The sequence below is a fragment of the Flavobacterium sp. DG2-3 genome, from assembly GCF_030730925.1.
In the GTDB taxonomy this organism is placed as follows: domain Bacteria; phylum Bacteroidota; class Bacteroidia; order Flavobacteriales; family Flavobacteriaceae; genus Flavobacterium.
This window is the reverse complement of record NZ_JAVAMB010000009.1, coordinates 172,822-215,046: the sequence shown is the minus strand read 5'-3', so window position 1 is coordinate 215,046 and position 42,225 is coordinate 172,822. Positions and strand designations below refer to the sequence as shown.

General features: G+C 33.1%; 42 protein-coding genes and 2 tRNA genes (1 of these 44 only partly in view). 16 read left to right on the top strand and 28 right to left on the bottom strand.

The features are described from left to right. Positions 1-499 precede the first annotated feature (499 nt). The 3 genes from Q9Q97_RS14695 (at position 500) to Q9Q97_RS14685 (ending at position 2,543) form a co-directional block, all read left to right on the top strand. Positions 500-1,063: a Crp/Fnr family transcriptional regulator gene (locus Q9Q97_RS14695; protein WP_306158380.1), complete on the top strand. Its 564-nt coding sequence runs from the start codon at positions 500-502 to the stop codon at positions 1,061-1,063. A gap of 64 nt (positions 1,064-1,127) precedes the next feature. After that, a complete protein-coding gene (gene lpxA / locus Q9Q97_RS14690) occupies positions 1,128-1,823 on the top strand; it encodes an acyl-ACP--UDP-N-acetylglucosamine O-acyltransferase (protein WP_306158378.1) in 696 nt (231 codons plus the stop codon). Positions 1,824-1,949: 126 nt separating this feature from the next. Continuing rightward, a complete protein-coding gene (locus Q9Q97_RS14685; RefSeq protein WP_306158375.1) occupies positions 1,950-2,543 on the top strand; it encodes a YdeI family protein in 594 nt (197 codons plus the stop codon). A gap of 62 nt (positions 2,544-2,605) precedes the next feature. Here Q9Q97_RS14685 and Q9Q97_RS14680 read toward each other — a convergent pair whose 3' ends face one another. Beyond that, positions 2,606-3,496, bottom strand: a complete 891-nt coding sequence (locus Q9Q97_RS14680; protein WP_306158373.1) for a DMT family transporter — start codon at positions 3,494-3,496, stop codon at positions 2,606-2,608. A 347-nt stretch (positions 3,497-3,843) separates the two neighbouring features. Between Q9Q97_RS14680 and Q9Q97_RS14675 the strand changes: the two genes are divergently transcribed. Next, a complete protein-coding gene (locus Q9Q97_RS14675; protein ID WP_306158371.1) occupies positions 3,844-4,944 on the top strand; it encodes an acyltransferase in 1,101 nt (366 codons plus the stop codon). Between the two features lie 164 nt (positions 4,945-5,108). After that, positions 5,109-6,164, top strand: a complete 1,056-nt coding sequence (locus tag Q9Q97_RS14670; RefSeq protein WP_306158369.1) for a hypothetical protein — start codon at positions 5,109-5,111, stop codon at positions 6,162-6,164. A 66-nt stretch (positions 6,165-6,230) separates the two neighbouring features. Here Q9Q97_RS14670 and Q9Q97_RS14665 read toward each other — a convergent pair whose 3' ends face one another. After that, positions 6,231-6,362: an SDR family NAD(P)-dependent oxidoreductase gene (locus Q9Q97_RS14665; RefSeq protein WP_306158367.1), complete on the bottom strand. Its 132-nt coding sequence runs from the start codon at positions 6,360-6,362 to the stop codon at positions 6,231-6,233. Positions 6,363-6,469: 107 nt separating this feature from the next. On the opposite strand from Q9Q97_RS14665, the gene Q9Q97_RS14660 reads away from it, so the two are divergent. Then, positions 6,470-6,832 (top strand): MerR family transcriptional regulator, encoded by a 363-nt coding sequence (locus tag Q9Q97_RS14660; RefSeq protein WP_306158365.1) that lies wholly within the window; start codon positions 6,470-6,472, stop codon positions 6,830-6,832. A 9-nt stretch (positions 6,833-6,841) separates the two neighbouring features. Here Q9Q97_RS14660 and Q9Q97_RS14655 read toward each other — a convergent pair whose 3' ends face one another. Next, a complete protein-coding gene (locus Q9Q97_RS14655) occupies positions 6,842-7,741 on the bottom strand; it encodes a S9 family peptidase (RefSeq protein WP_306158363.1) in 900 nt (299 codons plus the stop codon). Between the two features lie 275 nt (positions 7,742-8,016). Here Q9Q97_RS14655 and Q9Q97_RS14650 point away from each other — a divergent pair, with 275 nt between their 5' ends. Then, positions 8,017-8,631 (top strand): hypothetical protein, encoded by a 615-nt coding sequence (locus Q9Q97_RS14650; RefSeq protein WP_306158361.1) that lies wholly within the window; start codon positions 8,017-8,019, stop codon positions 8,629-8,631. 45 nt (positions 8,632-8,676) lie between these two features. Here the strand turns inward: Q9Q97_RS14650 and Q9Q97_RS14645 are convergent. The 3 genes from Q9Q97_RS14645 to Q9Q97_RS14635 all read right to left on the bottom strand — a co-directional run bounded on the left by Q9Q97_RS14645 (position 8,677) and on the right by Q9Q97_RS14635 (position 10,387). Further along, a tRNA-Val gene (locus Q9Q97_RS14645) sits at positions 8,677-8,751 on the bottom strand. 156 nt (positions 8,752-8,907) lie between these two features. Then, positions 8,908-8,982: transfer RNA gene (locus tag Q9Q97_RS14640), tRNA-Val, on the bottom strand. A gap of 178 nt (positions 8,983-9,160) precedes the next feature. Next, positions 9,161-10,387 (bottom strand): folylpolyglutamate synthase/dihydrofolate synthase family protein, encoded by a 1,227-nt coding sequence (locus tag Q9Q97_RS14635; protein ID WP_306158359.1) that lies wholly within the window; start codon positions 10,385-10,387, stop codon positions 9,161-9,163. Positions 10,388-10,517: 130 nt separating this feature from the next. Here Q9Q97_RS14635 and Q9Q97_RS14630 point away from each other — a divergent pair, with 130 nt between their 5' ends. Both Q9Q97_RS14630 and Q9Q97_RS14625 read left to right on the top strand, forming a co-directional pair. Beyond that, positions 10,518-11,213: a MotA/TolQ/ExbB proton channel family protein gene (locus Q9Q97_RS14630; protein WP_306158357.1), complete on the top strand. Its 696-nt coding sequence runs from the start codon at positions 10,518-10,520 to the stop codon at positions 11,211-11,213. A 3-nt stretch (positions 11,214-11,216) separates the two neighbouring features. Beyond that, the gene (locus tag Q9Q97_RS14625) at positions 11,217-11,612 is read left to right on the top strand and encodes a biopolymer transporter ExbD (protein ID WP_008464192.1); all 396 of its coding nucleotides are present in this window, start codon (positions 11,217-11,219) and stop codon (positions 11,610-11,612) included. A 381-nt stretch (positions 11,613-11,993) separates the two neighbouring features. Here Q9Q97_RS14625 and Q9Q97_RS14620 read toward each other — a convergent pair whose 3' ends face one another. The 3 genes from Q9Q97_RS14620 to Q9Q97_RS14610 form a co-directional block, all read right to left on the bottom strand. Further along, entirely contained in the window at positions 11,994-12,893 is a 900-nt protein-coding gene (locus tag Q9Q97_RS14620) for an energy transducer TonB (RefSeq protein ID WP_306158352.1), read from the bottom strand. A gap of 668 nt (positions 12,894-13,561) precedes the next feature. Then, complete coding sequence (locus tag Q9Q97_RS14615; protein ID WP_306158350.1) at positions 13,562-14,788, bottom strand: Glu/Leu/Phe/Val dehydrogenase dimerization domain-containing protein; 1,227 nt, start codon at positions 14,786-14,788, stop codon at positions 13,562-13,564. A 142-nt stretch (positions 14,789-14,930) separates the two neighbouring features. Beyond that, entirely contained in the window at positions 14,931-15,506 is a 576-nt protein-coding gene (locus tag Q9Q97_RS14610) for a chalcone isomerase family protein (protein WP_306158349.1), read from the bottom strand. A 491-nt stretch (positions 15,507-15,997) separates the two neighbouring features. On the opposite strand from Q9Q97_RS14610, the gene Q9Q97_RS14605 reads away from it, so the two are divergent. The 5 genes from Q9Q97_RS14605 to Q9Q97_RS14585 all read left to right on the top strand — a co-directional run bounded on the left by Q9Q97_RS14605 (position 15,998) and on the right by Q9Q97_RS14585 (position 19,972). Continuing rightward, complete coding sequence (locus Q9Q97_RS14605) at positions 15,998-17,140, top strand: acyl-CoA dehydrogenase (protein WP_306158347.1); 1,143 nt, start codon at positions 15,998-16,000, stop codon at positions 17,138-17,140. Between the two features lie 137 nt (positions 17,141-17,277). Further along, on the top strand, positions 17,278-18,255 hold the full coding sequence (locus Q9Q97_RS14600; protein WP_306158345.1) for a M20/M25/M40 family metallo-hydrolase: 978 nt from the start codon (positions 17,278-17,280) through the stop codon (positions 18,253-18,255). Positions 18,256-18,290: 35 nt separating this feature from the next. After that, on the top strand, positions 18,291-18,968 hold the full coding sequence (locus tag Q9Q97_RS14595) for an SDR family oxidoreductase (protein WP_306158343.1): 678 nt from the start codon (positions 18,291-18,293) through the stop codon (positions 18,966-18,968). 23 nt (positions 18,969-18,991) lie between these two features. Further along, positions 18,992-19,360 (top strand): four helix bundle protein, encoded by a 369-nt coding sequence (locus Q9Q97_RS14590; protein ID WP_306158342.1) that lies wholly within the window; start codon positions 18,992-18,994, stop codon positions 19,358-19,360. A 12-nt stretch (positions 19,361-19,372) separates the two neighbouring features. Beyond that, on the top strand, positions 19,373-19,972 hold the full coding sequence (locus Q9Q97_RS14585) for a SprT-like domain-containing protein (protein ID WP_306158340.1): 600 nt from the start codon (positions 19,373-19,375) through the stop codon (positions 19,970-19,972). A 120-nt stretch (positions 19,973-20,092) separates the two neighbouring features. Here Q9Q97_RS14585 and Q9Q97_RS14580 read toward each other — a convergent pair whose 3' ends face one another. The 6 genes from Q9Q97_RS14580 to gcvP all read right to left on the bottom strand — a co-directional run bounded on the left by Q9Q97_RS14580 (position 20,093) and on the right by gcvP (position 27,987). Continuing rightward, a complete protein-coding gene (locus Q9Q97_RS14580) occupies positions 20,093-20,854 on the bottom strand; it encodes an ABC transporter ATP-binding protein (protein WP_306158338.1) in 762 nt (253 codons plus the stop codon). Next, positions 20,854-21,600: an ABC transporter permease gene (locus tag Q9Q97_RS14575; protein ID WP_012022541.1), complete on the bottom strand. Its 747-nt coding sequence runs from the start codon at positions 21,598-21,600 to the stop codon at positions 20,854-20,856. The genes Q9Q97_RS14580 and Q9Q97_RS14575 overlap by 1 nt, the downstream gene beginning before the upstream one ends. Before the next feature lie 79 nt (positions 21,601-21,679). Further along, entirely contained in the window at positions 21,680-22,528 is an 849-nt protein-coding gene (locus tag Q9Q97_RS14570; protein ID WP_306158335.1) for a glycosyltransferase family 2 protein, read from the bottom strand. A 128-nt stretch (positions 22,529-22,656) separates the two neighbouring features. Continuing rightward, positions 22,657-23,184 carry a methyltransferase gene (locus Q9Q97_RS14565; RefSeq protein WP_306158333.1) on the bottom strand — a complete coding sequence of 176 codons (528 nt, stop codon included), beginning with the start codon at positions 23,182-23,184 and terminating at the stop codon, positions 22,657-22,659. Positions 23,185-23,452: 268 nt separating this feature from the next. Continuing rightward, positions 23,453-24,511, bottom strand: a complete 1,059-nt coding sequence (locus Q9Q97_RS14560) for a 3-oxoacyl-ACP synthase III family protein (protein WP_306158330.1) — start codon at positions 24,509-24,511, stop codon at positions 23,453-23,455. A gap of 626 nt (positions 24,512-25,137) precedes the next feature. Next, on the bottom strand, positions 25,138-27,987 hold the full coding sequence (gcvP, locus tag Q9Q97_RS14555) for an aminomethyl-transferring glycine dehydrogenase (protein WP_306158328.1): 2,850 nt from the start codon (positions 27,985-27,987) through the stop codon (positions 25,138-25,140). 197 nt (positions 27,988-28,184) lie between these two features. Here gcvP and Q9Q97_RS14550 point away from each other — a divergent pair, with 197 nt between their 5' ends. Then, positions 28,185-28,997, top strand: coding sequence for a hypothetical protein (locus Q9Q97_RS14550; RefSeq protein WP_306158326.1), 813 nt, complete (start codon positions 28,185-28,187; stop codon positions 28,995-28,997). A 352-nt stretch (positions 28,998-29,349) separates the two neighbouring features. Here the strand turns inward: Q9Q97_RS14550 and Q9Q97_RS14545 are convergent, their stop codons facing one another. From Q9Q97_RS14545 to Q9Q97_RS14520, 6 genes are all read right to left on the bottom strand, one after another. Continuing rightward, positions 29,350-29,745, bottom strand: a complete 396-nt coding sequence (locus Q9Q97_RS14545; RefSeq protein WP_306158324.1) for a DUF1090 family protein — start codon at positions 29,743-29,745, stop codon at positions 29,350-29,352. Between the two features lie 69 nt (positions 29,746-29,814). Then, entirely contained in the window at positions 29,815-30,270 is a 456-nt protein-coding gene (locus Q9Q97_RS14540) for an SRPBCC family protein (RefSeq protein WP_306158322.1), read from the bottom strand. A gap of 333 nt (positions 30,271-30,603) precedes the next feature. Next, positions 30,604-31,509, bottom strand: a complete 906-nt coding sequence (locus tag Q9Q97_RS14535; protein ID WP_306158320.1) for a TIGR01777 family oxidoreductase — start codon at positions 31,507-31,509, stop codon at positions 30,604-30,606. 98 nt (positions 31,510-31,607) lie between these two features. Beyond that, on the bottom strand, positions 31,608-32,426 hold the full coding sequence (locus Q9Q97_RS14530; protein WP_306158318.1) for a hypothetical protein: 819 nt from the start codon (positions 32,424-32,426) through the stop codon (positions 31,608-31,610). A gap of 30 nt (positions 32,427-32,456) precedes the next feature. Next, positions 32,457-33,194 (bottom strand): YqjF family protein, encoded by a 738-nt coding sequence (locus Q9Q97_RS14525; RefSeq protein WP_306158316.1) that lies wholly within the window; start codon positions 33,192-33,194, stop codon positions 32,457-32,459. A 72-nt stretch (positions 33,195-33,266) separates the two neighbouring features. Continuing rightward, positions 33,267-33,770: a GbsR/MarR family transcriptional regulator gene (locus Q9Q97_RS14520; protein WP_306158315.1), complete on the bottom strand. Its 504-nt coding sequence runs from the start codon at positions 33,768-33,770 to the stop codon at positions 33,267-33,269. Between the two features lie 138 nt (positions 33,771-33,908). On the opposite strand from Q9Q97_RS14520, the gene Q9Q97_RS14515 reads away from it, so the two are divergent. Further along, positions 33,909-35,171, top strand: a complete 1,263-nt coding sequence (locus Q9Q97_RS14515) for a sodium:proton antiporter (RefSeq protein WP_306158313.1) — start codon at positions 33,909-33,911, stop codon at positions 35,169-35,171. Between the two features lie 129 nt (positions 35,172-35,300). On the opposite strand, the gene Q9Q97_RS14510 is transcribed toward Q9Q97_RS14515, so the two are convergent. The 7 genes from Q9Q97_RS14510 to Q9Q97_RS14480 all read right to left on the bottom strand — a co-directional run. Next, positions 35,301-36,362 carry a hypothetical protein gene (locus Q9Q97_RS14510; protein WP_306158311.1) on the bottom strand — a complete coding sequence of 354 codons (1,062 nt, stop codon included), beginning with the start codon at positions 36,360-36,362 and terminating at the stop codon, positions 35,301-35,303. Positions 36,363-36,380: 18 nt separating this feature from the next. After that, on the bottom strand, positions 36,381-37,040 hold the full coding sequence (locus Q9Q97_RS14505) for a vancomycin high temperature exclusion protein (RefSeq protein WP_306158310.1): 660 nt from the start codon (positions 37,038-37,040) through the stop codon (positions 36,381-36,383). A 152-nt stretch (positions 37,041-37,192) separates the two neighbouring features. Next, positions 37,193-39,220, bottom strand: coding sequence for a M3 family metallopeptidase (locus tag Q9Q97_RS14500; protein ID WP_306158308.1), 2,028 nt, complete (start codon positions 39,218-39,220; stop codon positions 37,193-37,195). A gap of 115 nt (positions 39,221-39,335) precedes the next feature. Further along, the gene (gene purE, locus Q9Q97_RS14495) at positions 39,336-39,821 is read right to left on the bottom strand and encodes a 5-(carboxyamino)imidazole ribonucleotide mutase (protein WP_125722292.1); all 486 of its coding nucleotides are present in this window, start codon (positions 39,819-39,821) and stop codon (positions 39,336-39,338) included. Positions 39,822-39,891: 70 nt separating this feature from the next. Then, positions 39,892-40,485 (bottom strand): hypothetical protein, encoded by a 594-nt coding sequence (locus Q9Q97_RS14490; protein WP_306158305.1) that lies wholly within the window; start codon positions 40,483-40,485, stop codon positions 39,892-39,894. A gap of 3 nt (positions 40,486-40,488) precedes the next feature. After that, positions 40,489-41,754: an AAA family ATPase gene (locus tag Q9Q97_RS14485; RefSeq protein ID WP_306158304.1), complete on the bottom strand. Its 1,266-nt coding sequence runs from the start codon at positions 41,752-41,754 to the stop codon at positions 40,489-40,491. A gap of 80 nt (positions 41,755-41,834) precedes the next feature. Then, positions 41,835-42,225, bottom strand: partial view of a 5-(carboxyamino)imidazole ribonucleotide synthase gene (locus Q9Q97_RS14480; protein ID WP_306158302.1) — the final stretch only. Its footprint extends 767 nt past the window's final position; the window shows 391 of its 1,158 coding nt (coding positions 768-1,158); its start codon lies off the right edge, out of view — the gene reads right to left on this strand; the stop codon is at positions 41,835-41,837.

Sequence of the window (42,225 nt, the reverse complement as noted above, 5' to 3'; positions counted from 1 at the left end):
GTTAAGCCCGCCTGCGCAGATGGTACTGCAGTTATGTGGGAGAGTATGTCGTCGCCTTTCTTTTGAAAACCCTATCCAAACGGATAGGGTTTTCTGTTTTATAACCGTTTTTGGAAATATCTCCCTGTTCTGAAATCCGGAAAATTAGACCTTATTTAATGCCGTGCTGTAGGGATGGGAGCGGCAGCTCCCGATTTAGAAAAACAAGGCTTTTTAGCCGCAGTTTTTGCTAATCGGGAATACAGCGGACAGCCCGACCCGTAGGGGAACGCCATAATTATAATTAGAGCGGTTTCGTGTTGCTGTTTCTTTGAGCTAATTTACGCTTTGTAATGAATTAATTTTTATCAGCAGGCTTCATCTTTGTCTTTTTGTAGATTGATCTTTAAAATGGGTGAAATTCGTGGGAAATGGTAAATTGATTATGTGGTTTGCTAAGTGGATTTAGTTTTTCTCTTAATTAAAGTTTATTTTTGATTATTATGAAATTTAAAAATAGATGGAAGAGCTAGTTCATATTATAAATAGTTTTCAAGAATTAGATTTAGAAACTGAACATGTTATTAAAAGAAGTTTTGTTGAAGAAACTTTTAATAAGGGAGAATTTCTTGCAGAAGAAGGTAAGATCTGTGCTAAAATTTATTTTATAAAATCTGGTGCGGTTAGAAGATTTTGCATTGAAGATGGAGCAGAAGTCACCAAATGGATTTATACAGATAATCAATTTGTGACTTCAATGAGCAGTTTTTTTGAGCAAAAACCTTCATTTGAGAACTTTCAAACTTGTGAAGAAACAATTGTGTATTCGTTGTCTTATTCTGATGAACAGGCTTTGTTAGAATATCCGTTATTTGTAAAGTTTCATATTAAACAGCTTCGGCATTATCTTTCTAAAATAAATGAGTTCAATCATTTATTCCGTTTAATGACTGCAGAGAAAAAATACCTGTTTCTCTTAGAGTCATTTCCCCAAATTATTAAAAAGGCCAAATTAAAGTATATCGCTTCATTAATTGGTGTTAGTCAAGAGACTTTGAGCCGAATTCGGGCATCAATTATTTGATATTAGGTCAATAAAAAGTATTTCAACTTTTCCAATTTTTGCAGTTCATTAAAAACTTAAAAAATTGAAAGATATTTTTATTCATAAAAATGCTATTCTTGGAAATAACATTTGCATAGGAAACGGTGTTACTATTGAAGAGGATGTTTGGATTGGGAATAATACACAAATAGGAAATCATGTATCTATTTTAAGAGGTTCAAGAATTGGTGAAAATTGTCAGATCCATTCTAGTGCGGTTTTAGGCGGGATTCCTCAAGATTTGAAGTATAAGGATGAATATACCCTTCTGGAGATTGGAGACAATAATATTATAAGAGAGTTTGTGACTATTAACAAAGGAACAATTTCGAAAGGTAAAACACATATTGGCAATTCTAATCTGATTATGTCGAATGCCCATATCGGCCATGATTGTGTAATAGGCAATAATGCTATTATTGGATTTAGTGTTGGGATGGCTGGTGAAGTAGTTGTTCAAGATTGGGCCAATATAAGTGGCTTGACTGCTATACATCAATTCTCCGTTATAGGTGAACACGCTATGGTAAGTGGTTTAAGTCGAGTAGTGAAAGATATTCCGCCTTATATTATTGTGGCACATGAACCTCTAAGATTTACGGGATTAAATACAGTAGGTTTAAAAAGGAGAGGATTTGTATCTGCTAAGATTGATGAACTTAGAGCAATTTACAGGGTTTTATTTCAAGAGAAGCGGAACACTAAATTTGCTTTGGAACTTATTGAAAACGAATTTTAACGAACTTTTGAAAGAGACAAAATCATAAACTTTGTTAGAGGTTCTGAAAGAGGAATTCTGAAAGGTTTTGAATTTTAATTGACGGATTTATTATCTTTATTAAACTAATTTTTAATAAAGTTGTTTATGACAAAATATAGTGGAAATTCTAAAGTTGATTTTTATTTTGAAAAAGCAGAAAAATGGAGGTCAGAAATAGAAGAGATGCGAGATATTGTTTTAGACTGCCATTTGTCTGAAGAGTTAAAATGGGGATGTCCGTGTTATACTTTTGAAAATGCAAACATCGTATTAATTCATACTTTCAAAGAATATTGCGCTTTTCTGTTTTTTAAGGGGGCTTTAATGAAAGATCCAGATGAAATATTGATTCAGCAGTCAGATAATGTTCAAGCGGCTCGACAGGTTCGATTTACCAATGCTGAAGATATTGTAGCGAAGAAAGAAATTTTGAAAAAGTATATTTTTGAAGCAGCTGAAATTGAAAAGTCAGGACAGAAAGTGGAATTGAAAAAAGTTTCAGAATTTGAGATTGCAGAAGAACTCCAGAATAAGTTTGATGCCGATCTAAATTTTAAAGAAGCTTTTTATGCTTTAACTCCTGGAAGACAGCGAGCGTATTTGCTTCATTTTTCTCAACCAAAGCAATCTAAAACAAGAGAAGCTAGAGTAGAAAAAAATATTCCAAGAATTTTAGATGGAAAAGGATTGAATGATTGATAGATTTAGAAATAAAAACAAAAAACTCCTTTTGTGAAAAAGGAGTTTTTTGTTTTTATATTCTAAGAGATTTGCTGTTTGATGATGTTTTTCTTTCGAATAGAAATTATAGACTGCAATAAAACAGATGTCATAACTAGACTTATTCCAATATAAAAAGAGAAATTGACTGATTGTCCTTCGTTAAAAAATAAAAAGGCTAATATTATTGAATAGATCGGCTCTAGGTTGAAGGTTAGATTTATGGTAAACGCTTGAATCTTTTTAAGTGATTCTGCAAACATTACATAAAGCGCAACAGTACAACAAGAAGCTAAAATCAATAAATAGAAAATGTCTTGTAAGCTTGGAATAAAGGTCTGATCTGGAAAATTGTAAAAATAGAATGGCAGAGCGAGCCCTAAAACTACAGTTCCGCCGAGCATTTGATAAAAATTAATGAGTTTGCTGTCGTAGAATTGCACTAATCTTTCGTTATAAATAGTGTACAAAGCGGCAAAAGCAGAAGAAATTACTCCGAGTAAAATGCCCAGCTGATAAGAAGAATCAAAATGGAAAATTAAGCTTATGCCCAATAAAGTAAGCATGCTAAGCAAAACTTGAACAAGATTGAATCTTTTTTTATTGAGAATAGGTTCGAAAAAAGCGGTAAAAAAGCTTGTTAGACAATAACACACAACTCCGATTGATATGTTTGAATATTTAATGCTGGCATAGAAAAAAATCCAGTGAATGGTAATAAGTATGCCGGCTTTAGAAATTTTTGCTGCTTCAGAAAATGACTTCAGCATTTTAATATTGTATACTTTTAAAATAAAAAATAGAATAATAGAAGCAAATAATACTCTATACCAAACTAAGGTAATTTCGTTAAGAGAAATAAGTTTTCCGAAAACGCCAGTAAAACCAGCGAGTAAAACTGCAGTATGCAGTATCAAATAAGATTTTTTCATAAGAGGTTGTTACCCTTTTTTGGAGGATATGATTTGAATATTAATAATGTGAATTGAGGTAAAGACACAATGAATCGGACTGAAGAGATTCAGTCAAGTGTCAATACTAAAGAAGTAGTATTAATTTTCTGGTGGTGAAAGACAACCTGCTACGTGCATACTAAATTTGAATTTTAGCAAACTTATAAAAATGTGAGGGAATGAAAAAGTTTAAAAAGTTATATAAATGTGAAACTTCAAAAATTTAGCAGCTGAATTAAATGAATCTTATTTTGATTTAAATATTAATTTGTGGAACTTGCATCGATACCAGATCAACTTAATTTATTACGAAATATTACAATTTAATGAATACCAGTCCGTCATCTTCAGCAATTCTTGAGACAAAACAGCATTTTGAAATTTTAGACGGTTTGCGTGGCATCGCAGCTTTTGCTGTTGTTGTGTTTCATTTTATGGAATGGATATTTATCGACCCAAGCCAAAATTTTATCGGACACGGATTTTTAGCTGTCGACTTTTTCTTTTGTCTTTCGGGATTCGTAATCGGATATGCTTATGATGATCGTATTGCCAAAATGGGTCTTCGTAATTTTTTTATAGCAAGAATTATTAGATTACATCCGTTGGTTATAGCGGGATCAATCTTAGGATTGTTGGCCTTTTTATTTGATCCGTTTGGCGGACATTTGGAATTGTATAGTACTGGAAAAATTATTTTGACCTTTATCTGTTCCCTATTTCTCATTCCGTTTCCAGTTATTGCAGATCGTTCCTTCAATTTATTTAGTTTTAATGCGCCGGCGTGGTCGCTGTTTTGGGAATATGTTGCCAATATTTTGTATGCATTGGTGCTTTGCAGAATGAGAAAAAATTACGTAATGATTTTTACTTTACTTTCTGCAGCAGCTATTTGTTATGTAGGATATAGTTCTGGTAATTTGGTAGGAGGATGGAGCGGACCCACTTTTTGGGATGGCTTTGCTAGAATATCGTATTCTTTTTTGGCGGGATTGCTTATTTACCGATCAAATTGGATTATCAAAAATAAACTTGGATTCGGCGGATTAACTATTTTATTGCTTTTGGCTTTTATTATGCCGTCTTCAGAATTTAATTGGCTGACAGAACCTTTGGTTGTATTGCTTTATTTTCCGTTGCTGGTTTCTCTTGGGGCGGGAGCTGTGTTGAAACCAGGTTTGGAAAAATTTTGTGTATTTTCAGGAAAAATTTCCTATCCACTATATATGACGCATTATGCCGTTTTGTGGATGTTTGGAAATTATTATACCAATTACAAACCCGATACCACTCAACTGACTTTAATTGTAGTGACTTCAGTTGTTTTACTTGTCGGTTTTGCTTATTTAGTTATGGTGTTTTACGATATTCCGTTAAGAGATTATTTGAACAGGAAGCGAAAAGAAAAGCTTTCAGCAAAATCATAATTCAAAAATAAAACTCCATTAGCAATAATGGAGTTTTATTTTTTTGGAGCAATTTATATATTTTGAGTACAATTCATCATGTTAAAATGACAATTCGGTCTATAAAAATTGATTATTTTATTTGAGAAAAATACTTTTACATCAAAATAAATATAACCAGAACTATGAAGAAAATTTTAAAAATCGCCAAAATTACATTTATTACCCTTTTAAGTATTGTTTTAGTTTTTATTGCTTATTTGTACATCAGCAGTAAAATATTTTTGGAATCTAAAAATGATGACAATATCAGTTATTTGTCAAAAAATAATAGTGAGATTTCAGGTTCTATAAATGAAAAATTATTTGATGCCGATTTTTATAAATCACGAGTTTTCTTGCTGGGAGAAATTCACGGTTATGCCGATAATCAAACTGTAGATAAAGAGATGCTTTTCTTTTTGAATAAGAAAATTGGCGTGAAATATTATATTGCCGAAATGGATAGTTTGACGGCGAAAAAATTAAATGTCTTTTTGGGCGAAAAGCAAAAGAATAAAACAGCTTTAAAAGAAGTTGTTGAAAACATAAAAAGAAGAATTCCACAGCAATCGAGTCAAGAATTATTTGACAAATGGAGCGCAATTTATGACTATAATCAAAGCTTAGCTGATTCCTTAAAAATTAAAGTTATCGGAATTGATAAAAATTTTGATGATGAATCAAAAGGTTCTAGAGATGTTGCTATGGTAAGTAATTTTAAGAATACATTAAAAAAGCAGCATCTTGAAAATGAAAAATTCTACGGGCTTTTCGGATATTTTCATACACTTCAAAAGAAAACAGAATCTGGAAGAGAAACATTTGCTCAAGGAATAAAAGGTTCTGGGATTAAAGTAACAAGTTTTGTGAGTTATACTATAGATAGCGAAATGTATTTGCCGAAAAATCCTCAATTTCCAACTCCAGAAAACGAAAAAGTCGATTGGTTGAATGCTGATGGCCCGTTAATGCTGGTAAAAGGAATTAATGATTTGAAAGAATTGAGCAAGCCTGAGACTATTACACTTTTTAAACTTGATGGAAAAGATTCTCCTTATTTAAAATCACAAAACTTGGTAAATGTAAAATCAAGAGTTTTTGGCGAAAATGTAGTTCCTGTTGAAGGATCTTCGGTAACAGATTATTTTCAATATGTATTCTTGCTGAGGAATTCTAAAGCTTTAACGAAATTGAAATAAAGAAAAAATATATAGATATAAAAAAAGAGACTTTTCTAAGTCTCTTTTTTTATGAAAAATTTTGCATCAGACAGTTGCCGCTTTTTCTTTATTTCGACCATGTACAATAATAGTATGGCCTTGTTTTGCTAATTCTGTTGCGGTAATTTTTCCGAATCCATCTGTACTTCCTGTAATTAGAATTATTTTTGCGTTCATTTCTAATGTTTTAAATCTTGAAATGCAAAATTAATTTCTATATTTGTAACTCGTAAGTATAGACTATGCTCTATACTTTTTTGTTTTATGTTAAAAAGAATAAAGCTATGCTGGTAAACGAATTATCGAAGAAAACGGGACTGTCAATTCATACTATTAGATACTATGAGAATTTAGGAATGATTGAAGGAGTTACTAATGAAAAGGTAAAATCAAATAATTACAAACATTATAATGATAATGTAGTTGAACGTTTAGAAATTATTATTGAAGCGAAAGAAGTTGGTTTTACTTTAGCAGAAATAAAAAAGATCTTGACGGCTTGGTTCGAAAGCACTGATTCGAAACCAGAAACATTGGAGCTTTTTCAATCGAAAATAAAAGAGATTGATAATAAAATAAAACACTTCAAACAAACTAGAAAACTTCTTGAGAAAGTTTGCGAAAAACTAGAGAATGATGACTTTTAGTTATTAAGGTTAGTTAGAATTTTTGAATTTTTTGTTATTAAAAGTCTTCTGCATTATCCATTGAACTGAAATATCGAAAGGCGTTGTGTCTTTATCAGAAACGGTATTATGCCCTAGATTAGAAAATAAAGTATACTCAAAAGGTTTGCCTTGGGATTTCATTTTATTTAATTCTTCAATGCACAACTTTACGGGTATCTGAATATCTTTTTCTCCAAAAAGCCAAAGTCCAGGAATGGAAAGCGTATTTAGTGAAATTTTAGGGTCGGTCTCAACAAACTGATATTTGTCGGGATCATTTTTAGTGTGTTCACGCGCGTCCGATTCTGTATGATTTTCCCAGAAATTGTTGTTTCCGTTAGTATAAAACTGAAAGCGAAGCTGTTCTAAAGTTGAAATAGTTGGACAACTAAATAAAACCATAAAATCTATTTTAGGATTATTACTTGCAGCAATTGGAATTATCCATCCCGCTTGACTAAAACCAACTAATCCGATAGGAGTTTTTTTGTTTTTTAAATAGGTTCTAAATGTATTTACTGCCGAATTTGCATCTTGAGCTAATAAATTAAGATTTGCAGGATCAATATTGTTTGTGCCAACAGTTGGTCCTACATACACACCTCCAGATTCACCTACTCCGCGTTTATCATAGGTCAATACAGCAATGCCTTCTTTGGCAAGACGTTTTGCAAACTCCATTTCTCTTTTTACAGGATCGGACCCGTGAACAATTACTGCTGCCGCAAATGCTTTTTCAGGTATTAGAACCGAGCCAGCAAGAGTGATGCCTTGGCTTTCGAACTTTACGTCTTGAATCGTAAAGTCTGTCGATTGAGAAAGTGCAATTTCTGGTAAAGCGATTATTAACAACCAGATAAATATGTTAGAGAAAAAGTTATTGTTCATTTCGGCTTAATGTGAAAATTGATTTTATAAGATTTATAAATTTACTGTTTTTATACAAGAAAAAAATGCTGTTATTGTGAAAGCATAAAAAACTCCTTAATTTGTTAAGTAGTTTTTTTGTGGTCCTTACGAACCTGTTTACGAACCATTTTTTGCAGGATTTGAAGAAAATTTCAATAGAATAATTCCTCTTTTTGAAGATTTGTTATTTATTATACTCGTAAAAATAAATTAGTTAGATTTACTTTTATATTAAAATATTAAAAAGAAGAAAGATGAATGAGCATCACGAAGGGTTTTTGAAAATTTTAGGAGAGTTAAATGAAACTGAAAATAAATTAAAAGCTACTGAAACATATAAAATTGTAGATGAAATTTCCGATTTATATTTAAAAGACGGATTTGGCAAAGCTTATATCAAATTGATTGAAATAGATAAGGAGAAACAACTGATTATTAATAATTACATCGATTTGATTGATATTTATTTTTACGAGAATAAATTATTAATTAAAAACTCAAAGGACAAAGCCATAATTGATTTAATTCAGTCATATTGTGGTGGTTTTAATGATGATGCATTAGATTATCTGGAAAGATTTGCCTATAAAACTTGTGATGAACAACCTTATGCATTGACTATTTTGTTATTGCTAGCCAAAGTTGAAAAAAGACAAGAAGAAACACTTAAAAATGTACGAATGAATTTCAATTCTTTTGATGTTAAAATTCAGAATTTTATTAATGATTATTCTTCTGCTTTATTTACAGATAGAAAAATAAATTTTGTTTCGAGCAATAGAAATCTTCAACAGGATAACATGAAAGTCACAGAGAATATTTCTAGAGAGGAAATATGCGAAAAAAAATGGTGGGAATTCTGGAAATAAAATAAGCATAAAAAAAACTCCTTAATTTCTTAAGGAGTTTTTCTGTGGGCGATGAGGGGTTCGAACCCCCGACCCCCTCGGTGTAAACGAGGTGCTCTGAACCAGCTGAGCTAATCGCCCTATTTTACTAGGTTGCTATCGTTTGTGATTGCGAGTGCAAATATACACTAGTTTTTGAGTTCTGCAAAGAAAATTTAACTTTTGTGAGTTTTAAATATTCTTGTTAGTCTTTTTATCTAAAAGAAAAACTCCTTAATTGCTTAAGGAGTTTTTTTGTGGGCGATGAGGGGTTCGAACCCCCGACCCCCTCGGTGTAAACGAGGTGCTCTGAACCAGCTGAGCTAATCGCCCTATTTTACTAGGTTGCTATCGTTTGTGATTGCGAGTGCAAATATACGCTTGTTTTCGAGTCCTGCAAAGAAAAAGGAATAAAAAATAAAACTTTTTTAAAAATAATCTATATCTATTTGTTTATGAATTTGTTATTAAAATGAAATTTTTGAAGTTTTTTCTAAATTCAAAATACATTTTAACCCAAAGGCAATTCTGCAACTACAAAAGTGCTTCCGCCAGCGTAAATGAAATCATTTTCTGAAGCATTTTTTTTCGCTTCCGCGAAAGCGCTGGCAACAGAATCGTATTTTTCTCCGATTAAATCGTGTTTTTTAGCTTCGCTTTGTAAAATTTCTGTGCTTAATCCGCGAGAAGAATCAGGTCTGCAGAAATAATATTGCGCTTCTTTTGGAAACAAAGGTAGAATTGAATCCAAATCTTTGTCATTGACAACGCCTAAAACAATATGCAGGTTTTCGAATTTCTCATTTTTAAGCTGATTCATCACAACAGATAATCCGTGTTTATTGTGCGCCGTATCGCAGATAATTTTTGGGTTTTCGCCCAATTGCTGCCATCTTCCCTGCAGACCAGTATTTTTTACCACATTCAATAAGCCTTCTTTCAGCTGTTCGGTCGAAACTTTAAAATCGGTTTCATTGTTTAAAATCGAAATCGTCTGCTGAACCGTTTTTTTATTATGAAACTGATAATCGCCAATCAAATCAGATAAATAAATCTGGTCAATCAAGTCTGAAGCAAAAGAAATCGGCGCGCTGTTCTCTTCGGCTTTAGCCAAAAAAACAGGTTTCGTTTCTTCTGTATATTCGCCAATAACAACCGGAATATTCGGTTTAATAATTCCAGCTTTTTCACCCGCAATTGCTTCCAATGTATTGCCTAAAAACTGAGTATGATCCAAACCAATATTTGTAATTACAGAGACCAAAGGCGTAATAATATTCGTTGCGTCCAATCTTCCGCCAAGTCCAACTTCAATAATCGCGATATCGACTTTTTCTGAAGCGAAATAATCAAACGCCAAACCAACCGTCATTTCGAAGAAACTCATATCATTTGCTTCAAAAAAAGATTTGTGTTTGGCAATAAATTCAATTACAAATTCTTCTGAGATTTCCTGACCGTTTATTTTGATTCTTTCTCTAAAATCTTTCAGATGCGGAGAAGTATACAAACCCACTTTGTAACCCGCTTCTTGAAGAACCGACGAAAGCATGTGCGAAGTAGAACCTTTTCCGTTCGTTCCCGCAACGTGAATGCATCTCAGCTCGTTTTGCGGATTATCAAGATGAGCAGCCAATACTCTAATATTAGTTAAATCTTCTTTATACGCAGAAGCACCTTGCAATTGGTACATTGGAAGCTGATTAAACATCCAATTGGTCGTCTCTTGATAGTTCATTTGTTTAGATAAAATGGTTGTCGATTGAAATAAATTTCGATTTTTGTAGTTTAATATTACAGCGAAAATTATCTTTATTGCAAATTTCAAATATTTTTTAGAATTAATTATTAAAAACCAGAATTAATATATGTTTAGTTTTATTCAGTTACAAACAGATACAATCGCAAATGCTTCAAATGTAGTGGTCGAAAAGATTGCAGAGCCACAAAATGAAATTTCAATGTTTGGATTCATTATGAAAGGGGGAGTTTTCTTAATTCCAATTGCGATTCTATTGTTTTACACTATTTATTTAATTTTTGAACGTTATATGTACATTAACCGCGCGTCAAAAATTGACAGCAGATTAATGCAAGATATTGGCGAAAAATTACATTCTGGAAATATCGAATTGGCGCGAACAATTGTAGAAAGAAATAATACTGCAGCTGGAAATATTTTAAAAGAAGGCGTTCTAGTAATTGGAAGACCAATTTCTGAAATTGAGGCCAATATGGATCGTGCTGCCGATATCGAAATTGGCGAAATGGAAAGACATTTAGGCCACCTCGGACTTATTGCAGGTATTGCGCCAACATTAGGTTTCATCGGGACAATTTCTGGGGTTATTAAGATTTTCTACAGCATTTCGGTTACAGAAAATATTAGTATCGGAAATATCTCTGGAGGTTTATACGAAAAAATGATCAGTTCTGGTTCTGGATTAATTGTGGGTATTATTGCTTATAGCGCTTACCACTTATTAAACGGAAAGATTGATAATTTTGCTTTAAAAATTCAGAAACAGATTTTAGAATTTGTCAATATAATTCAAAGAGCATAAGCCATGTCTATTAAGAGAAAAAGAAGATTTCACGCCGAAGTTGCGACTTCATCTTTGAGCGACATTATGTTTTTCCTGCTGTTGTTTTTCTTAATTATTTCAACACTGGCAAATCCGAATGTGATTAAGATGACGTTGCCAAAAGCTAAAGCGAATGAAAAAACCAATAAACAACTAATCAGTTTATCGGTTACAGAAGATAAAAAGTTCTATATCGACAAACAGGAAGTAGATTTTGAAAATCTAGAAACCAGTTTGATGTCCAAAATAGGAACCGATAAAGAACAAACTGTTGTTGTTCGAATTCCGTTTAACCTTCAAGTACAAGATCTAGTAGATGTTTTACAAATAGGAGTGAAGAACAATTTGAAGTTTGTCATTGCTACAAGTCCTAAGTAAAATAATTAGGGCGTGACCACAATAAAGAAAATGGGCCAATCAGCATAACGTTGATTCGCCCATTTTCTTTATTGCGGTCGGGCTATCCATGCTACTTCGGTAGCTCATTCCTATCCCTCACGCAAGTAAACTACATAAAATTTCAATTTTTTAAATTCGAAATCGTATTTTCCGTATAGTTTGTCATTTCGACGAAGGAGAAATCTTCGCAAGAAACTCTACAAGCAAAATCGCCAATCTTTGTCGAGCTACTCGTGAAGATTTCTCCTTCGTCGAAATGACAAACTGGGTGAAAATAACATAAAAAACGCTTTCTGAAAAAATATCAGAAAGCGTTTTTGATATAAATTGAATTCGTGTAATCCGTGAAATTCGTGTTTTTTAATCCAAACTAAAATTATAAATAATTTTTCCAACTTGTTTAGCTGGAGCGTCACTATCAGATTCCCATTTGGTATTCATGGCTGCAATTCTAGCTTGATCTAGTAAACATTTTGCAGTATTGGTTGTTCCTTTTATTCCGGCAGTTGCGCTAATTGTTTTTCCGTTTTGGTCAACGCTAACTTCAACTACCACTTTTCCTTCTTCGTTACAAGTATATTTTGGTGCAGGTTTAGAAAGAGCTTTTCTATTTCCTAAAGAATAACCAGATCCGCCGCCCGAACCGCCACCGCTTCCAGCGCCGTAACCGCTTCCGGTTCCAATGCCATTTCCGGTTCCGTTACCGCCTCCAGTTCCTCCGCCAGAACCTCCAGATCCGTAATAACCGTTAGAGTTTAAACTTCCGCCAGCTTTTCCCTTATTTCCTGCAGTTTTATCGTCTCCATCGCCACCTTTGTTCGAACCTTTCATAATGCTGGCTAAAGCATCATTTGTTGAGTTAGAAACTTTTGGTTTTTCGGGAACAGGTTTAGGATCTACTTTTACCGGAACAGGTTTCTTTGGTTTTTCTTTTGTCGGAATAACAACATCATTATCAGCAGTTGTGTTTTCCTGAGAGATAATGGCTTCTTCCTCTACAGCTTTTGCAGGTGTTTGTTTCGCATTATTCTTTACATCCAAAACTTCGCTTTTGTAATTGGCGCCAGAACCTAAATCGCTATCTCCAAAATTAATTGTTACACCGCCTCCGCCACCTCCGCCATCGGCAAGAGCAACATTGTTTTCTGGATTATAAGGGGGCCAAAAACGTATAAAAAACAGCAACAGAATAATTGCTGCATATATGGCAGTTGTGATTAGTAACGATTTCTTTTTATCTGAAGAAATAGTGAAACTCATTGAATTCTGAATTTTGAAATGTATTATTTTAAAAACGTTTAAAAGTAGTAAAAATTGTTTAGAACGGAAGTACTGTACTTAATTTTACCGCAAAGACACGCAAAGGTTTTTTGTGCGAGACTTAAATTATTATACCGCAAAGTTCGCTAAGGATACGCAAAGAAACGCAAAGAGTTTTTTATGATATTCAATAAATTGAAAAAGTTCACAAAGCTTTATCTATATAGCTTTGCGAACTTAATATTTAGATCTTGCTGGCGCCCCCAATTAAAAGGACTTAGCGTGCTTTGCGTTAAAAAATTAACCGCAAAGTTCGCAGAGCTACACGCACAAAGCTTTGCGAACTTAATATCTAGATTTTGCTTACTTTCCAAATGAAAATGTCTTAGCGCTCTTTGCGTTAAAAAAAATTAACCGCAAAGTTCGGAGGTTTACGCAAAGAAACGCAAAGTTTTTTCTTAAGTTTGAGTAAATCTTTAGATTAAAGTTTGCTAAGCTATTTTTTTAATCTCGCAAAGTCGCGAAGTCGCAAAGAAAACTTAAAAAAGAAAAACTTTGCAACTTCGCGACTTTGCGAGAAATAAGTTAGCGTTGCTTGCGTAAACCTTAGGTTAATAAAAAACGAGCCAAATACTATTCGGCTCGTTTATATATAAGTATAAAATAGATTACACCAACTGCTTCAATGCAATTTCAAAAGCAGTTGCACTGATATTTGTTTTAGACGAATTTAAAGCATGAGCTTTTACAATCGCATTTTTGATAATTTCTGAAGTATCATTAAAAATAGCCTCGTCTGTCATTTGCACTTTTTTCTCCATGAAGTAAGCAAAAACTCTCGCCATTCCGCAGTTTGAAATAAAGTCAGGAATCAAACTTACTTTGCTGTCAACTTCTTCCATAATAGATCCGAAGAAAATTTCTTTGTCGGCAAAAGGAACATTCGCTCCGCATGAAATAACTTCCAATCCGTTTGCAATTAATTTTTCAATCTGGTCTTGAGTAACCAATCTTGAAGCCGCACAAGGAGTGAAAATTTCAGCACCAATTGTCCAGATTTTAGAATTGATTTCCTCAAACGGAATCATATTATCTGCAACTAATTTGTTTCCATCTTTGTTTAAGAATAAAGTTCTGATTTCTTCAAAAGAAAAACCTTCTTCTTTAATTAATCCGCCATCGCGATCAATAATTCCGATTACTTTTGCACCCATTTCAGCCAAGTAAAAAGCGGCAGCAGAACCCACGTTTCCGAAACCTTGAACGATTGCTTTTTTACCTTGAATGTCTCCGCCGTAAGTTGCGTAGAAATGGCGAACTGCTTCTGCAACACCAAAACCGGTAATCATATCGGCAACAGTATATTTTCTAGTAACGTCTGGTGAGAATTTTGGGTTTTCGATTACTTTAATTACACCCTGACGCAACTGACCAATTCTATTAATTTTGTCGGCTTCCGTCGGTTTAAAATGTCCGTTAAAAACACCTTCCTGCGGATGCCAAACGCCACATTCTTCTGTCATCGGGATTACTTCGTGAATTTCATCAACATTCAAATCGCCGCCTGTACCGTAGTAGCTTTTTAATAAAGGAGAAACCGCTTTGTACCAGCGCTGTAAAACACCTTTTTTGCGAGGATCGTTCGGATCAAAATTTATTCCAGATTTAGCGCCGCCAATAGCAGGGCCTGAAACAGAGAATTTAACTTCCATTGTTTTTGCCAGAGATAAAACTTCATTCATATCTAAGCCTTTTCTCATTCTTGTTCCTCCACCTGCAGCTCCTCCGCGAAGTGAATTAATAACAGTCCACCCTTCGGCTTCTGTTTCGGAATCTTTCCAATTAAAAACAATTTCAGGTGCCTTGTTTTCAAATTGTTGTAATAAATCTTTCATTTTGTTGTGATATGTTTATTTTGCGTAAATGTATAAAATAGAATAATGCGAATAATGTATTTTGCATCAAATTTATAAAACAAAAAAGAAAAGCCGAAAACTATTCCGTTTTCGGCTTTTCGAATATTCAAAAAATTAAGAATTATTGTCCTAATAAATGTTTTTTCAAAGTCTCATCAACTGGTTTGTCAGAAAGCCAGATTCCGAATAATGCTTTTTTGAAATCAAATCCAGGAATTTTACCTTTTAGTACTTCATTTTTAGAAACGTAAACGTTTTGGTCAAAAGGATTGTAAGCTAAAACAAACACATCTTTTTCTGTGATTGCGTCACTTAAAAAACTTTTTAACTGTTCTATTCTAGGACGAAGCTGCTCAAGATTTGCTCCTGCTGATTTCTCAAAACCTGTATTCATAGCTTTCGTCAGTTTGTTAGAAGAAACCATCGAAGACGTGATTTCAATTCTAACGGCCATTTCAGTATCACTGTCTATGATAAATTGAGGATCTTGGGCTAATTGAGATAAATACAGTGCTTGCACATAAACTTCCAACCACATTTTTGATCTTCCGCCCGCACCATTAAGCTGCAATGTTTTTCCTTGAAATTCTATTTTTCTAGGAACACTTACACCATTTACTTCAATTTGAGTTTGAGCAGAAACAGTCGAAAATTGGAAGCTTAACAAGACTGTCAGTAAAAGTAAAATCTTTTTCATATTCTATCAAATTTTTATTTTTAGGGCAAAAATAATAGTAATTTATTAATATTTGGTTCATATTGAGAATGTTTTTTTCTTCAAATTTTGATGTTTAATTTTTGTATTACATTAAAAATCAATTTAGTAAGAGTAAGTTTACGTAGTTTTACTCATTTTAAGAATTGTTTAATTTTTAACAAATTTAGAAAGCAGTATTTTCTTAATTAAAAATAATTTTTAGGTATAATTTGAATCTTAAATTTTAGAAATTTTGTTGTCAAATTCACGCTGTTTTGAAAAAAAAGATAAACAATAACGAAAACGTTATCGTAATCTTTGCTGATCTATTAATTTTGTATGCACGCATTGTAATTTAAACATTTAAAAAGTATCTTTGGAAGCCTTTGCGTTAAAAAAACGAGGCATCTAAAAAACACAAAAACAAAAAATAATCAACTAAAGAAATCTGTTTGAAATCTGGTTGAGAAAAACATTTAAAGTAAACTACTATGGATTTTAATCTTACCGAAGAACATTTAATGATTCAGCAGGCAGCAAGAGATTTTGCTCAAAATGAATTATTGCCGGGAGTTATTGAACGTGACGAAAAACAAATTTTTCCAACTGAGCAAGTCAAAAAAATGGGCGAGCTGGGTTTCATGGGAATGATGGTTGATCCTAAATACGGAGGAAGCGGACTTGATGCTATTTCTTATGTTATTGCAATGGAAGAAATTTCTAAGATTGATGCTTCTGCTTCTGTAGTAATGTCAGTAAACAATTCACTAGTTTGCTGGGGATTACAAGAATACGGAACCGAAGAACAAAAACAAAAATACCTTCCAGGTTTGGCTTCTGGAGAAATTCACGGTGCGTTTTGTTTAAGTGAACCTGAAGCTGGAAGTGATGCGACTTCACAAAAAACAACAGCTATTGATATGGGGGACCATTATTTAGTTAATGGTACAAAAAACTGGATTACAAACGGAAATACAGCTTCTGTATATTTAGTAATTGCACAAACACATCCAGAATTAAAGCACAAAGGAATAAATGCTTTGATTATGACTAAAGATATGCCAGGTTTTTCAGTTGGTCCAAAAGAACAAAAAATGGGAATCCGTGGATCTGATACACATTCTTTAATGTTTTCTGATGTGAAAGTTCCGAAAGAAAATAGAATTGGTGAAGATGGTTTCGGATTTAAATTTGCAATGAAAACTCTTGCAGGAGGAAGAATCGGTATTGCTTCTCAAGCTTTAGGAATTGCTTCTGGAGCTTATGAAATGGCTTTGAAATATTCTAAAGAGCGTAAAGCTTTTGGAACAGAAATTTGCAATCATCAGGCAATTGCTTTCAAATTGGCAGATATGGCTGTAAATATTGAAGCAGCTCGTCATTTATGTATGAAAGCAGCTTGGGATAAAGACAATCATAAAAACTATGATGTGAGTGGTGCAATGGCGAAACTTTTTGCTTCGCAAGTTGCAATGGATACTGCTGTTGAAGCGGTTCAAATTCATGGTGGAAACGGGTATGTAAAAGAATACCATGTAGAACGTTTAATGCGTGATGCCAAAATTACTCAGATTTACGAAGGAACTTCTGAAATTCAGAAAATCGTAATTTCAAGAGCAGTTATTGCTGGATAAAATTAGGTTATAAATAGATTTGAAAACCCTTTTGACTTTTAGTTTGAAGGGTTTTTTTATGAATATTCTATTACTTTTCATAAGTTTATAGTCTAATTAATTTTTATTTTCAATCATCAGTAAAAAACAGAAAAATCATGAGAAAACTATACCTTTTGCTTCCATTTATTTTTTTTGCTTGTAAATCGGGAACTTCAACCATAAAGGAGAGTGAAGTAAAAACAGATTCGAAACCAATACAAGTCAGCTATAAAATAAAAGAAACTGAAATCTCAGATTTTCTAAAATACCTTTCTTCCGATGAATTGGAAGGACGCGAAACCGGAACTCAAGGAATTGAAAAAGCGGCTGTTTTCTTGGAAGACTTTTTAAAGAAAAATAAAATTAAACCTTATTTTAAAACCTATCGAGATACTTTGACCAATTTTGATTCTCCAGCTTTTAATATTGTTGGGGTTATCGAAGGGACAGATCCAGAACTTAAAAAAGAATTCGTGGTATTGAGTGCGCATTATGATCATATTGGTCTAGAGAAAAAAGAGCAGGCTGATAAGATTAATAACGGAGCAAACGATGATGCTTCGGGTGTGACTTCTGTAGCTGCGATGGCAAAATATTTTTCTGAAACTAAAGCAAACAAACGTAGTATACTAGTTGTCTTTTTTGCTGGGGAAGAAAAAGGACTTTTAGGATCTAAAAGTTTGGTTGAGAAATTGAAAAAGCAAAATTTCAATCTTTACACGCAATTGAACATTGAAATGATTGGTGTGCCAATGAAACGAGATTATTTGGCTTATATTACAGGTTTTGATAAATCGAATATGGCGCAAAAAATAAACGAATACACTGGAAAAAACACCATCGGATTTTTGCCAAAAGAAGCAGAATATCAATTATTCTACCGTTCTGATAATTATTCGTTTTTTCAAGCTTTTGGAAAACCATGCCAATCTTTAAGCACTTTCGACTTTGAAAACTTTGATTTCTATCATCATGTTTCAGATGAATTTAAATTAATGGATATTCCTCATATTACTTCATTCACACAAGAATTGTTGCCTGCGGTTACAAGAATTGCAGTTTCGCCAACACAAGAAATAACCATGAATAAATAAGAGGCTGTTTTACAGCATTTGATTATTTTTGCGACATGAAAAATATTATTGTTACCGGAACGAGTAGAGGAATTGGTTATGAATTGGCTTTGCAGTTTGCAAATGCAGGAAATCAGGTTTTAGCCATTTCGAGAAAAATACCACAAACGCTTTTAGAGCATCAAAATATAACTTGTCTGTCTGTTGATTTGGCAGATGAAACGGCTTTAGATCAGGTTGAAAATTTTCTTTCTTCAACTTGGAAAAAAGTAGATGCTGTGGTTCATAATGCTGGGGCTTTACTTTTAAAACCTTTTGCAGAAACAACTCAGGCAGATTTTGAAAGTATTTATAAAGTGAATGTTTTCGCAGTTGCGAATTTAACTCGCATCTGTATTCCGTATTTAGAAAAAGGAAGCCATGTTGTTACGATCAGTTCTATTGGCGGTGTACGCGGAAGTTTGAAGTTTGCTGGATTAGCAGCATACAGTTCGAGCAAAGGAGCCGTAATTACTTTAACAGAATTATTAGCTGAAGAATATAAAGAAAAAGGTATTTCATTTAATGTTCTAGCTTTAGGTTCTGTTCAAACCGAAATGCTAAATGAAGCTTTCCCAGGTTATCAAGCGCCAATTTCTGCTGAAGGAATGGCAACTTATATTTATGATTTTACGCTTAACGGAAATAAATATTTTAACGGAAAAGTGCTTGAAGTTTCTTCAACGAATCCTTAATTATGAATTATGAGTTATGAATTATGAGTGATAGTATTGTGAAAACTAAAAGTTTTGAATTAGCTGTAAGAGGAGTTAATTTTTATAAATGGTTAGTTGCGGAAAGAAAAGAATTCGTAATGAGTAAACAATTTTTACGTTCTGTTACATCAATCGGTGCAAATGTTCGTGAAGCAATAAATGCGCAAAGTAAAGCCGATTTTATCCATAAATTGTCTATTTCTCAAAAAGAATGTGATGAGTCAATGTATTGGCTTGAACTATTAAAAGAAACAGATTATATTTCGAAAACAGAATTTGATTCCATTCATAAACAATGCAACGAAGTGATGAAAATAATTAGAAGTATTATAATTACGTCCAAAAACAAACTCATAACTCATAATTCATAACTTATAATTATTTTGAGCGAAACTCTAGCTAAATACATTCCCGAACATGCAGTCAAGCCCGTTTTTGATTTGATAGTGGCCAATCAGGTGCATTTGAAAATTGTAAACGAGCGTCAGACGCGTCACGGTGATTATAGGCGCGGGCCAAGTGGTAAGCATGAAATAACCGTTAATGCGAGTTTAAATAAATATCGGTTTTTAATCACGCTGATTCATGAAATTGCACATTTGGTTGCTTTTGAAAAGTTTGGGCGAAATATCAAACCGCATGGAAATGAATGGAAATTTACTTTTCAGCGACTAATGGTTCCGTTTATTCGTCCAGAAATTTTTCCTGGACAAATTTTGCCTTTACTGGCAAGGCATTTTAAAAACCCATCGGCAAGCAGTGATACCGATACGACTTTATCTTTGGCTTTAAAACAATATGATAAAGAAAACGATAAGAGTTATGTTTTCGAAATTCCGTACGGAAGTGTTTTTAGAATCAAAAACGGAAAGATTTTTAAGAAACTAGCCGTTCGTACCAAACGTTTCGAATGCATCGAATTAAGCTCAGGGAAAACCTATCTCTTTAATCCGAATGCGGAAGTGGAGCTAATTAAAAATTAGAAATTTCAATTTTAAAATCCCAAATTCCAAAAATTGGGATAAATATTTAAAAGTAAAAATCCAAATCCCAATTGTAAAAGTTGGAATTTGGATTTTTTTTATTGAAATTTTAAAAACCTTTTAACCTTTCAAATAAGCTTCTCTCACTTTCTTGAAAAGGTTTGAAGAATAAACAAATTTAACTACTGCCTCATTCTCGGTTGTAAAGATTTCCTCTTTAGTTCCTTGCCAAGCTTTTAATCCTTTCTTTAAGAAAACAATATTTTCTCCAATTTCCATTACGGAGTTCATATCGTGAGTATTGATCACAGTTGTAATATTATATTCTCTCGTAATTTCCTGAATAAGGTTGTCAATCAAAGTAGAAGTGTTCGGGTCAAGACCAGAGTTTGGCTCATCGCAAAACAAATACTTCGGATTATTTACAATCGCGCGGGCAATAGCCACACGTTTCTGCATCCCTCCCGAAATTTCAGAAGGTAATTTTTTATGCGCATCAATTAGATTTACTCTTTCTAAAACAAAATCAACACGTTCTTTAATTTGTGCCTTATTGTTATTAGTAAACATTTTTAACGGGAAAGCCACATTTTCTTCAACAGTCATCGAGTCAAACAAAGCACTTCCCTGAAATACCATTCCGATTTCAGTTCTCAAGTCACGTTTTTCATCTTTATCTAAATCAGAATAAACTCTTCCGTCAAATTCAATTGTTCCTGCGTCTGGGGTGTGAATTCCTAACAACGTTTTTAATAAAACCGTTTTTCCAGATCCACTTTGTCCGATAATCAAATTGGTTTTTCCAGTTTCAAAAACGGTCGAAACGCCCTTTAAAACTTTACTGTCGCCAAATGATTTTTCTATATTTTTTACTTCTATCATTATCCTAATAATAATTGAGTTAATATATAATTTAGAAGAATGATAGTTACAGATGTCCATACAAACGATGTTGTACTTGCTTTACCAACTTCTAATGCGCCACCTTTCATGTAATAACCGTGAAAAGACGGAATTGTTGCCAATAACATTGCAAAGATTAAGGTTTTGATAAAGGCATAAGTAATATGGAAGGGAATGAAATCTTTCTGAGCTCCCATAATAAAATCTGCTCCTGTTGAAAATCCTCCGTAAGCACAAGCAAGCCATCCTCCAAAAATTCCTAAAAACATACTAATCCCAATTACAAAAGGGTACATTAATAAAGCTATAATTTTTGGAAAAACAAGATAGTTTACTGAGTTAACTCCCATAACTTCTAAAGCATCGATCTGTTCTGTAACACGCATTGTTCCAATACTTGACGTAATGTAAGATCCCATTTTTCCAGCCATAATTACCGAAATAAAAGTAGGGGCAAACTCCAAAACTACAGATTGACGCGTAGCAAAACCAATTAAATATTTAGGGATTAAAGGGTTTGTTAAGTTTAGGGCTGTTTGAATGGCTACAACCCCTCCGATGAAGAAAGAGATAAAGCAGACAATTCCAAGTGAGTCAATAATTAAGTCATCAATTTCTTTGAAAATTAAATTTTTCATAACAGGCCATTTAGTCTGTTTATTGAAAATTTCTTTCAGCATTAAAAAATATTTTCCTATTTGGGATAAATAACGAATTAGCATCATAAGTTTTGAAATATTTGCTAAATTAAGGATTAGTTTACAGTTTACCGTTTCGGTCGGCAGTTTTTTAATTTTTTTAAGATTAGAAAATCTTTTCCTTGATTTTTTTCAAACGGTAATTTCTAATAAATTTAGCTTGTTCTGAGGTAACTAATAAAGGTGTTTTGGCATTTTTTGCTTTCCAAAACCCTCTAATATAATCTAAAAATAAAAAGGGTTTTTTCTTCATCATTGCCAATTTTGCAGAGGCAATCGCTGTGATCCAAAAACCGTAACCTAAAGTATAAAAAGCTTCGCCTTGTTTGTAACGAGCTGTTTTGTTGTAGTTGGCGCCAGTTGGTTTTAAGTGTTTTACATGTAAAGATTCATCGGTAACAATTTTCCAGTCGTAATATTTACAAAGTAATTCGTCAACCGTGTCCCAACCCATTGCAGGACGTAAACCGCCAATTTGCTGAAAAGTTTCTTTTCGGTAAGCTTTTAGAGCACCGCGAATATGATCTTTATCGGTAAGGTTTTCTAAAATCCAATCACCATTTTTTTCGATGTAGCAAAATCCGCCAGCCATTCCAACTCTCGAATCTGATTCGAAATGTTTGATAATGGTTTCGAAATAATTTGGCGGAAAAATTAAATCGCCGTCTATTTTTACAATAATATCATAATTAGAATCCAAAGTTTCAAACCCTTTCTGAAATGCTTGAATTACTTTGCTTCCAGGAAGATGGATAGCATCTGAAGTTTTGTTTACAACAGAAATATAAGGATTGTCTTTTGCAAAACCTAAAACCACATCTTCAGTTTTATCAGTCGAATTGTCATTTACCACCACAATTTTTGAAGGCAGAACGGTTTGCGAAACCAAAGACTCTAAAGTCAAGCCAATAAGGTTTTCTTCGTTGTGAGCGGGAATGACGATGTAATATTTCATATTAAATTCCAAATTTTTAAAAATTCCAAATTCCAATTCTTGAGAATAAATCCCAATTTCTTAAAATTCCAAATTCCAATTAAATACAATTCAATTGGAATTTGGAATTTAAATATTGGAATTTGCCTTTAGGCTTTTATTTTTTCCGCAACAACAAGATAATATCTCGGAGTGAAGTATCTTAATAAAGGTCTCAATCCAAACTTTTTTACTGGATGGGTAAATTGAATACGGTCGGTTATTTTCCAGCCAGTTTTTTCAAGAAGCCAATCCAACTGCCAGTCTTCAAACTCGTGGTAATGTCTGTCCCACATGTCTGTTTTTGAGCGATATGCTGGTGAAAACCATAAGCGCAACGGAATTGAAATTAGCAATTTATCACATTTTACATTCTGTAAAATAGTATACGGATTTAGTAAATGTTCGAAAATTTCAAATGCAGTAAAAACGGTATAATCTTCTGTTTGTAAAGCGGTTTGATCGTTGTCTAAATCTTCGCCTTTTGTATTTTTTACGGTATACCCATTTTCTTCCATTATTTTAGAAAATGGATTTGGGACACCAAAATCAAAAATGGTTTCTGATATGCTAACGTGCTTTTGTAAAAACTCTAAGGTAAGTTTGAATCTTTTATTCGGAAATGTTTTTTCGTACATTATATGTGCTTTTTAACAACAAGGCGCAAATATACAAAGTTATCTGCTGTTTTGCGTTTTTTAAATAGAATTGAATATATAAGTTTTGCTAAGTTTTTTAAAGGTAATCTCGCAATCCCGATAGCTATCGGGAGCGAAGTCGCAAAGTTTTAATAAAAAAATAAACCATATAAGTTATATAAGTTCAATTAAGTAAAAACTTAAAATACCTTACATTACTTATATGGTTTAAAAAACTTTGCGCCTTCGCGTCTTTGCGAGATTTTTTTTAGTATCTATAAACGAAAGCATTTACATTCATTCCTGCTCCAACTGAAGCAAAAATGACAACGTCGCCTTTATTGATTTCGTGATTTTCTATTTCTCCTTTTAATATTAAATCGAAAAGAGTTGGTACGGTTGCTACGCTGCTGTTTCCTAAATCATGAATACTCATTGGCATAATATCTTTAGGCGCAGTTTTATCGTAGAGTTTGTAGAAACGTTCAATAATAGCTTCGTCCATTTTTTCGTTAGCCTGATGAATAAGAATCTTTTTCACTTCATCGATTCCGATTCCGCTTTTATCAAGACAGCTTTTCATGGCGCAAGGAACTTGGCTTAATGCAAACTCATAAATTTTACGGCCGTACATTTTAATGTACTTAATATCTGGATCTAAATCTGGATTATATGATTTTCCGAAGAAAAGGAAATTAGCTTCTTCGTTAGCAAAAGTGGCGCTTTCGTAAGAAAGTAAACCTGCTTCGTCTTTAGAAAGTTCCAAAACAGAAGCTCCGGCACCGTCAGAATAAATCATAGAGTCGCGATCGTGGTCGTCTACCACTCTTGATAAAGTTTCGGCTCCAATAACTAAAACTCTATTTGCCATTCCTGATTTTATGAAAGCATTTGCCTGTAGAACCCCTTCAATCCAACCTGGACATCCAAAAAGAATATCATAGGCCACACATTTTGGGTTTTTTATAGCTAATTTATTTTTAACTCTCGTTGCTAAACTTGGAAGTATATCAGTTTGATTGGTTCCAGTTTTAACATCACCAAAATTGTGAGCAAAAATAATATAGTCTAAAGTTTCTTTATCGATGTTCGCATTTTCTATTGCTTTTTCGGCAGCAAAAAAAGCCAAATCGGAAGCATTATATTGATCTTCTGCATAACGACGGTTTTCGATTCCCGTAATTCCTTTAAATTTTTTGATTACAACTTCATTCGGGTAAGCAAAAGGAGATCCATCTTCATTTAAAAAAACATGATCGCCAAAGTCAGTATTGCTGACTGATTTAGTTGGAATGTAACTTCCTGTTCCAATTATTTTAATTTTCATTATTCCCAGTTTATCCGATAAATTTAGCGCTAATGTATAAATAATATTATGATAACTATCATAAAAAATAGTATGCATGCATATAATTATGAAATAACAAATTTTTGCAGGATATATTGTGTTTCTTCTAATGATTTTTTAATTTTTCCTAGATTTCAAACGATTGAAGGAAACCTGTAGAACAAAATATTTTTACGGTTATTTTTATTTTAGAGATGTAATTTCACAAAAGTCTAACAAAAAGTTATGTTTTAATATATCGGAATCTTCTTTATTGTTTTGATCGCGTGAGGGATAGGAGCATGCTACCGAAGTAGCGCGGATAGCCCGACCGCGTTATAGTAAGTGGGCTAATAAGCGCAAAGTATTTTTGCCCACTTACTATAACGGGGGCACGCCCAGATTATTTTAGATTTTAGATTTTAGATTTTAGATTTTAGATTTTAGATTGTGGAATTTGGAATTTGGAATTTGGAATTTTGAAGATGGATTTTTTTGCGCAATTAAACCTGTCAGGTTTAACTCCGCACCAGAACTTGAAACTTGAAACCTGAAACAAAATTAAAAACAAAACCCGACAGGTTTTAAAATCTGTCGGGTTCTAAATATTTAGAGAAAACTAATTTTTAGCTTTCCATGTAAGCCTCAATAGGAGCACAGCTGCAAACTAAATTTCTGTCTCCGTAAGCGTCATCTACACGACGAACAGATGGCCAGAATTTATTTTCAGCGATGTAATCTAATGGGTAAGCTGCTTTTTCTCTTGTATAAGGGAAATCCCAGTTATCAGTAGTTAACATGGCTAAAGTATGCGGAGCATTTTTCAATACGTTGTTTTTATCATCAGCAGTTGCTGCTTCAATCTCTTTTCTGATAGAAATTAATGCATCACAAAAACGATCTAATTCTGCTAAATCTTCAGATTCTGTAGGCTCGATCATTAAAGTTCCAGCAACTGGGAAAGAAACTGTTGGAGCGTGGAAACCGTAATCCATTAAACGTTTTGCGATATCACCAACTTCGATTCCGTTTTCTTTGAATGCGCGGCAATCTAAAATCATTTCGTGCGCCGCTCTTCCGCATTCTCCTGTGTAAAGAATAGGGTAGTGACCTTCGAAACGCGCTTTCATATAGTTAGCGTTTAAGATTGCATGCTCAGTAGCACTTTTTAATCCTTCAGCACCCATCATCGTGATGTAACCGTAAGAAATTAAACAAACTAAAGCAGAACCGTAAGGTGCAGATGAAATAGCAGTAATTGCCTGCTCGCCACCAACATTTAAGATTGGGTTTGTTGGCAAGAACGGAACTAATTTTTCGTTCACACAAATTGGTCCAACTCCAGGTCCACCACCACCGTGAGGAATAGCGAAAGTTTTGTGTAAGTTTAAGTGACAAACGTCAGCACCAATTGTAGCAGGATTTGTTAATCCAACTTGTGCGTTCATGTTTGCACCGTCCATATAAACTAATCCGCCGTTATCGTGGATTAATTTTGTGATTTCATTAATTGAAGATTCGAAAACTCCGTGAGTAGAAGGATATGTTACCATCAAACAAGATAAATCATCTTTGTGTTCAATTGCTTTTTCTCTTAAATCTTCTACGTCAATATTTCCTTCTGGAGTCGTTTTTGTAACGATGATTTTCATTCCAGCCATCGCTGCAGAAGCAGGATTTGTTCCGTGAGCAGATGATGGAATCAAACATACATTACGGTGACCTTCGTTTCTAGACATGTGGTAAGCGCGAATCGCCATTAAACCAGCATATTCTCCTTGAGCTCCAGAGTTTGGCTGTAAAGTTGTTCCTGCAAAACCAGTAATTACATTTAACTGTTGCTCTAATTTTTTAAGCATTGTAAGGTAACCTTCAACTTGATCAACTGGTGCAAACGGGTGAATGCTGTTCCAGTTTGGCATAGATAAAGGCAACATTTCTGAAGCTGCGTTTAATTTCATTGTACAAGAACCTAATGAAATCATTGAGTGATTCAATGATAAATCTTTACGCTCTAATTTTTTGATGTAACGCATTAACTGACTTTCTGAATGATGATTGTTGAAAACATCATGCGTTAAGAAAGAAGATGTTCTTTCTAAAGAAGCTGGCAATTGACTTGCTGCGCTTAATTCAGAAACGGTAAAAGTTTCTTTTCCTAAAGCCTCAGCAAAAATCGAAATGATTTCATTGATGTCTGCAACTGCAGTTGTTTCGTTAAATGAAATCGAAACACTATCAGCATCAGGATAGAAGAAGTTTACTTTGTTTTTTTCTGCAACAGCTTTTACTTTTTGAGCATCTGCTTTTACTAAAATAGTATCAAAGTAAGCCGTGTTAGTTTGGTAAACTCCTAATTTATTTAAAGCTTCCGCAGCAGTAACTGCAGATGCGTGAACTTTGTTTGCAATATATTTCAAACCTTTTGGTCCGTGGTAAACTGCGTACATTCCGGCCATAACAGCCAATAAAACCTGAGCAGTACAAATGTTTGAGGTCGCTTTTTCACGTTTAATGTGCTGTTCGCGAGTTCCTAAAGCCATACGTAAAGCACGATTTCCGTTCACATCAATCGAAACTCCGATGATACGACCCGGCATAGAACGTTTGTACTCATCTTTAGTTGCGAAATATGCAGCGTGAGGACCACCGTAACCCATTGGTACACCAAAACGCTGTGTAGTTCCAACAACAACTGCAGCTCCCATTTCTCCTGGAGAAGTTAATGTCGCCAATGATAAAATATCAGCAGCAAAGGCAACTTTGATTTCGTTTTCTTTTGCTTTAGCAACAAAAGCACTGTAATCGTTTACCTGACCGTATTTTCCCGGATATTGTAAAATTGCTCCGAAAAACTCTGTAGAAAAATCAAAGTTTTCGTGGTTTCCAACAACCAATTCAATTCCGATTGGAGTTGAACGCGTTTGAAGTACAGATAAAGTTTGTGGTAAAATTTCTTCAGAAACGAAGAATTTGTGTGTATTATTTTTCTTTTGGTCACGAGTACGAACGTCAAATAATAACGCCATAGCTTCAGCAGCTGCAGTTCCTTCATCCAATAAAGAAGCGTTTGCGATTTCCATTCCCGTTAATTCGATAACCGTAGTTTGGAAATTTAAAATAGCTTCTAAACGACCTTGAGCAATTTCTGCCTGATAAGGAGTGTAAGCTGTATACCATCCTGGGTTTTCAAAAATATTTCTTTGAATTGGAGCCGGAACAATAGTTGGGTGATACCCTAAACCAATGTATGATTTAAATGTTCTATTTTTCTTTCCTAAGTCGCGAATATGATTTGCATATTCGAATTCTGTCATGGCAGGTTCTAAATTCAAAGGTGCTTTTAGACGAATATCATCTGGAAGTGTTTCATAAACCAGTTGTTCAATAGAGTCAACTCCAATAGTCTTCAACATAAATGGAAGATCGGTTTCTCTTGGGCCAATGTGTCTTAAAGCAAAAGCATCTGTTCTCATTTGTAGCTATCTAAATTTTTTAGTCAATGCCATCAGCCTCAGTTTTGTGGGGCAAATAACATTTCAAAGTAAATGTGTTGTTTTTTTGTGGCGCAAAATTAAGTATTATTAATAATTTAATAGGTATTTTTAACTTCAATTTTTATCAATTTTATAACTAAAGAGTTGATTTGTTACTAATTGATTAGATTTGAGCTATGAAACTTTTAAAACAGATATTAAATTTTTATTTAAACAGCAGTATTCACGTGGCTTTGTCGTGTTTCGCTTTGGTGCATATTACTTTCCATGTATTTCATATTCAATATGATGAGCCGATGGCACTTTTTGTTTTTTTCGGAACAATTGTAGGATATAATTTCGTAAAATATGATGCCCTAGTTCGAGTGAAGAAAAATCCAATCGGAACACAGCTCAAAATTATCGCTGTTTTGAGTTTTATTTCGGTGATTTTAGTCGGCTATTATTTTTTTCAATTAAAGCGAATCACCCAAATTGTTTCGTTCGGAATCTTTGCCATAACCGCACTTTATACCTTACCTTTTTTTCCGAACAGAAGAAATGCCCGAAACTGGGCTGGAGTAAAAATCTACATTGTTGCCATCTGTTGGGTTGGCGCTACTTTGGTTTTACCTTTTATAAATGCCGAAATTCCGTTTACAGCAGATTTCTTTATCAAATGCCTGCAGCGTTTTGTTTTAGTTTTTGTACTTATTTTGGTTTTCGAAATTTTAGACCTCGCCAATGACGATCCGCATTTGCAAACCGTTCCGCAGACAATTGGCGTTCAAAAAACAAAATATTTAGGCTTTGCACTTCTTGTTCCGTTTTGGTTTTTAGAAGTTTTTATTTCAACATTCAATTATCACGATGCCATTATCAATTTGATTATGGTCATAACCCTAATGCTATTTATCGCTTTTGCCAACCCAAACAGATCCAAATATTATACTTCTTTTTGGGTAGAAGCCGTGCCAATTTTCTGGTGGTTGATGATTGTTTATTTTTAAGAGTAAATTTATTTTGGGCGTGCCCCCGATCTGGTAAGCGGGCAAACATTCTTTGCGCTTATTCGCCCGCTTACCAGATCGCGGTCGGGCTATCCGCTCCGCTGCGGCGGATTGCTACTATCCCTCACGCAAACGTGAAACGAGAAAATTCATTTTCAAGAGAAATAAATCAATTGCCTCCAGCTTTAGCTGGTGGAATAATATAAGACAAAAAAATCTTGGCTTTAGCCCAACTTAATTAGTTAGGCTAAAGCCAAAATGGAATACTTTTCATACCTCCAGCTAAAGCTGGAGGCAATTAATAATATATTTTAATTCTGCCAAATCCGCTAAATCTGCGAGAGGTAAAAAATCATTTCGTTTTCTGTTCCGCCAAAGCCTTATTCAAATCAGCTTTTGCTTCATTTAGTTTCTTTCTTTTTTTGTCGATCTTTTCTTTGCTTTCATTGTCTTTAATAGCTTCATTCAAATCGGCTGTTCTTTCATTAACTTTCTGCTGTTTCTCTTTTACTTTCTTGTCAAGATCTTTATTTACAGATTTAGTCGTGCAATTTTTCTTCGTCTGCGCAATAGCATCTTCAACTCCTTTAATCTGATTTTGATTTCCTGCTTTTTTAGCCGCAGCCAATTTTGTGTTCAATTCGCATAATTTTCTTTCGCAACCTTTTAAAGTCGTACAATTGCTTTGAGAAAATCCGATGAACGAAATTGAAAAAAGAAGTGCTGATAATAAGAATTTTAATTTCATAAGTATATTTTTAAAAGGTTTAATTATATCATTTTAAATTCATGATACTTTAAAAGTAAGAAATTTATTTTAATTCTGATTCTCAGAGACCTTTTTCAAAATCGTATTTCTTTCCAGAAGAAAATAAACTAAGTGCTTTTTCAAAAAGAAAATATCAAATAACCTGCCACAAATTCCAAACGGAGTTTCATATTGCAATTGGTCTTTCATAATTGTAAACCCATTTTCTTCTTCAAAAAAATGTTCATGTTTGAAAGATTTAAAATGACCTTCTTCCATTTCGTCAACAAAATAATCGTAAAAATTCATCGCAGTAATTCGGCTTTTGTGCTGTAAATAAAATCCGAAATGTTTGCCGCGCCAAGTTACCATTTCATCCAAATTAATTAAACCCGAAGTTATTCCCGCAATTGCTTTTTCTTTTGACTTACTGGCAGATTGCTGATGAACATCAATATTTCTTGAGGCGTCAAATACGGTTTCTATTGGCGCTTTTATTTTTGTTGTTAAGTTAATTATAGTCATAATTGTTGAGGTTTGACTTTGTCAAAGTTTGGAACTTTGACAAAGTTTTTGCACAATCTTGTCATTTCGACGAAGGAGACCCGAGCGATAGCGAACAGGCGAAGCAAATCACACTCGTAAATCGACAAAGATTGGCGACATTCAGAACGGAATTTCTAGTGCGATTTGCTTCGCCTGTTCGCTATCGCTCGGGTCTCCTTCGTCGAAATGACAAATCGCTGCGGATTTTGATTGTGTCCCCACGGTTGAAACCGTGGGCTATGCTGAAATAAGAAAAAATTAGAATTTAAAAACATAGCCCACGATTTCAATCGTGGGAAACGTATTGAAATATTACAATAAATCTCGAAAAGCCTCGTCAATATTTTCATATTTGAACATAAATCCACTATCCAAAAGACGTTTCGGAACTACGTTTCTACTTTTCAAAACCAATTCAGTTTCCGTTCGAATAAAAAAAGAACCAATTTCTAAAAGCGTTTTACTTAAAGGAATTCCAAACGGAAAATCAACTGCTTTTCTTAGCTTTTGCATAAAAGCCGCATTTCGAATAGGTTTTGGAGAAACAATATTAATTTTTCCAGTCAATTCTTTTTCGATAATAAAATCAACCGCACGAGCAAAATCTTCTTCATGAATCCAGCTCACAAATTGATTGCCATTTCCTTGTTTTCCGCCAAAACCAATTTTTGCCAAAGTTTTTAGCGGAATCAAAGCCCCACCGTTTTTTCCTAAAACAATAGAAGTTCGTAAAGCGGTTTTTAAAGTTTTTGGCGTTTCGGTTTTAAAAAATGCTTTTTCCCAAGACAAAGCAACATTTATAGAAAAATCATTCCCGATTTCGCCGTCAATTTCATCCATTTCTTTGTCTAATGAAAAACGATAAATCGTAGCCGTAGAAGAATTCAGCCAATGCTTCGGTGGATTTTGACATTTTAAAACCGCTTCGTTCAAGATTTTGGTACTTTTAATTCTTGACCATAAGATCTCTTGCTTGTTCTTTTTGGTGTAACGGCAGTCAACCGATTTTCCGACAAGATTAATTAAAACGTCGGCATTTTCTAATTCTTTTTCCCAAACAGAAAAATATTTGGCATTCCAGTTTACGTATTTAATTCCGTCAACGGTTTTAGATTTTCCGCGTGTAAGAATTACAATTTCGTTAAATCTATTTTTGAAATGATTTACTAAAACCTGCCCTAAAAATCCGGTTCCGGCTGCTATGATAAGTTTACTCATTTTGTATAGCTTTTTGTTTGCCACGAATTACACTAATTGCACTAATTTTTTTTAAATTTTAATTCGTGAAAATTCGTGTAATTTGTGGCAAAACTTTTTTAATTTAAAATCAGAATTAAAGCGATAAATCGATAAAGAATCCAAGTGAAAGTTAAGTAAAATGGAAGTTTTAAAATTTTAATTCTTCGAGAATGTTCCAAAAACATAATGAAAACCGTTACGCCAAACCAACCTAAAATCATCATTTGTGGAAGATTAATGAATAGGCTTAAAATTAAAATCGGACTTAATATTAAACTTCCCATCAACGAAACCGTCATTAAATTTCCTGTATAATTAATGATCATTTGTTTGTCCAATTTAAAAAGAAACAGACTTTGAAAAACAATTTGCCCAAAAGCCAAAATAAATTCTCTCGTAATAGTGCTTTTTGGGAAATTCAGAATCAGATTAGAATAGCCGAATAAAATAAAAGTAGTCACAACCAAAGCAAAACCAATAAACAGAAAACGATATTTATAATTGAAATCGGGCGTGCATTGCAATTTGTTTTCTTCTTTTACATTTCCTGGAATAATTACTTTTCGATTGTAAGAAACGAAAGAATACATTTTTTTGAGGATGAAATGAATTGGTTTTAGGTTTGAAATTTTTTCAATCAACGGAAAAGAAAATCCAACCACTTTTATCAAACTATCGATTCCGTAAATGACCGTTTTCGTTTTGTTGTTGACTAAAGCAATTTCGTTTGGAGCGCGATTCAGATCTACAAAACTCTGTTCTTCAGCAGATAATTCACAATATGATTTTCTGCCGTTTTGATCTAGCATTCCACTTTTCACAAAACCTGTTGTGTATAAATTGCAAAGCGGACAATCTTGATCGTAAAGTAAAGTTTGGTTTTCGAGCGTTTTCATAATTTTTGGTTTTTTGGATTAAAAAATGGCTTAGTTCATTTCTTCTAAAACAGGCATTATTTGCAATTTCCTTTTATTCTTAACTCCGATTTTAGAACCTTTTGCAAAAAAAACAGAAGTTGGGTTTAAGTTTTGAAGAAATTCAAAATCGTCTCCGTATGTTTTTCTAAAATCAATATCAACATAATGATTTAGAACTTCCAGTTGTTCCCAACGCGGATGTGTAACTTCATATTCAAAAGTAGTTTCACCGCTGATTTTTGTATATCCAAAATAATGTTCAGTGATGAATTCCGCTTCAGAATCAACTTTAATTTCTATTGGATTTTTTTCAGTTTCTAACTGAATTGTATTCCATTTTTTACCGTTTTTCCATTGATAGACAAAAGTATTTGTGCTTTCATTTTCGAAGATTCCGTGTTTCATTTTTCGAGTTTCATAATGTTCCTGATACAAAGTATTCGCAATAAAAGTGATTGCTTTTTTAGGAACAATTTCTTTAATGAAAACTACGCCGCGTTTCCATTCTCCATTTTCAAAACGCTTCACATAAAATCTCAGATTCACTTCTTCAAAATTGATATGAAAAGGAACTTTCAATCCTAAAACTTTTGTCTCTTTAAAAAGAAATCCGACTAAACTCACATAACATTTGCCATTCCAGATATCAATCTCAGTTCCTGCGGGAAGATATTTTTCTAGAATTTCACGATCAACCTCATAATTGAACAAGGCTAAATTTTTCCATTTTGCGTTTAAAAAATTCATATCAATTGCTTTTAAATTTTGAACTTTCAGAAAAAATTGAAAGTTTGAATTAAAATTTTTTACTTCTGAGTTTTACTTCATCATTTTTATAACCAGTTTTCCCAACCAATTATCATTTAGTTCTGTCATTTTATCCAAAACATTATCTGCTTTTAAAACAAAATCATACAGTTTGGAAGTCTGGTCAACAAAGTGTTTTTCTTCCGAAGAATCTTTGGCTTCAATTGTCGAAACCTCTTTTAAGATTTTAAGCGCAGGCTTAATTTCTCTTTTGCTTCTTTCTCTCGAAATTTTTACGGCTAATTCGTCTAAATCCTTTTCAGCTGTAAAAAACTCTTTTCTTTCTCCCGCTTTAAACTCTTTGTAAACAATTCCCCAATCCATTAAGGCACGAAGGTTCATGCTTGCGTTTCCTCGCGAAATTTGTAATTCTTCCATAATGTCTTCCATAGAAACCGCTTCGTTAGAGACCATTAATAAAGCATGGATCTGTGCCATGGTTTTATTAATGCCCCATTGAGAACCTAAAGCTCCCCAAGTCTGAATGAATTTATTTTTTGCTTCTTTGAATTCCATAGTTCAAATGTAGGCAAAAGTTTTTAAACTTTCAAAAATAATTGAAACATATTTAACAAATTGTAAAGTTATGTTAATTCAACCCACGAAATTTTTGATTAAATAATGATACAGCTATTTTTGTAAAAATCACATTTTATGGAATTATACTACACTTTTTCGGTGCTTATTGTATTAGCATCTTTCTTCGCCTATTTAAATTTAAGATTTTTAAAACTTCCTGGAACAATCGGAATTATGATTATTGCGATGCTTGTTTCTGTCGGAATTCGTCTTTTGGGAGATTCTTATTTTCCGGCAACCACCAAACATTTTTTTGAATTAATAAAACAATTTGATTTCAACGAAATCTTGATGGGCGCCATGTTAAACTTTCTTTTGTTTGCAGGCGCACTACATGTGAATATGGCTGATCTTAAAGAGCAAAAAGTACCGATTATGATTTATTCTACGGTAAGTGTCGTGCTTTCTGCTTTAATTATTTCGATGCTTCTATTTTATATAGCGCCACTTTTCGGAATTCAAATTCCCTACATATTTTGCTTAGTTTTCGGGACATTAATTTCTCCAACCGATCCAATTGTGGTTTTGGGAGTTTTAAAAGAAGCTAAAGTTCCTAAAAGAATCGAAACTAAAATCGTGGGCGAATCTTTGTTTAATGATGGAGTAGCGGTAGTAATGTTTGCTGTTGTTTTAAAAATGGCAACAGATCCGACATTTGATGCAACTTTTAGCTCGATTACCTGGTTGTTTATAAAAGAAGGAATTGGCGGACTTCTATTAGGAGCCGTTTTTGGATTCACAGCTTCTAAGGTTATGAAGAAAATTGACGATTATAAAGTTTCAGTTTTAATAACGCTTTCTATTGTAACAGGAGGGTTCTTAGTAGCTCAAAGTTTGCACGTTTCGAGTCCGCTTGCAATGGTAGTTTCTGGATTAATTATCGGAAATTATGGCAAAAAAGTGGCGATGAGTGAAGTCACAAAAGATTACTTAGGTAAATTCTGGGAACTTATAGATGAGATTCTAAATGCTGTTTTATTCCTTTTTATTGGTTTCGAATTGTTATTGCTTCCAGACTTGAACAAACAATTATTAACAGGTTTTGTGGCTATTTTTATAGTACTGTTTTCACGACTTACCTCTATAGTTTTACCATGGAAATTCTTCGACATTTTCAAGTTCTTCGGAATTAGATCGGCTTACAACAAAGGTTCTTTAATGGTTTTGGTTTGGGGAGGAATTCGCGGTGGAGTTTCTATTGCTTTAGTACTTTCGATGCCAGAAAGTGAATACAAAAACTTATTGCTAGAAATAACGTATATCGTCGTTTTATTCTCAATTGTGGTACAGGGACTAACTGTTGGAAAACTGGCTAAACGAGTTTTAGAGAAGGAATAAAGAATCGGATGTTTTTATCTTTTAAAAAGAATAGAAATCTTGCAGAATTGTTTAAAATTCTATTCTTTTTTTCGACAATCTTAATGGGCTTGAAATAAGGAATAAATATTTTTACTGTAATAGGTGGAATCATTCATTAAAGAACGAGGGATGCTTTTCATTTATTAAATGTTGTAAATAATTATAAGAACAATAGTATTGAAAATCATTGCCGATATTATTTTCCATATTTTCTAGTTCTATTATGATTTCTTTATCGAATGAAAATCTTTCTTTAAAGTAGTTAATTCCAAAAATAGGATGATTGCTATATAGTTTTCCAAACGTATAATTACTTGGTAAATCTATATATTTATATTCAATAACATTTTCTTTTTTTCTAAGATATGTTTTATTTATAGTATTTATATTTTCAATCAAACTGCATTTAAGATTGCTTAAAAATAACTTTAAGTTATAATTGTATCTCAATGCTTTGTCTTTTAAATTATATGTTTTTAGTATATTTTCTCGGCTGAATACAATATCAGATTTGAAATAAAAATTAAAGTTTTTACTTATTTCTTCAATTAAAATTTCAAATGTTGTAGTGTGTATATTTTCGAGAATTAAATTAAGCTGTTTTTTAAATTCAGTAAAAAGTCTTTTTATTTTGTTTAAAATTAATTCGAAATTTTTATCTAAAAGTTTTATATGATTTTCAATTATTTCATTTGTTTGGTATTCTTTTGCTTGAAACTTAAAATTATTATTTTGGGCATATTTTAAATATACAATTTTATTTCTTGAAGTTTCATATCCAAAAAGGCAAAAGGATTTTAAAGTCCTATTTTGAAATCTACTAATAGGGTGACCAATTAATTCATTTCTTAATTCTCTATTTGTATTTGATGTTATATCATGGCTAAAGCCAAATGATTTGTTTAATTCGATTACTAAATCTTGCTGTAAATAAATTACTTGTAGGAGTCCAATTGAATTTAAAAAATCATTATTTAATGAAGAGGGAGATTTGTCATTAAGATAATTAGTTATAATTGGTAATGTGTCATGAAAATAACCAAATATTACACCAACATAATTTGTTTTTGATTCATCGTCAAAATTTAATTTTTCTCTAAAAAAGTCATATTCCCAAATATAATTTCTCCAAACACTTTCAATTAGATGTAGTTTTTCAATTGTGTTCATAAATTTTCGGACTTTTTTTTATCTTTTATCGTCTTTAGAATAATTCGACTCTCCATTAATATTAATTTCTCCGCCTAGAAAATGAGGTTCGCGATTTCTAAGAACATCCAGAAATGATTTAAATCTAGAAAGATATTCTCTAAATGTTACATATTTATAACCTAAATATTCTCCTCTGTTGGCAGAATATCCCGCCGATTTTATTCCCAGACTTCTTCCAATGTAAATTGCTCGATTTAAATGATATTCCTGCGAAATTAAAGTTGCTTTTCTGATTTTGAAAATATGTTTTGCGCGGTACATTGTAGAGTACGTGTCAAATCCAGCATAATCGATAAAGATTTTTGTGGTGTCAACACCATTTCTGTAACAGTAATTTTTCATCACGGTTAATTCATCATATTCTTCACGACCGTTATCTCCCGAAAGTAAAATTTTATTGATACGTTTTGCTTTCCAAAGCATGATTCCTGCGTCAAGACGATCTTTTAAATATTTACTAGGCTGATCTCCGTTAATTCCTGCGCCAAAAATAATTCCGACATCATTCTTTGGGAATTTCTTTATCGAATAATGAATGTATTTTTTAGTTGATGAGGTGATGTGATAGTTTACAGAAAGGATTGTAATTATTCCGATAATGGCGAGGTAAAGAAAGATTTTGAAATATTTTTTCACGGCTTATTTTGTAAGATTAAGATTTAAAATGCGAAGATAGCTAAATTTACTTTTGACAAAATACAATAAAAAAACCGAAGCGTAAAACTTCGGTTCTAGTATTTGAATCTCAAAGAAGCTTAGCAACTTAGAGACTTAGTATCTTAGGAGCTTTATAATAATCCCGCTCTCTTCAACAACGCCTCAGGTTTTGGTTCCTGACCTCTAAAACGTTTATACAAAGTCATCGGATGTTCTGTTCCTCCTTTTGAAAGCACATTGTCTTTGAATTTTTTCGCGACTTCTTCGTTGAAGATTCCTTTTTCTTGGAAAAATTCGAAAGCATCAGCATCCAAAACTTCTGCCCATTTGTAGCTGTAATATCCAGAAGAATAGCCGCCTTGGAAAATATGAGAAAATGCTGTACTCATTGCATTTTCTTTTACGTCTGGATACAATTGCGTGTTCGCAAATTGTTCTGTTTCGAAAATTTTAAGATCGGTAATGTTTGTGGGATCTTGTCCGTGCCACGCCATATCTAACAATCCAAAACTTAACTGACGCAAAGTAGCCAAACCTTCTTGGAAACTCGCACTTTCTTTAATTTTCTGCACATATTCAATCGGAATGATTTCTCCCGTTTCATAATGATTCGCAAACAAAGCCAAAGCTTCCGGTTCGTAACACCAGTTTTCCATAATCTGACTTGGCAATTCTACAAAATCCCAGTAAACAGAAGTTCCGGATAAACTTGGGTAAACCGTGTCAGCTAACATTCCGTGTAAACCGTGTCCAAATTCGTGGAATAAAGTCGTTACTTCATTAAAAGTTAATAATGAAGGTTTTGTTTCGGTTGGTTTAGTAAAGTTGCAGACATTCGAAATATGTGGTCTTTCATTCACGCCATCTTTTACGTATTGTGATTTGAATGAAGTCATCCAGGCGCCATTTCTTTTTCCTTTTCTTGGAAAGAAATCGGCGTAGAAAATCGAAACTAATTTATCATCAGCATCACGAACTTCGTAAGTTGTAACTTCCTCGTGGTATTTGTCAATATCAAAAACTTCCGTAAAAGTTAAACCGTATAATTTTTTAGCAACCGTAAAAGCGCCGTCTAAAACTTTTTCTAATTGAAAATAAGGTTTTAGTTTTTCATCGTCTAAATTAAAAAGCTGCTGTTTTAATTTCTCAGAATAATACGCACCGTCCCATTTTTCCAATTGATCGATTCCGTCTAGTTCTTTCGCGAAAGCGGTTAATTCAGCAAATTCTTTTTGAGCGGCAGGTTTTGCTTTTTCTAATAAATCATTCAGAAAAGAAAAAACTTTCTCTGGACTTTCTGCCATTCTTTCTTCCAAAACAAAATGTGCGTGTGTTTTATAACCTAAAAGATTCGCTCTTTGGTGACGCAGTTTTGCAATTTTCAGAACGTTTTCTTCGTTGTTGAATTCATTTTTCTGAAAACCTTTTGCGCCAAAAGCAATTGCCATTTTTTTACGCAATTCACGATTATCTGCATATGTTAAAAACGGAATATAACTGGGATGATCTAAAGTAAAAATCCAGCCTTCTTTGTCTTGGTTTTTGGCTAATAATCTGGCAGCTTCGATTGTTCCTTCTGGTAAACCTGAAAGGTCTTTTTCATCTGTTAGATGCAATTCGAAGTTGTTAGTTTCTGCCAAAACATTCTCGCCAAATTGCAAACTCAGTTTTGATAATTCTTTGTCAATTTCTCTAAGCTGGCTTTTTTTGTCTTCTGGAAGATTAGCTCCGTTTCTTGAAAAGCTTTTATATTTTTTATCTAATAAAGTAGTTTGCTCAGCGTTGAGGTTCAAATTTTCTTTTTGATCGTAAACCGCTTTTACTTTTGCAAACAATTCGGCATTCAAACGAATGTCATTTCCAAGTTCAGAAAGCCAAGGCGAAACTTCCTGAGCAATTTTCTGCATTTCGTCATTCGTTTCAGCCGAATTCAAGTTGAAGAAAATACTAGAAAGACGATCCAAAACATCGCCCGAAAAATCCATTGCAACAATGGTGTTTTCAAAAGTCGGCGCGTCTGGATTATTTACAATCGCATCGATTTCAGCTTTGGCCAATTTAATTCCTTCCTGAAAAGCAGGAACGTAATCTTCGATTTTGATTTGCGAAAAAGGCGCTGTGTTATGTTTGGTGTTGAAATATTGTGTTAATACGCTCATAGTGTTGTTGTGTTACGCAAAGTTTCGCTAAGAAGGCACAGAGCTTCGCAAAGTTTTTTAAATTAACCTTTGCGAAGCTTTGTGTTTGCTTTGTGAATCTCTGTGAAATTAACTTTTATTTTTTTAATCCTTCAGCAGCTTTATTAACCGCCGCTTTCAATTCTTCTTTATAAGCAATAATAGCATCTAAAACGGTTTTATCAGAACTTCCGATGATTTGTGCCGCTAAAATTCCCGCATTTTTTGCTCCGTTTAAAGCAACAGTTGCAACTGGAACGCCGCCCGGCATTTGAAGAATAGATAAGACAGAATCCCAACCATCAATAGAATTGCTAGATTTTACTGGAACTCCAATTACTGGAAGTGGAGACATTGAAGCTACCATTCCTGGTAAATGCGCTGCACCGCCTGCACCGGCAACAATTACCGAAATTCCGCGTGTATGTGCATTTTTACTGAAATCTACTAATTTCTCTGGCGTTCTGTGTGCCGAAACGATATCGACTTCTACTTCTATATTAAATTGTTTCAACATGTCAATTGCATCCTGCATAACTGGCATGTCTGAGATGCTTCCCATGATAACGGCTACTTTGCTCATTTTTTTTGTTGTTTATTTTTGTTTCAGGTTTCAGGTTTCAAGTTGAGCGCTGTTGCTGAAATATGTTTGTTTATTGTAATTCTGGAATCATGTTCCAAATATCAATTTTGAATTCTTCTTGAATTGCTCTTAAGTAACAGATTGAATTGATTTCGTTATCAATTTTATCTTGAAAATATTGTTTTATCTCTATTTCAGTTTGAAGTTTTCTATCGTTTATAGATTCTCTTCTTCGCTTTATGTAGTTTTTTCTGTCTTCAACTCTTTTTTGATTATTTAAATCTAAAAGAATAATCAGGTTGTTTGCTTCCTCATCATTGGGTTGTGCAAAATATTCTCCTTCATTATAAATAACTCTAGTTTCAAAATCTTCGGAGTAAGGCAGTAATATTGGCTCAATCCACTTAGTAGTTTTTCTTTGATTGGGAAGATGTTTAACTTTATACCAGTTGTAATAAGTATCTCCTAATTGATCTTTCAGATTAGGATTAAAATGCTCAATATCATTTGCATCGTCAAAACCTATAAAGTGTTCTGTGTATGCACAAAATCCTTTTTGCTCTTTTAGAAGAAGTATACCTAATTTAGAATTATTTCCACCTGATTTATATATTAAATTTCCAGAAATAATCAAAGAAGTCGGAAGTTTTTGAACTCTTTTCATTTCCTAAAAATTATACTTATCTCCAATAGATTCAATTTCATCTTGAAGTTTTTTCTTTACTTCTTCATTTTCTTCAAATAGCAATTGTCTTCTTTTCTCAAGATATTCATTGTATACTTTTTTACCATATTTGTTTATATAATCGATTCCAAAATCATTATATAACATATCATTTGGATCATCGCCAATTGGAGAAGTTCCTCTTCGAACAGCTACTTTTCCTTCTTCATCAAAATATAAAATAAAACGTTCATCAGGTTCGAATGAAGCAGCAATAAAAGGCGAATGTGTAGAAACAATAAATTGTGCTTCTGGAGCAAGATTTTTATAATAATCCATTAAATCCATTTGCATGTCAGGATATAAAGATCTTTCAGGTTCGTCAATTAAAATTATTGAATTATTCGTTTCTAATTTAAATAGAGGAAAGGCTGTCAATAAAAGCTGTTTTGTTCCAGTACTTATATTCTTTATTGGAATATTTTCTCCCGTTATTTTATGTTTTAATGGTATGATATTTTTAGTATTCACTAAATCAACTTCAAGTTGAACTTTATTTAAAATAACATCGAATTTCTCAGAGAAATCAGTCAAAGGGTTACTGTTTTTTGATTTCCAGTCATCGACTTTTTTTTGAGAAGAATTATCTAATACACTTCCACTATTTATAAGTTCTGTTGCAAATTGCAAAAAATCTTGTAAATACTTAACATTTTGTTTTAATAATGAAATCCAAACTTCTTCTTCTACTTGATGATCAAATGTTAATCTTGAATATTCATTTTCTAATTCACGCTCTTTACTTAATGTCTTAAATCTTTCAATCAACAATACTGTTTCTTCTTCAAAAAGTTTTATATTTTGATTTGATAAAATATCAGAAGTTATATGAAAAATACGATCTGTTTTTTCAAAGAGGTATTGGATGAAACTTGCCGATTTTTTTGAGAATGAAAGAGATTTATCGTTTTTTGAAATTACTCCATTGTCATATTCAAATGATTGATTGTTATTTATTAATTTAAAATTAGAATCGAATTTATGCGACCTAATCCATATATCGCCAACATCATCTAATTCTGTTTTGAAAAACCCATTAATATCTTTATTGATCAACTCCAATAAACTAGTTTTCCCAGTAGCACTTTGTCCAATAAAACATATTTTATCCAAAGGTTCCCCTTTACGTTCACCACTTTGATAAGTAAAATCAAATTCCAGATTTTCTAAATGCCTAAACGAATCGATATGTAATTTTGAAATTTTCATTTATTGAATTTTTACAAGCTAATTAAAAAATAAAATGTATTTTAAACTGTAAAGCGCGATTAAAAACTAACCACTAAAATTTACTGACCACTGATCACTTTAATAGTATTCTTAACTTCTTCAGCAATTCGTCTCGCTTCGATCATATTTTCATTTACGATGGTCACGTGCCCCATTTTTCTAAACGGGCGTGTTTCTTTTTTACCATAAATATGTGGCGTAACACCGTTCCAACCTAAAATGGTTTCGATGTTTTCGTAAACTACATTTCCAGAATGTCCTTCGGCTCCAACTAAGTTTACCATAACTCCAGCCACTTTACTGTCGGTGTTTCCTAACGGAAGATTTAAAATGGCACGCAAATGATTTTCGAATTGTGAAGTGTAACTTGCTTCAATTGAATAATGTCCAGAGTTGTGCGGACGCGGCGCTACTTCATTCACTAAAATTTCATCTTCATTGGTTTGGAAC

Coding starts and splice junctions, on each gene's coding strand:
- Q9Q97_RS14605 (WP_306158347.1), top strand. CDS start 15,998: ATGGATTTTAATCTTACCGAAGAACATTTAATGATTCAGCAGGCAGCA.
- Q9Q97_RS14560 (WP_306158330.1), bottom strand. CDS start 24,511: ATGAAAATTAAAATAATTGGAACAGGAAGTTACATTCCAACTAAATCA.
- Q9Q97_RS14600 (WP_306158345.1), top strand. CDS start 17,278: ATGAGAAAACTATACCTTTTGCTTCCATTTATTTTTTTTGCTTGTAAA.
- Q9Q97_RS14525 (WP_306158316.1), bottom strand. CDS start 33,194: ATGAATTTTTTAAACGCAAAATGGAAAAATTTAGCCTTGTTCAATTAT.
- Q9Q97_RS14680 (WP_306158373.1), bottom strand. CDS start 3,496: ATGAAAAAATCTTATTTGATACTGCATACTGCAGTTTTACTCGCTGGT.
- Q9Q97_RS14630 (WP_306158357.1), top strand. CDS start 10,518: ATGTTTAGTTTTATTCAGTTACAAACAGATACAATCGCAAATGCTTCA.
- Q9Q97_RS14595 (WP_306158343.1), top strand. CDS start 18,291: ATGAAAAATATTATTGTTACCGGAACGAGTAGAGGAATTGGTTATGAA.
- Q9Q97_RS14520 (WP_306158315.1), bottom strand. CDS start 33,770: ATGGAATTCAAAGAAGCAAAAAATAAATTCATTCAGACTTGGGGAGCT.
- Q9Q97_RS14530 (WP_306158318.1), bottom strand. CDS start 32,426: ATGAAAACGCTCGAAAACCAAACTTTACTTTACGATCAAGATTGTCCG.
- Q9Q97_RS14660 (WP_306158365.1), top strand. CDS start 6,470: ATGCTGGTAAACGAATTATCGAAGAAAACGGGACTGTCAATTCATACT.
- Q9Q97_RS14565 (WP_306158333.1), bottom strand. CDS start 23,184: ATGTACGAAAAAACATTTCCGAATAAAAGATTCAAACTTACCTTAGAG.
- Q9Q97_RS14685 (WP_306158375.1), top strand. CDS start 1,950: ATGACAAAATATAGTGGAAATTCTAAAGTTGATTTTTATTTTGAAAAA.
- Q9Q97_RS14500 (WP_306158308.1), bottom strand. CDS start 39,220: ATGAGCGTATTAACACAATATTTCAACACCAAACATAACACAGCGCCT.
- Q9Q97_RS14615 (WP_306158350.1), bottom strand. CDS start 14,788: ATGAAAGATTTATTACAACAATTTGAAAACAAGGCACCTGAAATTGTT.
- Q9Q97_RS14575 (WP_012022541.1), bottom strand. CDS start 21,600: ATGATGCTAATTCGTTATTTATCCCAAATAGGAAAATATTTTTTAATG.
- purE (WP_125722292.1), bottom strand. CDS start 39,821: ATGAGCAAAGTAGCCGTTATCATGGGAAGCATCTCAGACATGCCAGTT.
- Q9Q97_RS14610 (WP_306158349.1), bottom strand. CDS start 15,506: ATGAAAAAGATTTTACTTTTACTGACAGTCTTGTTAAGCTTCCAATTT.
- Q9Q97_RS14535 (WP_306158320.1), bottom strand. CDS start 31,509: ATGAGTAAACTTATCATAGCAGCCGGAACCGGATTTTTAGGGCAGGTT.
- Q9Q97_RS14550 (WP_306158326.1), top strand. CDS start 28,185: ATGAAACTTTTAAAACAGATATTAAATTTTTATTTAAACAGCAGTATT.
- Q9Q97_RS14625 (WP_008464192.1), top strand. CDS start 11,217: ATGTCTATTAAGAGAAAAAGAAGATTTCACGCCGAAGTTGCGACTTCA.
- Q9Q97_RS14590 (WP_306158342.1), top strand. CDS start 18,992: ATGAGTGATAGTATTGTGAAAACTAAAAGTTTTGAATTAGCTGTAAGA.
- Q9Q97_RS14655 (WP_306158363.1), bottom strand. CDS start 7,741: ATGAACAATAACTTTTTCTCTAACATATTTATCTGGTTGTTAATAATC.
- Q9Q97_RS14670 (WP_306158369.1), top strand. CDS start 5,109: ATGAAGAAAATTTTAAAAATCGCCAAAATTACATTTATTACCCTTTTA.
- Q9Q97_RS14695 (WP_306158380.1), top strand. CDS start 500: ATGGAAGAGCTAGTTCATATTATAAATAGTTTTCAAGAATTAGATTTA.
- Q9Q97_RS14545 (WP_306158324.1), bottom strand. CDS start 29,745: ATGAAATTAAAATTCTTATTATCAGCACTTCTTTTTTCAATTTCGTTC.
- Q9Q97_RS14510 (WP_306158311.1), bottom strand. CDS start 36,362: ATGAACACAATTGAAAAACTACATCTAATTGAAAGTGTTTGGAGAAAT.
- Q9Q97_RS14675 (WP_306158371.1), top strand. CDS start 3,844: ATGAATACCAGTCCGTCATCTTCAGCAATTCTTGAGACAAAACAGCAT.
- Q9Q97_RS14490 (WP_306158305.1), bottom strand. CDS start 40,485: ATGAAAAGAGTTCAAAAACTTCCGACTTCTTTGATTATTTCTGGAAAT.
- Q9Q97_RS14665 (WP_306158367.1), bottom strand. CDS start 6,362: ATGAACGCAAAAATAATTCTAATTACAGGAAGTACAGATGGATTCGGA.
- Q9Q97_RS14620 (WP_306158352.1), bottom strand. CDS start 12,893: ATGAGTTTCACTATTTCTTCAGATAAAAAGAAATCGTTACTAATCACA.
- Q9Q97_RS14570 (WP_306158335.1), bottom strand. CDS start 22,528: ATGAAATATTACATCGTCATTCCCGCTCACAACGAAGAAAACCTTATT.
- Q9Q97_RS14485 (WP_306158304.1), bottom strand. CDS start 41,754: ATGAAAATTTCAAAATTACATATCGATTCGTTTAGGCATTTAGAAAAT.
- Q9Q97_RS14580 (WP_306158338.1), bottom strand. CDS start 20,854: ATGATAGAAGTAAAAAATATAGAAAAATCATTTGGCGACAGTAAAGTT.
- Q9Q97_RS14540 (WP_306158322.1), bottom strand. CDS start 30,270: ATGACTATAATTAACTTAACAACAAAAATAAAAGCGCCAATAGAAACC.
- Q9Q97_RS14635 (WP_306158359.1), bottom strand. CDS start 10,387: ATGAACTATCAAGAGACGACCAATTGGATGTTTAATCAGCTTCCAATG.
- gcvP (WP_306158328.1), bottom strand. CDS start 27,987: ATGAGAACAGATGCTTTTGCTTTAAGACACATTGGCCCAAGAGAAACC.
- Q9Q97_RS14515 (WP_306158313.1), top strand. CDS start 33,909: ATGGAATTATACTACACTTTTTCGGTGCTTATTGTATTAGCATCTTTC.
- Q9Q97_RS14650 (WP_306158361.1), top strand. CDS start 8,017: ATGAATGAGCATCACGAAGGGTTTTTGAAAATTTTAGGAGAGTTAAAT.